The organism is Burkholderia sp. Ac-20365, from assembly GCF_017104715.1.
In the GTDB taxonomy this organism is placed as follows: domain Bacteria; phylum Pseudomonadota; class Gammaproteobacteria; order Burkholderiales; family Burkholderiaceae; genus Paraburkholderia.
The window spans coordinates 1-57,167 of the sequence record NZ_JAAGPI010000044.1 but is presented as its reverse complement, the minus strand read 5'-3'; the positions used below and the strand labels follow the sequence as shown (position 1 = coordinate 57,167).

The 57,167-nt window shown below is 62.6% G+C and carries 50 protein-coding genes (1 of these 50 running past the window's edge); 22 read left to right on the top strand and 28 right to left on the bottom strand.

Annotated elements, in window-relative coordinates; all coding sequences use genetic code 11:
* A protein-coding gene (locus G3O01_RS45805; protein WP_346779258.1) for a hypothetical protein crosses the window boundary here: on the bottom strand, window positions 1–217 show its 5' portion. 68 nt of this gene lie to the left of the window's left edge; 217 of the gene's 285 nt are visible here — the first part of the coding sequence; the start codon lies at window positions 215–217; its stop codon lies off the left edge, out of view.
* Between G3O01_RS45805 and G3O01_RS39255 the strand changes: the two genes are divergently transcribed.
* Window positions 101–3,355: a DEAD/DEAH box helicase gene (locus G3O01_RS39255; protein ID WP_346779257.1), complete on the top strand. Its 3,255-nt coding sequence runs from the start codon at window positions 101–103 to the stop codon at window positions 3,353–3,355. The two genes, G3O01_RS45805 and G3O01_RS39255, sit on opposite strands and share 117 nt — an antisense overlap.
* An 8-nt stretch (window positions 3,356–3,363) precedes the next feature.
* On the opposite strand, the gene G3O01_RS39250 is transcribed toward G3O01_RS39255, so the two are convergent.
* A complete protein-coding gene (locus tag G3O01_RS39250) occupies window positions 3,364–3,558 on the bottom strand; it encodes a DUF2905 domain-containing protein (protein ID WP_028367420.1) in 195 nt (64 codons plus the stop codon).
* Window positions 3,559–3,582: 24 nt separating this feature from the next.
* Window positions 3,583–4,776: a class I SAM-dependent methyltransferase gene (locus tag G3O01_RS39245; RefSeq protein WP_205812840.1), complete on the bottom strand. Its 1,194-nt coding sequence runs from the start codon at window positions 4,774–4,776 to the stop codon at window positions 3,583–3,585.
* Window positions 4,777–4,789: 13 nt separating this feature from the next.
* On the opposite strand from G3O01_RS39245, the gene G3O01_RS39240 reads away from it, so the two are divergent.
* From G3O01_RS39240 to glmS, 5 genes are all read left to right on the top strand, one after another.
* On the top strand, window positions 4,790–5,611 hold the full coding sequence (locus G3O01_RS39240; RefSeq protein WP_205812838.1) for an SDR family oxidoreductase: 822 nt from the start codon (window positions 4,790–4,792) through the stop codon (window positions 5,609–5,611).
* A gap of 75 nt (window positions 5,612–5,686) precedes the next feature.
* Window positions 5,687–6,082, top strand: coding sequence for a dihydroneopterin aldolase (locus tag G3O01_RS39235; RefSeq protein ID WP_205812836.1), 396 nt, complete (start codon window positions 5,687–5,689; stop codon window positions 6,080–6,082).
* A 3-nt stretch (window positions 6,083–6,085) separates the two neighbouring features.
* On the top strand, window positions 6,086–7,099 hold the full coding sequence (ttcA, locus tag G3O01_RS39230) for a tRNA 2-thiocytidine(32) synthetase TtcA (RefSeq protein ID WP_205812835.1): 1,014 nt from the start codon (window positions 6,086–6,088) through the stop codon (window positions 7,097–7,099).
* Between the two features lie 131 nt (window positions 7,100–7,230).
* The gene (glmU, locus tag G3O01_RS39225; protein ID WP_205812834.1) at window positions 7,231–8,592 is read left to right on the top strand and encodes a bifunctional UDP-N-acetylglucosamine diphosphorylase/glucosamine-1-phosphate N-acetyltransferase GlmU; all 1,362 of its coding nucleotides are present in this window, start codon (window positions 7,231–7,233) and stop codon (window positions 8,590–8,592) included.
* A gap of 60 nt (window positions 8,593–8,652) precedes the next feature.
* Window positions 8,653–10,470, top strand: a complete 1,818-nt coding sequence (gene glmS, locus G3O01_RS39220) for a glutamine--fructose-6-phosphate transaminase (isomerizing) (protein WP_205812833.1) — start codon at window positions 8,653–8,655, stop codon at window positions 10,468–10,470.
* A gap of 129 nt (window positions 10,471–10,599) precedes the next feature.
* On the opposite strand, the gene G3O01_RS39215 is transcribed toward glmS, so the two are convergent.
* On the bottom strand, window positions 10,600–11,412 hold the full coding sequence (locus G3O01_RS39215; protein WP_205812832.1) for a class I SAM-dependent methyltransferase: 813 nt from the start codon (window positions 11,410–11,412) through the stop codon (window positions 10,600–10,602).
* A 676-nt stretch (window positions 11,413–12,088) separates the two neighbouring features.
* Here G3O01_RS39215 and G3O01_RS39210 point away from each other — a divergent pair.
* On the top strand, window positions 12,089–12,358 hold the full coding sequence (locus G3O01_RS39210) for a hypothetical protein (protein WP_205812831.1): 270 nt from the start codon (window positions 12,089–12,091) through the stop codon (window positions 12,356–12,358).
* Window positions 12,359–13,012: 654 nt separating this feature from the next.
* Here G3O01_RS39210 and G3O01_RS39205 read toward each other — a convergent pair.
* On the bottom strand, window positions 13,013–14,167 hold the full coding sequence (locus G3O01_RS39205; protein ID WP_205812830.1) for a Gfo/Idh/MocA family oxidoreductase: 1,155 nt from the start codon (window positions 14,165–14,167) through the stop codon (window positions 13,013–13,015).
* 29 nt (window positions 14,168–14,196) lie between these two features.
* The gene (locus tag G3O01_RS39200; protein WP_205812827.1) at window positions 14,197–15,393 is read right to left on the bottom strand and encodes a phytanoyl-CoA dioxygenase family protein; all 1,197 of its coding nucleotides are present in this window, start codon (window positions 15,391–15,393) and stop codon (window positions 14,197–14,199) included.
* 99 nt (window positions 15,394–15,492) lie between these two features.
* Here G3O01_RS39200 and G3O01_RS39195 point away from each other — a divergent pair, with 99 nt between their 5' ends.
* From G3O01_RS39195 to G3O01_RS39185, 3 genes are all read left to right on the top strand, one after another.
* Window positions 15,493–16,542, top strand: a complete 1,050-nt coding sequence (locus G3O01_RS39195; protein ID WP_205812820.1) for a LacI family DNA-binding transcriptional regulator — start codon at window positions 15,493–15,495, stop codon at window positions 16,540–16,542.
* Between the two features lie 243 nt (window positions 16,543–16,785).
* On the top strand, window positions 16,786–18,663 hold the full coding sequence (locus G3O01_RS39190) for a filamentous hemagglutinin N-terminal domain-containing protein (protein WP_277403086.1): 1,878 nt from the start codon (window positions 16,786–16,788) through the stop codon (window positions 18,661–18,663).
* Window positions 18,664–18,670: 7 nt separating this feature from the next.
* A complete protein-coding gene (locus G3O01_RS39185) occupies window positions 18,671–20,434 on the top strand; it encodes a methyltransferase domain-containing protein (RefSeq protein ID WP_205812816.1) in 1,764 nt (587 codons plus the stop codon).
* Window positions 20,435–20,440: 6 nt separating this feature from the next.
* Here the strand turns inward: G3O01_RS39185 and G3O01_RS39180 are convergent, their stop codons facing one another.
* Together G3O01_RS39180 and G3O01_RS39175 are read right to left on the bottom strand one after the other, a co-directional pair.
* Complete coding sequence (locus G3O01_RS39180; protein ID WP_205812815.1) at window positions 20,441–21,391, bottom strand: GGDEF domain-containing protein; 951 nt, start codon at window positions 21,389–21,391, stop codon at window positions 20,441–20,443.
* 260 nt (window positions 21,392–21,651) lie between these two features.
* Window positions 21,652–23,238, bottom strand: coding sequence for a diguanylate cyclase (locus tag G3O01_RS39175; protein WP_205812814.1), 1,587 nt, complete (start codon window positions 23,236–23,238; stop codon window positions 21,652–21,654).
* Window positions 23,239–23,502: 264 nt separating this feature from the next.
* Between G3O01_RS39175 and G3O01_RS39170 the strand changes: the two genes are divergently transcribed.
* From G3O01_RS39170 to G3O01_RS39160, 3 genes are all read left to right on the top strand, one after another.
* Entirely contained in the window at window positions 23,503–24,678 is a 1,176-nt protein-coding gene (locus tag G3O01_RS39170) for a YbfB/YjiJ family MFS transporter (protein WP_205812859.1), read from the top strand.
* A 264-nt stretch (window positions 24,679–24,942) separates the two neighbouring features.
* Window positions 24,943–25,140 carry a hypothetical protein gene (locus G3O01_RS39165; RefSeq protein ID WP_205812809.1) on the top strand — a complete coding sequence of 66 codons (198 nt, stop codon included), beginning with the start codon at window positions 24,943–24,945 and terminating at the stop codon, window positions 25,138–25,140.
* Window positions 25,137–25,403: a hypothetical protein gene (locus G3O01_RS39160; protein WP_205812808.1), complete on the top strand. Its 267-nt coding sequence runs from the start codon at window positions 25,137–25,139 to the stop codon at window positions 25,401–25,403. Before G3O01_RS39165 ends, G3O01_RS39160 begins: the two co-directional genes overlap by 4 nt.
* Before the next feature lie 44 nt (window positions 25,404–25,447).
* Here the strand turns inward: G3O01_RS39160 and G3O01_RS39155 are convergent, their stop codons facing one another.
* Entirely contained in the window at window positions 25,448–26,386 is a 939-nt protein-coding gene (locus G3O01_RS39155) for a DMT family transporter (RefSeq protein ID WP_205812806.1), read from the bottom strand.
* Window positions 26,387–26,711: 325 nt separating this feature from the next.
* Between G3O01_RS39155 and G3O01_RS39150 the strand changes: the two genes are divergently transcribed.
* Entirely contained in the window at window positions 26,712–26,921 is a 210-nt protein-coding gene (locus tag G3O01_RS39150; protein ID WP_109480236.1) for a hypothetical protein, read from the top strand.
* A 146-nt stretch (window positions 26,922–27,067) separates the two neighbouring features.
* Here G3O01_RS39150 and G3O01_RS39145 read toward each other — a convergent pair whose 3' ends face one another.
* Window positions 27,068–27,355: a hypothetical protein gene (locus G3O01_RS39145; RefSeq protein WP_205812805.1), complete on the bottom strand. Its 288-nt coding sequence runs from the start codon at window positions 27,353–27,355 to the stop codon at window positions 27,068–27,070.
* Between the two features lie 97 nt (window positions 27,356–27,452).
* A complete protein-coding gene (locus G3O01_RS39140; RefSeq protein ID WP_205812804.1) occupies window positions 27,453–28,208 on the bottom strand; it encodes a Mut7-C RNAse domain-containing protein in 756 nt (251 codons plus the stop codon).
* Between the two features lie 101 nt (window positions 28,209–28,309).
* Between G3O01_RS39140 and G3O01_RS39135 the strand changes: the two genes are divergently transcribed.
* Together G3O01_RS39135 and G3O01_RS39130 are read left to right on the top strand one after the other, a co-directional pair.
* Window positions 28,310–29,179: an NAD(P)-dependent oxidoreductase gene (locus G3O01_RS39135; RefSeq protein ID WP_205812803.1), complete on the top strand. Its 870-nt coding sequence runs from the start codon at window positions 28,310–28,312 to the stop codon at window positions 29,177–29,179.
* A 138-nt stretch (window positions 29,180–29,317) separates the two neighbouring features.
* Window positions 29,318–29,965 (top strand): LysE family translocator, encoded by a 648-nt coding sequence (locus tag G3O01_RS39130; RefSeq protein ID WP_205812802.1) that lies wholly within the window; start codon window positions 29,318–29,320, stop codon window positions 29,963–29,965.
* Between the two features lie 280 nt (window positions 29,966–30,245).
* On the opposite strand, the gene G3O01_RS39125 is transcribed toward G3O01_RS39130, so the two are convergent.
* From G3O01_RS39125 to G3O01_RS39100, 6 genes are all read right to left on the bottom strand, one after another.
* A complete protein-coding gene (locus tag G3O01_RS39125) occupies window positions 30,246–31,031 on the bottom strand; it encodes an OmpW family outer membrane protein (RefSeq protein ID WP_241024653.1) in 786 nt (261 codons plus the stop codon).
* 252 nt (window positions 31,032–31,283) lie between these two features.
* The gene (locus G3O01_RS39120) at window positions 31,284–32,531 is read right to left on the bottom strand and encodes a DUF2957 domain-containing protein (RefSeq protein ID WP_205812796.1); all 1,248 of its coding nucleotides are present in this window, start codon (window positions 32,529–32,531) and stop codon (window positions 31,284–31,286) included.
* 156 nt (window positions 32,532–32,687) lie between these two features.
* Window positions 32,688–34,082, bottom strand: a complete 1,395-nt coding sequence (locus tag G3O01_RS39115; RefSeq protein WP_205812789.1) for a DUF2957 domain-containing protein — start codon at window positions 34,080–34,082, stop codon at window positions 32,688–32,690.
* 542 nt (window positions 34,083–34,624) lie between these two features.
* The gene (gene argC, locus G3O01_RS39110) at window positions 34,625–35,572 is read right to left on the bottom strand and encodes an N-acetyl-gamma-glutamyl-phosphate reductase (protein WP_205812788.1); all 948 of its coding nucleotides are present in this window, start codon (window positions 35,570–35,572) and stop codon (window positions 34,625–34,627) included.
* A gap of 159 nt (window positions 35,573–35,731) precedes the next feature.
* A complete protein-coding gene (locus tag G3O01_RS39105) occupies window positions 35,732–36,307 on the bottom strand; it encodes a flavodoxin family protein (protein WP_205812786.1) in 576 nt (191 codons plus the stop codon).
* Between the two features lie 137 nt (window positions 36,308–36,444).
* Window positions 36,445–37,065 (bottom strand): YbhB/YbcL family Raf kinase inhibitor-like protein, encoded by a 621-nt coding sequence (locus tag G3O01_RS39100; protein ID WP_205812785.1) that lies wholly within the window; start codon window positions 37,063–37,065, stop codon window positions 36,445–36,447.
* A gap of 265 nt (window positions 37,066–37,330) precedes the next feature.
* Here G3O01_RS39100 and G3O01_RS39095 point away from each other — a divergent pair, with 265 nt between their 5' ends.
* Complete coding sequence (locus tag G3O01_RS39095; protein WP_205812783.1) at window positions 37,331–38,038, top strand: response regulator; 708 nt, start codon at window positions 37,331–37,333, stop codon at window positions 38,036–38,038.
* 128 nt (window positions 38,039–38,166) lie between these two features.
* Here G3O01_RS39095 and G3O01_RS39090 read toward each other — a convergent pair whose 3' ends face one another.
* The gene (locus tag G3O01_RS39090) at window positions 38,167–38,853 is read right to left on the bottom strand and encodes an orotate phosphoribosyltransferase (protein WP_035991642.1); all 687 of its coding nucleotides are present in this window, start codon (window positions 38,851–38,853) and stop codon (window positions 38,167–38,169) included.
* Window positions 38,854–39,187: 334 nt separating this feature from the next.
* Here G3O01_RS39090 and G3O01_RS39085 point away from each other — a divergent pair, with 334 nt between their 5' ends.
* Both G3O01_RS39085 and G3O01_RS39080 read left to right on the top strand, forming a co-directional pair.
* Window positions 39,188–40,420: an MFS transporter gene (locus G3O01_RS39085; RefSeq protein WP_205812781.1), complete on the top strand. Its 1,233-nt coding sequence runs from the start codon at window positions 39,188–39,190 to the stop codon at window positions 40,418–40,420.
* A 298-nt stretch (window positions 40,421–40,718) separates the two neighbouring features.
* Entirely contained in the window at window positions 40,719–43,004 is a 2,286-nt protein-coding gene (locus tag G3O01_RS39080) for an NADP-dependent malic enzyme (RefSeq protein ID WP_205812779.1), read from the top strand.
* 77 nt (window positions 43,005–43,081) lie between these two features.
* On the opposite strand, the gene G3O01_RS39075 is transcribed toward G3O01_RS39080, so the two are convergent.
* Window positions 43,082–46,687 carry an indolepyruvate ferredoxin oxidoreductase family protein gene (locus tag G3O01_RS39075; RefSeq protein WP_205812778.1) on the bottom strand — a complete coding sequence of 1,202 codons (3,606 nt, stop codon included), beginning with the start codon at window positions 46,685–46,687 and terminating at the stop codon, window positions 43,082–43,084.
* 345 nt (window positions 46,688–47,032) lie between these two features.
* Between G3O01_RS39075 and G3O01_RS39070 the strand changes: the two genes are divergently transcribed.
* The gene (locus G3O01_RS39070; RefSeq protein WP_205812776.1) at window positions 47,033–47,221 is read left to right on the top strand and encodes a hypothetical protein; all 189 of its coding nucleotides are present in this window, start codon (window positions 47,033–47,035) and stop codon (window positions 47,219–47,221) included.
* A 127-nt stretch (window positions 47,222–47,348) separates the two neighbouring features.
* Here the strand turns inward: G3O01_RS39070 and hppD are convergent, their stop codons facing one another.
* A complete protein-coding gene (gene hppD, locus G3O01_RS39065; protein ID WP_205812774.1) occupies window positions 47,349–48,446 on the bottom strand; it encodes a 4-hydroxyphenylpyruvate dioxygenase in 1,098 nt (365 codons plus the stop codon).
* Window positions 48,447–48,599: 153 nt separating this feature from the next.
* Between hppD and G3O01_RS39060 the strand changes: the two genes are divergently transcribed.
* Window positions 48,600–49,115 (top strand): Lrp/AsnC family transcriptional regulator, encoded by a 516-nt coding sequence (locus G3O01_RS39060; RefSeq protein ID WP_109480217.1) that lies wholly within the window; start codon window positions 48,600–48,602, stop codon window positions 49,113–49,115.
* A 78-nt stretch (window positions 49,116–49,193) separates the two neighbouring features.
* Here G3O01_RS39060 and G3O01_RS39055 read toward each other — a convergent pair whose 3' ends face one another.
* From G3O01_RS39055 to paaA, 8 genes are all read right to left on the bottom strand, one after another.
* On the bottom strand, window positions 49,194–49,859 hold the full coding sequence (locus G3O01_RS39055; protein ID WP_205812772.1) for a GNAT family protein: 666 nt from the start codon (window positions 49,857–49,859) through the stop codon (window positions 49,194–49,196).
* 227 nt (window positions 49,860–50,086) lie between these two features.
* Window positions 50,087–50,722, bottom strand: coding sequence for a TetR/AcrR family transcriptional regulator (locus tag G3O01_RS39050; protein ID WP_205812770.1), 636 nt, complete (start codon window positions 50,720–50,722; stop codon window positions 50,087–50,089).
* 16 nt (window positions 50,723–50,738) lie between these two features.
* Window positions 50,739–51,554 (bottom strand): DUF1835 domain-containing protein, encoded by an 816-nt coding sequence (locus tag G3O01_RS39045; RefSeq protein ID WP_205812768.1) that lies wholly within the window; start codon window positions 51,552–51,554, stop codon window positions 50,739–50,741.
* Between the two features lie 198 nt (window positions 51,555–51,752).
* Window positions 51,753–52,841 carry a 1,2-phenylacetyl-CoA epoxidase subunit PaaE gene (gene paaE, locus G3O01_RS39040; RefSeq protein ID WP_205812766.1) on the bottom strand — a complete coding sequence of 363 codons (1,089 nt, stop codon included), beginning with the start codon at window positions 52,839–52,841 and terminating at the stop codon, window positions 51,753–51,755.
* Between the two features lies 1 nt (window position 52,842).
* Window positions 52,843–53,400, bottom strand: a complete 558-nt coding sequence (gene paaD, locus G3O01_RS39035; protein WP_205812759.1) for a 1,2-phenylacetyl-CoA epoxidase subunit PaaD — start codon at window positions 53,398–53,400, stop codon at window positions 52,843–52,845.
* 28 nt (window positions 53,401–53,428) lie between these two features.
* Complete coding sequence (gene paaC, locus G3O01_RS39030) at window positions 53,429–54,232, bottom strand: 1,2-phenylacetyl-CoA epoxidase subunit PaaC (protein WP_205812752.1); 804 nt, start codon at window positions 54,230–54,232, stop codon at window positions 53,429–53,431.
* Between the two features lie 9 nt (window positions 54,233–54,241).
* A complete protein-coding gene (paaB, locus tag G3O01_RS39025; protein ID WP_109480210.1) occupies window positions 54,242–54,526 on the bottom strand; it encodes a 1,2-phenylacetyl-CoA epoxidase subunit PaaB in 285 nt (94 codons plus the stop codon).
* Window positions 54,527–54,565: 39 nt separating this feature from the next.
* Window positions 54,566–55,564, bottom strand: a complete 999-nt coding sequence (paaA, locus tag G3O01_RS39020) for a 1,2-phenylacetyl-CoA epoxidase subunit PaaA (RefSeq protein ID WP_205812748.1) — start codon at window positions 55,562–55,564, stop codon at window positions 54,566–54,568.
* A gap of 171 nt (window positions 55,565–55,735) precedes the next feature.
* On the opposite strand from paaA, the gene G3O01_RS39015 reads away from it, so the two are divergent.
* Window positions 55,736–57,001: an SGNH/GDSL hydrolase family protein gene (locus G3O01_RS39015; protein ID WP_205812746.1), complete on the top strand. Its 1,266-nt coding sequence runs from the start codon at window positions 55,736–55,738 to the stop codon at window positions 56,999–57,001.
* Window positions 57,002–57,167 lie beyond the last annotated feature (166 nt).

The window sequence follows — 57,167 nt, the reverse complement described above, 5'->3', positions numbered from 1 at the left end:
TCGACTGATGTCTGTCTTTTACACACGCAAGCAAATCGATAAATGGCTGGATGCCTTCACGATAGCCAAGGCCGGAAGCTATACGAAGCTTGTCTCCGATGTGAGCTGGCCTTCGGATAACTTCCTCACTGGTGTCGTGCAAGGTACTCGCATCGCGCCGTACCACGTGCGGGTGTACTTCAACAATTCCGGCAAGAGCGTGCGGATCGATGGCCAATGCACTTGTCCGGTCGGAAACAGATGCAAGCACGTCGCTGCATTGCTGATCGCGGCAATGCCGCTTCAACCGGAGGCGGTGGCTCGCGGAGTGCGTCCGGAAGTGATCCGCTGGCTCAATGAGTTTCGGACAAAACACGCGTCAGCCGTGCCCGACAAGGGCACGAAGCCCGCATCCACGAAAGCGTCGCAGGTGCTGGCATATGTGATCAGCGAATCGTTCATGGGAAAGCCTGAAGTAAGCATATTTAAGGCGCGCACGGGTGTCGACGGCTCGATCCGCGCACTTGACGATCCTTGGTACAACATTGAGAAGGCGCTCGTGCAACCGCCGAAGTTCGTAACTGGGGATGATCTGCCGATCTTGCGCGGGTTGTGGCTGGGCCGCTCGCGAACTTACCTGAGCAACTTCAGTCTGGAGGGCTCGACGGGAGGCGAGATCGTGGAAAAGCTCATCGCGACGGGTCGCGCCTATGTCTCGCGGACAACGGCAACCAGACGCCAGAATCTGCCTTGCTCCGTGAACGCCGGCCGCTCGCGTCCTGGTCGCATCGAGTGGCGCACGCAGGCGGACACGAGCATGCGCCCCGTGCTCCAGACCGAACCGCCCGCGACAATTCTCATCACGACAACTCAACCCTGCTGGTATCTGGATGCACAGACCGGCGAAGCAGGAATTGTCGACATACCGTGGCGGGTCGACCAGCTCAACGAGTATCTGTCGATGCCGTCCATCACGGCCGACGAAGCCGTGTTCGTCGGCAAGATGCTGGAAGAGATCGCGCCGGGCTTGCCATCGCCGCCCGTGCATGACCAGACCGACTTGCGCGTCATCGAGACGGCGCCCGTTCCCGTGCTGAAGCTCGACTCGCTGCCGACATGGGGGCGAGCCCCCAACGACATGTTCGACTTTGCGACCGTCGCATTCGACTATGAGGGCGAGCGCGTCGATGCGCACAGCGACATTACGCTCGTTCGCGATTCGAAGGGTGATGTGGTGCAGATCGCACGTCGGACGGACCTTGAGGAGCACTGCCTGAAGGAACTGGGCAAGGCAGGTCTCAAGAAGGTCTCGACGAAGCGTGTGTCTGGCGCGAGTCGCTTTCCTGAGCACATGCTGGCGCCGTCAAATCCCGGCGAGTGGGGAGACTTCATCACCCGTGCTGTGCCCTCGCTGCGCGAGCGTGGCTGGCAGGTGTCGATGAGCGAGGCGTGTCGTTTGAATTTCATCGAGATCGATGCCATCGACGGCGAAATCCGCGCTACCGGTGATGGTTGGTTCGACGTCGAAATGGGCGTTACCGTCAATGGCCGGACCGTCCGGCTCGAACCGCTGCTGGTGGCCCTGTTCCGGCGTGATCCGCGTTGGATCACAGACAGTCGCGATCGCATTGCCGATAACGAAACTGTCGAACTCGTAACCGATCTCAACGAACGGCTGCATATACGCGCGGAGCGCCTGAAGCCGGTTATGCGTGTGTTGGTCGACCTGTTCGATTTCGTGACGGAGCGCAAGCTGCGCCTTTCGAAACTGGATGCAGCCAGGTTCGACGCACTCGACAAAAGCGGGCGCTGGCAGTTTCATGGCGAGGCTTCTGTGCGTGAGCTGGCCAAACGGCTGATCGCCGGGCCCGGCGTGAACGACTCACCCGTCCCGCGGGGACTACGCGCGGAACTACGCGCCTATCAGCGCCAGGGTCTCAGCTGGATGCAGTTCCTGCGTGAAGAAAACCTCGCGGGCGTGCTCGCCGACGACATGGGTCTCGGCAAGACCGTCCAGACGCTGGCTCACATCCTCGCTGAAAAGGAAGCGGGCCGGCTCGACCGTCCGGCGTTGATCGTTATTCCGACCACGCTGATGCACAACTGGTGCGAGGAAGCGAATCGTTTCGCACCGGACTTGCGCGTGCTCGATCTGCATGGCCCGCAGCGTCATGAGCGGTTCGACGAAATCGGCAACCACGATCTGATCCTCACCACCTATGCGCTGCTGTGGCGCGATCAGGCTGCGCTGGCGCAGCATAGCTATCACCTGCTGATCCTGGACGAGGCGCAGTACGTGAAGAACGCCGCCACCAAGGCCGCCGCCACGATCCGGGAATTGCAGGCGAGGCACCGCCTGTGTCTGACGGGCACGCCGCTCGAGAATCACCTCGGTGAGTTGTGGGCGCAATTCGATTTCATGTTGCCCGGCTTTCTCGGCACGCGACAAGACTTCACGCGCCGCTGGCGCACGCCGATCGAAAAGAACGGGGACACCGCGCGCCGTGAGTTGCTCGCGCGGCGTATCCGACCGTTCATGCTGCGTCGGCGCAAGGACGAAGTGGCAACGGAGTTGCCGCCGAAGACGACCATCGTGCGAACGCTTGAGCTTGAGGGTGCGCAGCGCGATCTATATGAAACCGTTCGGTCGGCGATGCAGGAAAAGGTTCGCGCAGCCGTCGCAGAAAAGGGTCTCGCACGCAGTCACATCGTCGTGCTGGAGGCGCTGCTCAAACTTCGCCAGGTGTGTTGCGATCCGCGACTTGTGAAGAGCGCACGAGGGACCCGCGTCGAGCAATCGGCGAAACTGGAGCTTCTGCTAGAGATGCTGCCCGAACTGATCGAGGAAGGCCGCCGCATCCTGCTGTTCTCCCAGTTCACCGGCATGCTGGATCTGATCGCCGCTGCGCTCGACAATGCGCAAATTCCCTACGTGATGCTCACGGGCGACACGACCGACCGGGTCGCGCCCGTCAAGCGCTTCACAAAGGGTGAGGTTCCACTGTTCCTGATCAGCCTGAAGGCGGGCGGCGTTGGCCTGAATCTGACAGCAGCCGATACGGTGATTCACTACGATCCGTGGTGGAATCCCGCCGCAGAAAACCAGGCTACTGATCGCGCACACCGTATTGGACAGAAGCGACCGGTGTTCGTCTACAAGCTGATCACCGCAGGCAGCGTGGAAGAGAAAATCGTTGCGATGCAAGGACGGAAGGCGGCATTGGCCGACGCGATTCTCTCGGACAATGCGCAAAAGACCGTCAAATTTTCCGAAGCGGACCTTGCGGCGCTATTTGAACCGATTCCGCTTGTGCCAGCGAACGAACCGCCGTCCAGGAAGCGCGCGAAGACGAGAACCGCTGCGCGCGAGACGTAACGCTGTAGCTACAGCAACCGCGCAATCAACGACAACAACATCGACAGCACCAGCGTCGACATGAACGGGAACGGATATTCCTTCCCGAACAGTCTCAGCGTGACATCGCCCGGCATCCTGCCGATGCCGAGCTTGCGCAGCCACGGCCAGCACGCCGACAGCACGGCCACCGCGATGAAAGTAGTCAGCAGCCAGCGGATCATCGTGTTTGCCTCGGCCCAGAGCGCTTAAAGCGTATGCGAGCGATCGCCGCGCGCGAACGCATCGAGCGTACCGTCGATACCGCGTGAAAACGCGATCACCTTGAACAGCTCGCCCATCTCGGCTTCCGACAGCAGCTTCTGCACCGCGTTGGCGGCGGGCAGAAAGTTGGGAATATCGGACGGATCGATCTCACTCAACACTTCCGTGATGCCCGCGTTCATCAGAAAGCGCGCCTGCGACGTGTAGCCGAGCAGGTCCGCGCCCGTATCGACGCCAGCCTCGGCGATGCCCGTAAATTCGACGTGCGCGGTGATGTCCTGCAAGCCGGGATAGAGAAACGGATCGCCGTGTGCATGATGCCGGTAGTGGCACATCAGCGTGCCTTCGGCGCGTTGCGCATGATAGTACTCGTGACGCGGAAAACCGTAGTCGAGCAGAATCGCCGCGCCGCGCGTGAGCATCGTGCAAACGGTGCGCGTGAAGGCGAGGGCGGCTTCGTGCGTCTCCGTCACGTAGTCGTGATCGCCTTCTACTTCCAGATCGCGGAGGAACGCGGCATCGTGTGTCGATTGAACGGGGCGGTCTTCGAACTGCAGCGCGCCGTCTTTCAGCACGATGCCGCGCTCGTGCCATTCGCCGTCAGTGCGGGCGAAGAGCCGCACGGGCATCGCGTCGAGCACTTCATTGCCGACCACCACGCCTTCGAACTGCTCGGGCAACGCGTCGAGCCAGCGTACTCGTGCGGCCAGCTCGGGCGCTTGCGCTTCGATCATTTCGCGCTGACGTTCACGCAATTCACCCGACAGATCGACGATCGAATACGTCTCGAACTCCGTGCCCAGTTCAGCCAGCGCGTTGAGCAAGCCAGAAGCCAGCTTGCCCGTCCCGGCGCCGAATTCCATAACGTGACGCGTGCCGCTCATTTCCAGCGCCTGCGCGACCGGCCGCGCGAGCGTCTGGGCAAATAGCGGCGACAGTTCCGGCGCCGTCACGAAGTCGCTGCCATCCTCCGCACGGCGGCCGAATTTGATCGCGCCACCGCTGTAATAGCCCAGTCCCGGCGCGTACAACGCGCGCTCCATGTAGCGATCGAACGGCATCCAGCCGCCGTTCGTCGCGATCTCCGCGCGAATCTGCGAAACCAGCGCTTCCGACTGCGCGAGCGCGGTCGGGCCGGGAGCAGGTAAACTATCGGGTTGGTGAGCTTTCGGATTCATTCCCGCATTGTAAATGACCGCCTCGAACGACACTTCCGCCGCTAGCGCCCGTCCCGCCCGCGTTGTCCTCGTCACGGGCGCCGCGCACCGGATCGGTCGCGGGCTCGCGCTGGGCTTTGCCGCGGCAGGCTGGGACGTGGCGGTGCATTACGGCTCGTCGAAGGCGCTGGCCGACGAGGTGGTCGCGGAAATCTCGGCGCTCGGGCGGCGGGCCGTCGCGCTGAAGGCGGATTTGTCCGTCGAAGCGGAAGTCGCGCGGCTCGTGCCCGATTGCACGGCGGCGCTCGGGCGGCCGTCCTGCATCGTGAATAACGCGTCGCTGTTCGACGAAGATACCGCGCTCGACGTCGGCTACGCGAAATTGCTGCACATGACGTCGATCAACGTCGGCGCGCCGCTGGTGCTCGCGCGGATGCTGCACGAAGTCACGCCCGAGGCGGCGCGGCACGACGAATCGCTGCGCGCGGCCGTGATCAATGTGCTCGACCAGAAGCTGTACAACATGAATCCGGATTACCTGTCGTACACGCTGTCGAAGGCCGCGCTCGGCACGGCGACCGTCGCGCTCGCGCAGGCGCTGGCGCCGAAGGTTCGTGTAGTCGGCCTCGCTCCCGGCCTGACGCTGCAATCCGGCGATCAGACCGCGCAAAGCTTCGCGGCTGCGCATACGGTGACGCCGCTCGGCCGTGCGTCGCGCGTCGAGGATCTCGTCGCGGCGGCGCTGTATCTCGCGGATGCGCGCGGCGTCACGGGCACGACGCTGGTGGTCGACGGCGGCCAGCACCTCGTGCCGCTGCCGCGCGACGTAATGTTTTTGACGGGCGCCGACCGATAACCGGGGCGCCCACCGGCGCGCCGTGCTGCGCGCCCAACTGCGTGCCTGAGCACGCTCTTTTGTACTGGAACGAACATGTCTGCCGCTTTGCTTCACCCCCGGCTTGCTGATTGCCGCCGGCTCTTTCTGCGCAATTACGAGGTGCACATCAATATCGGCGTGCACGATTTCGAAAAGCGCGGCGAGCAGCGCGTGGTGATCAACGTCGAACTGTTCGTGCCGCTCGCGCTGTCCACGCCCGTCGAAGACAAGCTGCGCGAAGTCGTCGATTACGACTTCATGCGCTCGACGATCGCGGCGCGCGTGAGTCAGGGGCATATCCATCTGCAGGAAACGCTCTGCGACGATCTGTCGAAAGCGCTGCTTGCGCATCCGCAAGTGCGCGCCGTGCGTCTGTCGACGGAAAAGCCCGATGTCTATTCAGACTGCGATGCCGTCGGCGTCGAAGTCTTCCATATCAAAGAGGACTGAGCGATGAACGCTCCCGAAACCCTGACGGGCGCCGATTCGCTGCAGGCGGCCGCTCCCGTTGTTGCAGCCGATGCCGAAGCCGGCGACCGCAAGCGCGCGCTGACGCGCCGCGAGCAGAAAGAAGCGTACGAGAACAACAAGCTGTTCAAGCGCCTCGCGCGCCAGGTCGGCGAAGCGATCGGCGACTTCAACATGATCGAGGAAGGCGACAAGGTGATGGTGTGCCTGTCGGGCGGCAAGGATAGCTACGCGATGCTGGAGATCCTGATGCGCCTGCGCGAGCGCGCGCCGATCAACTTCGATATCGTCGCCGTCAATCTCGACCAGAAGCAGCCGGGTTTCCCGGAGCACGTGCTGCCCGAGTACCTGAGCAAGCTCGACATTCCGTTTCATATCGAGAACCAGGACACGTACAGCATCGTCAAGCGCCTCGTTCCCGAGGGCAAAACCACGTGCTCGCTGTGCTCGCGGCTGCGCCGCGGCATCCTGTACCGCGTGGCGGGCGAACTCGGCGCGACCAAGATCGCGCTCGGCCACCATCGCGACGACATCCTGCAAACGCTGCTGCTGAACATGTTCTACGGCGGCAAGCTGAAGGGCATGCCGCCCAAGCTGCAATCGGACGATGGCAAGAACGTCGTGATCCGGCCGCTCGCGTACGTGAAGGAAACCGATCTCGAGAAATACGCGGAACTGCGTCAATTCCCGATCATTCCGTGCAACCTGTGCGGCAGCCAGCCGAATTTGAAACGCGCGGAAATGAAGGCGCTGATTCGCGAATGGGACAAGCGTTTTCCCGGCCGCGTCGACAACATGTTCAATGCGTTGACGAACGTCGTGCCGTCGCATCTGATGGATCACAAGCTGTTTCCGTTCGCGTCGTTGCGCGCAACGGGCGAAGCCGATCCGCAAGGCGACATCGCTTTCGACGAAGAGCCGTGTTCCACCGATTCCGCATCAGAAGGGATCCAGCAGGCATCGCAAACGATTTCCTTCGTGCAATTCGACGATATTTGACGTTATGCGCATCCTCGCAAAGCCTTTTAAAACAGGCATTTGCGGGGATTTAATGCGCAGTGGGGCCACGTTGCAGTCACATTCAGCGTGCTAGAATCGCCCACTCCAAACTCGTCGAATACGCCCTCGTCATGAATATCGTGATCCTGGCGGCAGGCACCGGTAAGCGCATGCGCTCTGCATTGCCAAAGGTGCTTCATCCCCTGGCCGGTCGGCCGCTTCTTGCTCATGTCATCGATACTGCCCGCACGCTGAACCCGACGCGTCTTGTCGTCGTGGTCGGTCATGGCGCGGAACGGGTGCGCACGGCTGTCGCGGCGCCCGATGTGCAGTTCGCATTGCAGGAGCAGCAGCTTGGCACGGGCCACGCGGTGCAGCAGGCGCTGCCGCTGCTCGATCCGTCCGCGCCGACGCTCGTGCTGTACGGCGACGTGCCGCTCACGAAGGCGGGCACGCTCAGGCGTCTGACGGACGCAGCGGGCCACGACGGCTACGGCGTGCTGACCGTCACGCTCGACGATCCGACCGGCTACGGCCGCATCGTGCGCGATACGCAGGGCAAGGTGCAACGCATCGTCGAACAGAAAGACGCGACGCCTGAGCAGCAGAAGATCGCTGAGATCAATACCGGCATCGTCGTCATGCCGACGAAGCGTCTCGAAGGCTGGCTGTCGTCGTTGAAGAACGACAATGCGCAGGGCGAGTTCTATCTGACGGATGTGGTCGAACTGGCCATCGAAGCCGGCATCGAAGTCGTCACCGCGCAGCCCGACGAAGAATGGGAAACGCTCGGCGTCAATAGCAAGCAGCAGCTCGCGGAGCTGGAGCGCATCCATCAGCGCAACGTCGCCGATGAACTGCTCGTCGCGGGCGTGACGCTCGCCGACCCGGCGCGTATCGACGTGCGCGGCACGCTCGAATGCGGCCGCGATGTATCGATCGATGTGAACTGCGTGTTCGAAGGCAAGGTCACGCTGGCCGACAACGTGTCGATCGGGCCGAACTGCGTGATCCGCAATGCGTCGGTCGGCGCGGGCACGCGTATCGACGCGTTCACGCATATCGAAGGCGCGCAGATCGGCGCGCAGGCCGTGCTCGGCCCGTACGCGCGTCTGCGTCCGGGCGCGACGCTCGCGGACGAAACGCATGTCGGCAACTTCGTCGAAATAAAGAATGCGGTGCTCGGCCACGGCTCGAAGGCGAATCACCTGTCGTATGTCGGCGATTCGGATGTCGGCGCGCGCGTGAATATCGGCGCGGGCACGATTACCTGCAACTACGACGGCGCAAACAAGTTCCGTACGGTGATCGAAGACGATGTGTTCGTCGGTTCGGACACGCAGCTGGTGGCGCCCGTGCGCGTCGGCCGCGGCGCGACGATCGCGGCGGGCACGACGGTGTGGAAGGATGTCGAAGAAGGTCTGCTGGTGCTCAACGAAAAGACCCAGGTAGGCAAGACGGGCTACGTTCGCCCGACGAAAAAGAAAAGCTGAAGGGACTCGCGCGTGCGAGGCGCGCGCCTTGACCCTTAACTCTGCAAAGGACCATTGATTATGTGCGGCATTGTCGGCGCTGTTGCGCAACGAAATATCGTTCCCGTCCTGATCGAAGGACTGCGTCGCCTCGAATATCGCGGCTACGACTCATGCGGTGTCGCCGTGCTGGCGAATGGCGAACCGAAGCGCGCGCGCAGCGTGGCGCGCGTCGCCGATCTCGACGACCAGGTGCGCGACACGCGCCTCGAAGGCGCGACGGGTATCGCCCATACGCGCTGGGCCACGCACGGTGCGCCCGTCACGGACAATGCGCACCCCATCTTTTCGCGCAATGAACTGGCGCTGGTGCACAACGGCATCATCGAAAACTACGAATCGCTGCGCGAGATGCTGCGCGGCAAGGGCTACGAGTTCGTCTCGCAGACCGATACCGAAGTGATCGCGCATCTGGTGCATAGCCTGTATCGCGGCGATCTGTTCGCGGCCGTGCGCGAAGCGACGGCGCAACTGCATGGCGCGTACGCAATCGCCGTGCTGCACAAGAACCAGCCGCATACGGTGGTCGGCGCGCGTCAGGGCTCGCCGCTCGTCGTCGGCCTTGGCCAGGGCGAGAACTTCCTCGCGTCCGACGCGCTCGCGCTGGCAGGCAGCACGGACCGCTTCATCTTCCTCGAAGAGGGCGACGTCTGCGAACTGACGCTCGACAAAGTGCGCGTGTTCGATCGCGACGGCAATCCGGCCGACCGTGAAGTGCGTCAGGTTGCAGCCTACGGCGGCGCGGTCGAACTCGGCCCGTATCGCCACTTCATGCAGAAGGAAATCTTCGAGCAGCCGCGCGCGATCACCGACACGATCCCGCAAGCCGATTCGTTCGACGCTTCGCTCTTCGGCGAACACGCCGCGAAGGCGTTCTCGGAGATCGACAACCTGCTGATTCTCGCGTGCGGCACGAGCTACTACTCGGGCCTGACGGCGAAGTACTGGCTGGAATCGGTCGCAAAGATCCCGACGCAGGTCGAGATTGCGAGCGAGTACCGTTATCGCGATTCGGTGCCGAATCCGAAGTCGCTCGTCGTCGTGATTTCGCAATCGGGCGAAACCGCCGATACGCTCGCGGCGCTGAAGCACGCGCAATCGCTTGGCCACAAGCACACGCTGTCGGTGTGCAACGTCGGCACGAGCGCGATGGTGCGCCTGACGGAGCTGTCGTTCCTCACGCACGCGGGCCGTGAAATTGGCGTCGCGTCGACCAAGGCGTTCACGACGCAGCTGGTTGCGCTGTTCGTGCTCGCCGCGACGCTCGGCAAGCTGCGCGGTCATGTCAGCGCGTCGCAGGAAGCGGACTATATCCGCCAGCTGCGCCACCTGCCTGCCGCGCTGAACAGTGTGCTGGCGCTGGAGCCGCAGATCATCGCCTGGTCGGAGGAGTTCTCGCGCAAGGAGAACGCGCTGTTCCTCGGCCGTGGTCTGCACTATCCGATCGCACTCGAAGGCGCGCTCAAGCTGAAGGAAATCTCGTACATCCACGCCGAGGCTTATCCGGCGGGCGAACTGAAGCACGGGCCGCTGGCGCTGGTGACGGAAGCCATGCCGGTGGTGACGGTCGCGCCGAATGACGCGCTGCTCGAAAAGCTCAAGTCGAACATTCAGGAAGTGCGCGCGCGCGGCGGCCAGCTGTACGTGTTCGCCGATGCCGACACGAAGATCGTCAACGACGAAGGTCTGCACGTGATCCGTATGCCGGAGCACTACGGCCTGCTGTCGCCGATCCTGCACGTCGTGCCGCTGCAGATGCTGGCTTATCACACGGCTTGCGCGCGTGGTACGGACGTGGACAAGCCGCGTAATCTCGCGAAATCGGTGACGGTGGAGTGAGGTTGATGGTTCGCGGCGGAGCAGTGTCGCCGTAGTCGTTTCAAAGGCGTTCTGGATACAGCACCGCGCTCGCGGGCGTATCCAGAACCCGTCAGTTTCCCTTCCCCTGAAGTTCTCCGTGCACAGCCCTCAGGGCTTCGTCGCACACGCCAGCACACACGGCATCGGTATGCGGATCTCACCGCCGCTGGCATAGCGCGCCGAGCCTTCGTGCACCGTCCTGCCAATAGCAGCCAGCGCTTCCGGCGTTTGCGCATTCAGGATCGCCGATACCCGCACTCCGCCGCGCAGCAGCATCTCGAACAGCGCATCCGGCGAAGGCGCAAGCAAGGTCTGCTCGACTTCTTCGATACGCGGGTCGCGGAAGCCCGCTGCCAGCAAGACGCGCTCGCATTCCGCCCAGTCGCTGAAGCGGAAGAAGGGCGGCCCAGGCGGCAGCTGGACGTCCATGCGGCCGTGCTGTTCGATTGCCTTCAGCACGATCGAGAAGCCGATCGCCTTGTCCGGCGACGCCCACACGGTGAAGCCCACCTTGCCGCCCGGCCGCAGCACGCGGAACGCCTCTTCGAGCGCCTTCTCGGGCTTCGAGAAGTGCAGCATGCCGAAGCTGATGCCGACGGCATCGAACTCATCGTCGGAAAACGGCAGGTCTTCGGCGCTGCCGATGCGGAAGGTCAGCGCCGGATAGATGCGCCTTGCCTGATCGACCATCGAATCGGCAAAGTCCACGCCCACCACGTCCGCGCCGCGCTGCGCGGCCGCCGCGGCCAGATAGCCCGGTCCCGACGCGACATCGAGCAAACGCACGCCACGGCGTACGGCCAGCGCATCGAGCAGCGCGCCGTGCGACTGGATCGTCAATGCGCCGAAATACGTGTGATACGGCTGGGCGACGCGTTCCCAGCCCCGATGTTCGAACGCACTGAACTGGTCTTCTTTCATGCCGTCTCCCGTTGGGTGCTTCGATTCTCTTCCGTTATAGGCCCCTCTCGTCAGAGGTCAACGACCAAAAGCCGCATTCGCCGCGAGAGCGGGCCTTCGACCTCTCGACATCCAGATGTCCACACGATGCTCTGGACAACATGGGGATATCACGGAGGCGTTTGCTGTGTACAGATTCTGGGTAAACACGCGGTGCCTGCAAAAGCAGCACGAGTTATTCAAACTTCCGGCGAACCGTCCCACGCTTATGCGCAAAGGTATACGTTTTGCAATCCGTTGAGCGAAAAGCGGATTTGGCGCTTGTCCACAGAAAGTGGATGCCCTTGTTAACTGCTACTACGTATACATATTTATAAGTTCAAAACCTGTAAACAAACCGGACACGCTGCCTGCAGGCACCGCGCAGCCGCGGATTTGCCTGTCGATTGAACAGCATCCGGAAGAAGATGGCCATTGTCGGAATCCGCAATCGGCAGGCCAGCCATCTGTGTGGTGCGAGCCAACACTTGCGCGTTCAGATACGTTCGCCCTGAGCGATCACGCTTGCCGGATTCGCCGCCGTGCCGCACGCAGCAAGCCGCGCGGCACGCAATCAGCCGATAGGCATACACATTGCTGTTAGATGACGCGCCCGCTCCACGAAGCGGACCCACTACACATCACACCGGAGGCGATCGTGCTGGCAACAAAACCGTGTACTGCGACTTGCGTTATCGATGGAATCGCGGTCACGCTGACCTTTTTCCCCGACACCGGCGTCCTGCGTATCACCGACAGCACGGGCAGCCGTTTGAGAGAGACGCGCTGGTCCGCGTCGTGGCAAAGCCTCGTTGCGACCTTCCGCGAACTGAGCGAAACGCCCGTCGAAGATCGCGCGGACCCCGACGTGCTATTCGGTATTCACTATCGCGCACACGCGCTGAACGGCCGCCGCTACGCCAGCTGACTTCGACGCGGACCATGTTGCTCGCAGACACACCGATGTGCGCATCGACAAACCCTCGAACTGGGCCGCTATTCGCCCTCGCTTCCTTCGATTGAATCCGCGCGGCCGCTTCTATACTTCTTTCCATGGCGCAACGATTCAACAGGCCATCAGCGCGGTTCCCCTCCGCGTTGCGCAAGACCGCAGGTTGCCAGCAGTTGACGTTGAAGTTGAGGTCGCAGTAACGGAAGCATCGCAGTGGCAGTCAATGCAGTAGCAGTACGCGCAGCATCGGATGTAGGCGTAGCAAATGGAGTACGCGTAGCACTGGAATCAGCAGTTTGAAGTGGCGGTTTGAAGTTGAAGACGCAGTTGAAGTTGCCGCTGGATTTCGCAGTAGCAGTAGCTCTCGCAGTAGCAGCCGTTTTCGCAGTTGCACTAGCAGTAGCAGCAGGCAGTCTACTTACCGGTTCATCGAATGCAGTTGGGGTTAGCAGCAAGGAGTAGGCGCGGGGCCAATCGAAGCAAAAAATGAAGTTCACCAATAACAGCTTCTCGTGATGAGCAGCAGTCGGCAAGCATCCACGCGCCTGTTCGATATGACTCATCCACCGAGCCCTGTTCCCCCGCGGAACAGGGCTTTTTTTTCGTCCAGCGAGCGCTTGCGAGCGCTTCTTACGCGCGTTCGATGTCCTGCCAGCCGCCCGTCGCCATGCTTTTCATCGACGCGGCCACGAACGCCAGTCCTTTCACACCATCGCTGACGCCGGGAAAGAGTGTCGGCCGATCTTCTCCGGGTTTTCCACCGATCCGTGCCGCGACGCGCTGCGCAAACTCCGTATAGAGATTCGCGAACGCTTCCAGATAACCCTCGGGATGCCCGATCGCGATGCGCGTCGAACGCTGTGCGCCTTCGCTCGTCGACGGCCCGAGGCGGCGCGTGATGATCTCTTCGAACGCGTCCTGCCGCCGGTGAATCAGCCGGTTCGGTTCCTCCTGATGCCATTCGAGTCCGCCCTTGTCGCCGTGAATGCGGAAGCTCAGGCCGTGTTCGGAGCCCGCCGCGGCATTGGTCACCCACAGCGAGCCGCGCGCGCCGTTCTCGTAGCGCAGCAGCGCGGACACGTAGTCGTCGACGGTGCGGCCGGGAATCGCAGAGCCGACGTCCGCACATAACCGCGTGACATCCATCCCGGTCACATACGCGCCAAGATGAAACGCATGCGTGCCGATGTCCATCAGCACGAGCGACCCGCCCGCGCGTCCGCCTTCCGTCCGCCAGCCGGCCGGCAGATCAGGGCCGGCCAGATAGCTCTGCACGTATTGCAGATGCACCTGACGAATCTCGCCGAGTTCACCCGCGCGAATCATGTCGCGCGCCTGACGCACCATCGGGAAACCGGTGTAGCAGTAGGTCACGCAGAATTCGGCGTTGGTTGTGCGCACGCGTTGAGCGATCTCTCGCGCCTGCGTCAGATCGTTGGCAAGCGGCTTGTCGCAGATCACGTGAAAGCCGCGGTCGAGCGCCAGCATGCAGATCGGGTGATGCGAGTCGTTGGGCGTCATCACCGCGACGGCGTCGATGCGGTCAGCGCGTGCCGCTTCGGCGTCGAGCATCTGTTGCCACGATGCATACGCGCGGTCCTCGCCGATACCGAGGTCGAGCGCCGCCTGCCGCGCGCGCTCAGCGTTCGACGACAGCGCTGCCGCGACAATGTCGTACTGACCGTCGAGCCGCGCCGCAATCCGATGCGTCTCGCCGATGATCGAACCCGGCCCGCCACCGATCAAACCCAGCCGGATGCGCCGGCCTATCGTGCCTGTCACCATATCGTCTCCGTCGTTATCGAATGTGCGAGCTAGTGCGTCGCGTTGCGGAATTCGAGGTCGCGCAGCGCGTCGGCGAGTTGCTCGCCGGTCCAGTTTTCATCGAGCGCTTTTGAGAGAATCTGCTGCTGGCTCGCGGGCGCGAGTCCGCCGACGGGCGGATTGCGGTCGAGATTGGTCGGGAATGCGTAGCCTTCCGCGCATGACGCGATCACGGCCGATGTTTGCGTCGTGTCGAGTTGCTGGTGCGCGCGCATGGCCCGCAGCACGGGGAACACGGCATTGCACATTCGCGTCCGATCCAGCGATTCCATCGCGCGCCCATACGCCGACGACACTTGCAGCAGATTCGCCATCCGTTGCACGTCGAGCGTGCGGTTCGTGCCGGCCGCATGAAAGAGCGCGGGACTGAAGAACAGCGCATCGCCTTTCTGCAGCGCCAACTGCGCGTAGTTCGCTTCGAAATACGCGCGGAAATCCGCGCGGCGCCACGCGACGTAACCCTGCGGATAGCGCTGCGAGAACGGCAGCAGCTTGGTCGGACCGCTTTCGACGGGCATGTCGGTATGCGCGACCGCGCCTTGCAGCGTCAGCAGCGCCGACATCGTGTGAACGTGGGCGGGAAAACGCTGCGCCTCGTCGACGGTGAGAAAGCCCAGATGAAAGTCACGATGCGCCTGTTGCGCTTCGCCGCCCGGCCGCACGACGTTCACCTGCGACGTCATCTGATACGCGGGACCGAGCCACGCTTCGGCAGCCGCCACCAGAACGGGATTCGCGAAGTAGCGCACGAACACTTCCGGCGCCTCGAGGCACAGCTTTTCCTGCGCGTTCCAGATCCGGTCGTTCGCGCCCGCCTTTGCGAAGTGGTCGGCGCCGCCGCCCGCCTTGCGCTCGTTGCGGATTATCGATTCGAAGATAGCCGTCGCATCGTCGATGGCGGTCGTGTCTTCGTACGCGCGTTGCAGCACGAACACGCCCGCGCCGTCGAGCAGCACGTTGGCCCATTCGGAGAGTAGTTCCGGACGGCGAGCGGCGTCGGCGAGGACAGGCCGCAGCGCATCGCAGTCGTACACGGGGACGGCATGCTTCAAGTCGGCGGCAAAACGCGGCCGTTGACTCATCTCGCGCGCGGTTTCGATCAGCGTGGCGAATTCATCGACCGAACAGTCCGCTTCGCGAAACCATGTCTGCTCGCGCGATGCCGGTTGCTGAGAGATGGCGTGCATGTCGTCTCCTGTGATGTTTCGAGCCAGCTTATCCCTAAATTTCGGCGCTGCGTTACCATCGAAACATCAAAAACACATCAAAAACGGGCGGTGTTCCCGATGGCTCATCCTTTTCTGATCAAGGAGATCGCGCTCCAGGCGGGTCTCGGCACGGCGACGGTCGACCGCGTGCTGAACGGCCGCGCGCACGTGCGCGAGCACACGCGGCGGCGCGTGCAGCAGGCCATCAAGGAACTGGAAAAGCAGCAGCTGACTCTGGCGACGAGCGGCCGCAAGCTCGTCGTCGACGTGGTGGTCGAAGCGCCGCGCCGTTTCGCCGATGAAATCCGCGACGCGCTCGAAGCCACCGTGCCGGGCCTGCATCCCGCGATCTTCCGGCCGCGCTTTCTGATGCAGGAGACGATGACGACGGCGGAAGTCGTCGACGCATTGCGCGCGATTGCGCGGCGCGGCAGCCACGGTGTTTTCCTGAAAGCGCGGGATGTGCCCGAGATCGCGCAGGCCATCGCCGGGTTGATGCAGCGCGAAATTCCCGTCGTGACGATGTTCACCGATATCCCGGCCTCGGAGCGCATTGCGTATGCGGGGCTGGACAATCGCGTCGGTGGCGCGACGGCGGCGTATCTGATCGGGCATTCGCTCGGCAAGCGCGCGGGCAACGTGCTCGTGACGATGAGCAACGAGCGCTTCCGCGGCGAAGAGGAACGCGAGGCCAGTTTTCGCGCGACGCTGCGCGAACGCTACGCGCATCTGAACCTGATCGATGCAAGCGGCGGGCAGGGGCTCGATGCGGAAACGGAAGAGCGCGTGCGCCAGGCTGCCGGCGATGGACAGAAGATCGCCGCGGTCTATTCGATGGGCGGTGGCAATGCCGCGATCCTGCGCGCGCTCAAGGCACTGAATCAGCATCCGAAGTGTTTCATCGGGCACGATCTGGACCGCGAGAACGTGCAATTGCTGCATGGGCGCGCGATCACTGCCGTTCTGCATCACGATCTGCGGCAGGACATGCGCAGCGCGTGCCAGCATGTGATGAGCTTTCACAAGCTGTTGCCGGCGTCGGCGGTGAGTGCGTCGTCGTCGGTCGTCGTTGTCACGCCGGAGAATATTCCACGTGAGATCGATGAACGCTTCGGCGGGTGTCGATAGAAGTTTCATCGGCTGTCGACGGAAATTTCGCGTCTGAATTCGCGCTTCCGTGAAGCCAGGCGGAACCTGCGCCGAATTTCGGAAAAGTATGACAAGCATTCAGAGCGTTACTACAACTGGCGCGTTCACCAGGTTCTAGGATTGCGGGTTGGTTTGCCTGATCACATCGATTAGGTATCCAGATGAAAAGATCGATCGAAACATGATCGGTCTTATCGCTCACCTCTCCGTCAATCCACATACATGAACAAAAAACGATTCCGTCTCAAGTTCAGCAAACGACTGTGCATGTCGGTCGCTGTCGCAGAAAACAGGTCCAGTCAGCGCAAGAGTTCTTCCGCCAAGACAGGGCAGGATGCGCGATTCGTGTCGAGACTGACGGCAACGGCCCTCGCTTTTCTCGCGCTGGAACCGTTCCTCGCACACGCGCAGGCACTGCCGACCAACGGCCAGGTGGTCGCCGGCCAGGCCGCGATCTCGCAAAACGCGAACACGATGAACATCAACCAGGGCAGCCAGCGCGCGGTCATCAACTGGGACACGTTCAACGTCGGTCAGGGCAACACGGTGCAGTTCAACCAGCCCAACGCACAGGCGCAGGCACTGAACCGCGTGGTGACGGGCGTGCCGTCGAACATCCAGGGCACGCTGCTGGCCAACGGTCAGGTGCTGATCCAGAACGCCAACGGCGTGCTGTTCGGCAAGGGCGCAGTGGTCAACGTCGGTTCGCTGCTGGCAGGCATGGCGACGACGATCATGTCTTCGCGCTTTCTCGGCACGCCTTCTGCGCACCAGAAACGCGAGATGCTGCTGCGCTGGCTGCCTGAGCGGCTTGCCGAGATCGAAGAAATCGACGCACTGCCGATGGGCGTGCTGCACGACATGTACATGCATTGCAGCTACGCGGACCTGCCGGGCAAGCATGACATCAAGAAGCCGATCAACACGTTGATCCGCCGCAAGCTGGCGAGCCTCGGCATCCACGATGTGCAGCGCTCCGCTGCGCAACCTGCGAAGGGCGAAAAGCCTGTGCTTCTGGTCGTGCTCGAATGGTTCTCGAAGAACCACTCGATCTACCGCACGCACTCGCAGACGATGGTCGCGATGCGCGACAAGTTCCACCTGATCGGAATGGGCTACAACGGCCGCGTCGATGATGTAGGCAAGGAAGTCTTCCACGAGTTCATTCCGCTTGAAGGCGCGAACCTGTGGGAAACGGCGCGTCATGTGCGTCAGACGAGCGAAGCACGCAATGCGCAAATGATGTACATGCCGAGCGTCGGTATGTTCCCGATCACGATGGTGCTGGCATGCCTGCGCGTCGCGCCGCTGCAGATGATGGCGCTCGGCCATCCGGCGACGACACATGGCCACGCAATGGATTACGTGGTCGTCGAAGAAGATTACGTCGGCGATGAAGCGTGCTTCAGCGAGAAGCTGCTGAAGCTGCCTTCGGACGGCATGCCGTACCGCGCGCCTGCTGCGCTGCTCGAATTGCAACTGCCCGAGAAGCAACCGTCGAACGGTGTCGTGAAGATCGCTGTGGCTGGCACGACGATCAAGCAGAACCCCGGTTTCCTGAATACATGTGCGCAGATCGCCAATGAGTCGAAGGTGCCTGTCGAGTTCCACTTCCTGATGGGCCAGGCCAACGGCTTGATCTTCCCGCAAGTGCGTAACCTGGTTCGTCGTCTGATGGGTGACAAGGCCGTCGTTCACAAGCATCAGAACTACGGCAGCTACATGAAGGTGATCGCGGGCTGTGACCTGTTCCTGAACCCGTTCCCGTTCGGCAACACCAACGGTATCGTCGATACGGTGTGGGCCGGCCTCGTGGGCGTGTGCAAGACAGGGCGCGAAGTGCACGAGCATATCGACGAAGGCATGTTCAAGCGACTCGGCTTCCCCGAGTGGATGGTGGCGAAGACCAACGACGAGTACAAGGCGGCCGCGCTGCGTCTGATCGAAAATCCGGAAGAGCGCAACGCGCTGGCCGCAGAGCTGGCTGGTCCGCAGGCCATCGAGAAGCTGATTTTCAAGGGTCGTCCAGAAATTCTGGGCGAGCGAATCCAGGCGCTTTGGCAAGAACAGGCTGGCGCGGCAGCGTCGGCGGCGGCGTGAGACGGTCATGAACGAAACGAGCAAATCGGCACTGCGCCGCTCGCGCGATCCCGCCTTCGTCCAGTGTTACTTTGTCGGTGAGGGGCTGGACATCGGCGCAGGTAATGATCCGCTGAGCGCGCATGCGCATCTCTTTCCGCGCGTGCGCAACGTCAAGTCGTGGAGCGAAGGCGACGTAGTGCACATGAAGGGCATGCAGGAAGAGTCATTCGACTTCGTGCACGCCAGTCACCTTCTCGCCGACGTCGCCAATCCGGGCAAGGCGCTGGCGAAGTGGCTGGAGTTGCTGAAGCCGGGCGGCCACGCGGTCGTCACGGTGCCGGACGAAGATCTGTACGGGAAGGGCGCGTGGCCGAGCCGCTTCAACGGGCGGCACAAGGCGAGCTTCACGATCAGCAAGCCGCGCAAGCAGTTGCCGCAATCGGTCAACGTGCTCGAACTGGTGCAAACCTTGGCGCATGTCGCGTCCGTCGAGCGCGTGAGCCTCGTGCGCGATCACTACGACGAAGCGCGCAACGACGTGGATCAGACAGCACATGGTCTCGCCGAGTGTGCAATCGAAATCGTGTTGCGCAAGCGTGCAGTGCCGACAGCCGCAAAGATGCTCGAAGCACTGAAGAGCGCGAGCAGCCCGGAGGTCAGCATCGAGGCAGGCCAGCGTGCTATTCGTACCTATCCGTATCTGTTCCATGTCTACCATCGCACGATGATGGAATGGCTGCGCTGGGAGCGAGAAGAAGAGATCGATAGCGTATGGGCGCAGTGCGTGAGCCGCCTGCCTGATGAACATCTGCCGCGTCTGTATCGCTCGTTGCATGCGATCTCGCGAGGCAAGCTGCAGGAAGGCTTTCAATGGCGCGAAGCAACGATGTCGATCTTCGGCTGGCAACGTCGCACGACGGCTCAGCCGCCGACGACGTTCCCGGAGTGGAAGGGCGAATCGCTGGCTGGCAAATCGATTGTGATCTGGAGCGAGTTCGGCCTCGGCGACGAGATTTTCTTTCTGCGCTTTGCGCGGACGCTGCGCGAACAGTGTGGCGCCGTGCGCGTGACGGTGATGTGCCAGTCGCCGCTGGTGCGGTTGTTTGAGGAGTCGCAGGAAGCCGATGCAGTGATCGATGTGAAGAATGCCGCGCAATTGCCTGCGCACGATTACTGGGTGTTCCCGCACACGATTCCCGCTTACATGCCGCTGGAACTCGAAGCATTGCCGCCGGCCGTGCCGTTTTTGCGCGCGCCGTCGGTCGAGCCGCCTGCCGCGTTGCTGGCCGCGCCGCGTGATGCGCTGAAGGTGGGCGTCGTCTTCAAAGGCGCGCCGACGCACGAAAACGACCACGCACGTTCGCTGCCGTCACTGTCGGTGCTGGATGAGCTGTTCAAGCTGAAAGGCGTCGAGTTCTTCAGCTTGCAAAAGGGTGCGGGTGCCGACGAAGCCGCGCAGTACGCGCAACGCCTGTCCAACTTCCATGATCTTGGCGCGGGCATCCGCAGCATGGAGGAAACGGCAAGCGTTATCGCGAAACTGGATCTCGTGCTGACCGTCGATACGTCGGTGTCGCATGTCGCGGGCGCGATGGGCAAGCCGACATGGGTGATGCTGCCCGATTTCGGCGACTGGCGCTGGCACTACCGGCGCGAAGACAGCCCGTGGTATCCGTCGGCGCGGCTCTTCCGCCGACGCTTCGGCGGCAATTGGGCTGAAGTAGTCGCACGGATCCGTGGCCATCTGCTCGTGTTGAGCAGCGAGAAGCAGTTCGCCGAAGCAGCCTGAAGCCGCTTATTGCAAGGGCGCCGACCACGCGACAGTGCGGTTGCGCCCTTCTCGTTTTGCCGAGTAGAGCGCGCTGTCGGCGCGCGCGAGCGTGGTGTTGAGGTCGTCGCTCATTTCGACCTTGCACACGCCCGCCGAAAACGAATAGCGGATCGCGCAATCACCGGCGACCTGCACGCGCCGGCTCATCACCTGACGCCGCATCCGCTCTACCGCCGACACACCGTGCTCGACGGATGTCGACGGAAACACCACCAGAAATTCCTCTCCACCGATACGTCCCGCGATATCCGTCTGCCGTGTCGCGTGCCGGCAGACTTCGCCGAAATCGCGCAGCACGGCGTCTCCGGCGGCGTGTCCGTGCGAGTCGTTGATCCGCTTGAAATGATCGAGGTCGACGAGCGCGACCGTGAGCGGCGTCTCCGTGCCCGCCGCGGCCGTGATCGCGAGTTCGAGCGACGACATCGAATGACGCCGGTTCGCGAGGCCCGTCAGTACGTCGGTGCGCGCTTCCTGGACGGCGCGTTCGTGCGCGCCGATCCATGCCTGCTCGCTCGAGCGCAACGCCGAAATGTCCGTGCCGATCAGCACGATCCAGTCGTTTTCCAGCAGCGATTCCGTCATCCAGAACCAGCGTCCGTCGATCAGTTCGGTCGCGAAACTGCGCTGCCCCGCGCGTTCGCGGCGCAGCGCAATGGCGTCGGCGATCGCGGCCGCGGCGTTCTCGCCTTCGACGCGCGTGCCACATTGTCCGAGGATGCCGCGCATCACGAGATCGGCGAACGTGATTTCGCCGCGTTCGCGGTTGAGCCGGAACGCGTGCTTGAATGCGCTGTTGGCGAACACGAGCCGGTCGCTCGTGTCGTAGATCGCGACCAGTTTGTGTTTGCCGTCGAGCGCGCCGAGCAGCGCCTCACATGCGATGTCGTCGGTGCGCAGATCCTGAATCGATTTCATGGCCTGTCGGTGAAGATGAGTCTCCGAGGCGGCCGCACTGTCATGGCGCGCGGCCTGTGTCCCGGTTCGCCGTGTCGCTCAAGAAAAGCGCCACGGACACAGCCGTGGCGCGAAGCGTCCCAATGATTCCGACTGCGTGAAGAATCACGGAGAACGTGGAGACATGAGCCAGTCTACGTCGGCGCGACGTATCGCCATCGCATGAATAGTGAGCAAATTTGGCCGCAGTTCATCGTCTCGCGCTGTTTTTCGCGTGATGCTCACGCGTGGCGTTTCGCCGGATCGGTGTGATCGTGCATGCTGTCCGGCTGCGCCTGGGTCCAGTCCACCCATTTCACCTGATTGCGGCCGGCCGCTTTCGCCGCGTAAAGCTGCGCGTCGGCGGCGGCGACGAGTTCCGCGGCGTTGCGGCCGTCGGCAGGTCGACCCGTCGCGCAGCCGACGCTCACCGTCACGCCCGGCATTTGCCCGATGCGTAGCGCCTCGACCACGCGGCGGACTTTTTCAGCGATGTTCTTCGCCGTGGCGGTGGCCGTATCGGGCAGCACGACGGCGAACTCTTCGCCGCCATAACGCGCGACCACGTCGATCGAGCGCCGCGCCACCGATGCAATGGAGTCGGCCACGGCGACCAGCACGTCGTCGCCGGCTGCGTGGCCGTAGGTGTCGTTGAAGCGCTTGAAATGATCGATGTCGATGAACAGCACCGACAACACCGCGCCATTGCGCCGCGCGCGTCGCCATTCTTCGTCGAGATGCCGGTCGAGCGTGCGGCGGTTGTTGAGCCGGGTGAGGGGATCGGTGGCGGCGAGTTCGGCGAGCCGCGCCTGCGCGCGCACCTTGTCGCGCAGCGTGAACGCGAGCGTCCAGCAGACCAGCACGACGACGGCGCCCAGCATGAAGGTCAGCCCGCCCGCCACGGCGCTGCGCTTGCGCCACGGCGCGAGCACATCGTCGACGGCGGGCGCGACGATCACGATCAGCGGCGTGTCGGGCACGTGCGCGTACGAGAAGATGCGCCGCACGTGATCGATGGGTGAATCGTCGATAAACGAACCGGCCGACCCCGAATGCACCACCGCGTATTGCGGATAGCGGTCCACATCGATGCCGATCATGCTTTCGAGGTAAGGCTTGCGCGCGAGCACCGTGCCGTCTTCCAGCAGGATGAACGCCGTGCCGTCGCGGCCCGTGTTGACCTTGTCGAGCAGCCGTTGCAGATACGCGATGCGTACCGCGAGCAGCGCGACACCGGCGAACGATCCGTCGCGCGCATCGATGCGGCGCGACAGCGCGAACGAAAGCTCGTGTTCGCGCAGTCTCGACTGAAACGGATGCGACACGAACAGGCCCGCGTTTCGGCTGCGCTGATGGATGACGAAATAATCGCGGTCGTCGAACCGCACGTCCTTGTTGACCGGGCCTTCCTGTGTCGCCTTCAGCACGCCGTGTTCGTCGATCACATAAGCGCCGCCGAGATACGCGGCAAGCGTCGCGCGATCGAACAGCACGGTGCGGCGTAGCGCGTCGGGCAGGTGCCAGACTGTCGGCTCTTGCGAGCGATGGACGATTTCCTGCAGCGACAGATCGTAGATTTCGACGTTGCGCGAGAGATCGCTCGAAATCAGCGAGACCAGATTCGCTGACGTTTCGCGCGCGTGGTTGAGCGCGTCGGTGCGTCCTGCGTAGAGCGTGGCGAGCGTAAGGCCTGCCATCGCGCTGGCTATCAGCGTGCCCGCGATGCCCGTCAAAAAAGGGCGCCTGCCAACCGCTTGCGACACGGCCGCTCCCCGCTGCCGCGCGATATGGCGAAAACGTTGACGCAGGACGAGAAGCGGATTCAACACGAGCGCGGTCTCCGTCGTGATTGTGCCGATACGCTAGCAGGGTTGCGAAGCGCGCGGCAAGCGTCGCGCGGGGTCGCGCTGCGGGCGATGCGTTGCGAATCCCAAGGTCGGGTTACGCGCCCGCGATGTACAGTGATAGCCCAATCGCCCGATACAAACAACGACATGACGACTGGTTTCGCCCGACGCGACATTTCCCCGCACGACAATGCAGCCGATTCGCCGGGACGCTGGCCGACGCTCTGGCTGGCCGTGAGCCTGTCGATGGGCAGCGCGATTGCGCTGGGGCTCGCGCGTTTTGCGTACGCGCTGCTATTGCCGCCGATGAAAACCGATCTCGGCTGGACCTTCGCGCAGGCGGGCGCGATGAACACGGCGAACGCGCTCGGCTATCTGCTCGGCGCGCTCGTGTTTCCGCGCGTGTCGCGGCGCTGGTCGGCAGGCGCGCTGTTTGTCGGCGGATGCGCGGCGACGGCGTTGCTGATGGCCATCACAGGGCTGCTGTCCGATACCAACGCGCTGTTTGTGCAGCGCGTCGCGACGGGCATCGCGAGTGCGTTCATTTTCGTGAGCGGCGGTGTGCTGGCTGCGCGCCTCGCGACATCGAGCCCGCGCGATGCGGGTCTCGTGCTCGGACTCTATTACGGCGGCACGGGTTGGGGCATCGTCGCGTCGGCGCTGCTGGTGCCGGTGTCGCTTGCTTCGTTTGCGCCGGCGCATCGCGCGCATGGCTGGCAGATTGCGTGGTTCGCGCTTGCTTTGGCGTGTGTCGTGCTGTCGTTCGTCGCCGGTCGCGCCGCGTGCCGTATCGACGGACAACACGTGTTGCACAAGGGTTCGGCGGATGCTGCCGCAATCGCGCAGCGCGCCGCGCCGATGCGGCGTTACGCGTTTGCGCTCGCCGGTTACGGGCTGTTCGGTGTCGGCTATATCGGCTACATGACGTTCATCATCGCGCTGCTGCGCAATGGCGGCATGAGCGAAAGCGTCGTAACGGGCTTTTATCTGCTGCTGGGCGTGGCGACGATCGTGTCGGCGCGTATCTGGTCGAAGCTGCTCGACCGCATGCGCGGCGGCCAGGCGCTTGCGCTGCTCAATGCGTTGCTCGCGCTGGCGACGCTGATGCCCGCGATCGTCGCGCATCCTGTCGTAGCGTTCGCGTCGGGCGTACTGTTCGGCGCGACTTTTCTGTCGGCTGTTGCCTCTACGACGGCATTTGTGCGCCACAACCTGCCCGCCGCGCATTGGGGCCGCGGGATCAGCGCGTTCACTATCGTGTTCGCATTCGGCCAGATCGTCGGGCCGACGGTGATTGGATGGGTGTCGGACGGCGTTGGCCTCGAACGCGGTCTCATCTATTCGGCATGCCTGCTTGCGGTAGGCGCGTTACTTGCTGCAGTACAGAGAAGTCTGACGCCACGCGCCCATTCGGTGAACTGACCGTTGGTGCGGAAGCATTGCACAACTTGCGACCGCATATTCAGTGCCATTCCATGCGCAACGCGGCGTGCACAGTTGCTGCGTTGCGGTCGCCAGCGCACAGATCGGGCGCTCCGCCGGGAGCACGATGAAAACCGATGAAATACTCAGTCATCCAATTCGAATTTGACTGTTGCTATTTCGTCAAAACAACTAGAGAGACGCGAGATCAACGCCTAAAGTTAAAGTGCTTTCTCAAGTCTCTTGTGCGGTGCGGGGGTGCATATGAAACGCAGAAACGCGCGACAACTGGTCCGGATGCTGTCGGACATGCGGCACGCGGCAAATTGCAGGACGCTGCGCGCGGCTGCAACGCAACGGGCAATCGAGCTCGCGGCGGAAGAGGCAGCGGAAGCGGAGCAGGACAAGCCGGACACGGCGCGCGAGAACACCCGCGACAAGACGACGTGGAGAACGTCATGAGAAACGCCACAGAGCAGTCGCTGCGTTTCCTGGTCGAAAAGTGGCTCGGGCCGGTTTCGGCGCCCGTGCATGTCACGCAATTCGGCCGTACCAGATGGGACAACACACGCTATGTGCGGGTCGAAACGTCCGCGCCGGACGGTTTGCGCTCGTTATTCTTCTTTCGGCACGGCGACGGTTGCTGGTGCGTGTTTCCGCCGACTTCAAACCGGCGTCGCCCGGTCGAAAGCTGGCGACGCGAGGCGGCGCAGGCGGCCGCGTAAACGTCGAACGTTACTGCCGTAAGCGCGAGGGAACGACTCGCGCTTCAGGCCGGTTCCGCAGAATCGGACGAGACTTCGCGGCGCGCCGTCCACATCGGCATCACCTGACACACGATCAATCCCGCAAGCATCAGCGCGCAGCCGAGCAGCGCGCGCGGCGCAAGTGTTTCGCCCAATACGAGCCAGCCGGCGAGCGCGGCGAACACGCCTTCCATACTGAAGATGACCGCCGCGTGCGCAGGCGCGGCGTCTTTCTGCGCGACCACCTGGATCGTGTACGCGACGCCCACTGACAGCGCGCCACCGTAAAGAATGGTCGGCGCGGCGTGCACGATATCGGCGATGCGCAGTGGATCGACGGCAAGTCCAATTGCAAGACTTACCATGCCGCAAACCACGAACTGCACGAGTGCCAGCGCCAGCGGATCGTGACGGCGCGCAAAGCGGCTCACCAGCACGACCTGCGCCGAAATGACGACCGATCCCGCCAGTTGCAGCCAGTCGCCGTACAGAATCGAAAAATGCTCGTCGACGCTCAGGAAGTACATGCCGAGCGCCGCGAGCAGCGCGCCGAGCCATACGCCGACACCCGTCTGATGGCGCAACACGACGCCTATCAACGGCACGATCACGACATAGAGCGAACTGATGAAGCCCGCGTTCGCCACCTTCGTATATTGCAGGCCGATCTGCTGGCATGAGATCGAAACCGCGACGAGCAGGCCGAGCATCGCGCCGTCGCGCCACAGCTTGGGCGAGCGCGAAGGCGAAAGGGCCTGTGTATCCGCCTGCCCGCGACGCCGCACGACCGACCACACGATCAGAACGACGAACGCGCCCAGCAGAAAGCGCAAGCCGGTGAATAGAAACGGTCCGATGGCATCGAGGCTCAGGCGTTGCGCGACGAACGCGCTGCCCCAGATCATCGCGGCGACGAGCATCAGCAGATTCGCGCGCAGGTGTTGGCGGGTGGCGGTTTTCAAGCGGAAATTCCTGACTGGACGAGGCGTTTCACAGTGACGCGGACGTAGTTCGCGCTCTTCTGTTCAGACTAAACGCCCCGCATTGAATGGCAGCCGACATGATACCTGCGAGTACCGTCGGCGAAGCGTCGACATGTCGAAAGCATTCAGTAAGGATGCTGTCTCCCGGAAAATACATATCGAGCTTTACCGGATGACAAACCGCCTACGCTGCGTGATACTCGCCGCGGGGAGCCGCAAGGCGCTGTGTGGCCGGGCCGGCTTCACCATCATGCTGTTCAATTCAACATTTGACTTACAGTCGTCAGGTTTGGGGATAACACATATGAAGAAGATCATCGCCTCGCTCGTCACCGCCTCGCTCGCGCTGGTGTCCGTTCAAGCTTTCGCACAGGCATCCGACGCAGCGCCGGCAGCCGCCGCGACCGCGAAGCCGAAGCACGCTCACAAGCAACTGAAGACGCACGGCAAGCGCGCTGGCGTGTCGTCGGCTGCTTCGGCTGCTGGCACGAACGACAAGGGCACGCAGAACTAAGCAGCCCGTTCGTCGCGCCGGCCGCCTTCTGGCGATGCTGGCGCAGCAACGAGAAAGGCCGAAGCAATGCTTCGGCCTTTTGCATTTCTGACGTGTTCGACAGGCGCTCGCGCGTTGAACAGCGCGACGCGTCGCGAAAGCGCCCCTCAAACGCCCGCTGCGAGTCCGTTGACGAGCAACTCGGCGATCAGCCCGTTCATGCCTTCGGGATGCGTCGCGGCGCGTTCTTTCAATTGATCGACGAGCGAATCCGGCAGCTTGCACGCGAACGGCACGAGCCCTTTGGCCTGGTCGAGCTTGCGCTGCTCGCGACGATCCAGTTGCGGCTGTAGCGACGACGCTTTGCCGAAGCGGTCGGCGGAGGACGCCTGTTTCAAGTCGTTGCCGAGTTTCAGCGCCTTGTTTTTCTCAAGGTCGAATTTCTTCATTGCCATACGGAAAGGCCTCTAACGGGTAAGCAATCCAGCATTGTACGCATCGCGCGCTGCGTCAATGACTCACGCGTGTCCAATCGCTGCGCGCGATGCGCGCCTATTTTGCAGGTGTTTCCATGCCTGTCACGCTGTCCATCAGCGTGCGCATGCGCCGCCAGTGCGAACCTTCCCAGAAGACGCGCCGGCACACGTCGCAAGTGACGAACTGTGTATGCCGTTCGAGCACGCCTTCGGGCGCGCGTCCGATCGCTTCGTCTTTCGGAATGCGTCGCAGCGGCACGTTGCACGTCAGGCACAGGCGAAATGGCCGCGCGCTGCGCGCGAGGTCGAGCCGGTCGAAAATCTCACGCAGCTGCGCTTCAGGTTTCAGCGCGCGCACATAGCAGCCGTGCGTGATCGTGCGGCGCTTCAGCAATTCGCGGTCGCGCGTCAGCACGATGCGGCCTTCGTCGGACGCAATCGACTCGATATGCGAATCCGCAAAGTGATTGTCGTAAAGTGTGTCGAAGCCCGCGAGCCTCAGCAGTTGCGCGAGCCCGCCAAGATGCGCATCGGCGACGAAACGCACCACGCGCAGCGGCTTTTCGCGCACGCGCAGGAGCGGCTGGATGTCGAGCGCCTCGAATTTCGGGTAGACAGCGACACGGTCGCCATCGTGGAGCGCATGATCGAAACCAACCGATTCGCCGTTCACGACGATCAGCTCGACTTCCGTGTGCGGCACGCCGAGCGCTTCGATCATATGTTTCGCGGTGGCGTTGCGCGCGCACTCGCAACTGAACGACTGCCGGCGCAACGGCCGCGCCAGAAAGTCGTTCAATTCTTCATAGAAGCGGAAGGTGGCCGTGACCATGACGTCAGTATCGCACCGCACCTGGCGCCGCGCCGATGGGCAATTACCTGCACGACGCGCGCGGCTATGCTCTACTTCGGGTTCTTGAACAGGAGTAATTGATGGACATCGGTTTTATCGGTCTCGGCGAGATGGGCGCCGCGATGGTCGCAAACATGTTGAAAGCCGGGCACAGCGTGCGCGTGTGGAACCGTTCGCCGGACAAGGCGCAGCCGCTCGTCGAACTCGGCGCGCAGGTTGTCGGTTCGCCCGCTGAGGCTTTCGCGGGCGACGCCGTCTTCTCGATGCTCGCCGACGATGCCGCGCTGCGCGAGGTCATCAGCGCGTCGCTGCTCGAGCACGCGCCGCGCGGCCTGATTCACGTGAACATGGCGACGATCTCCGTCGCGCTGGCCGAAGAACTCGCGACGGCGCACGCCGGGCGCGGCCTGAATTACGTCGCGGCGCCCGTGATGGGCCGTCCCGACGTGGCAGCCGCCGCGAAGCTGACGATCGTCGCCGCCGGACCCGCTGAAGCGATCGACCGTGTTCAGCCCGTGTTCGATGCGATCGGCCAGAAGACGTGGCGCATCGGCTCGCTGCCGCAGCAGGCGAACGTCGTGAAGCTGGCGGCGAATTTCATGCTGGCGTCGGCGGTGGAATCGCTGGGCGAAGCGTCGGCCTTGCTCGGCGGTCACGGCGTCGCGATGCAGGATTTCCTCGATGTGATCACGAACAGCGTGTTCCCCGGCCCGGTTTATCAGGGTTACGGCAGGATGATCGCGGAGCAGCGCTACGAGCCGGCGCTGTTCAAGGCGCGTCTCGGTCTGAAGGACGTGCGCCTCGCGCTGGCCGCGGCTGAGTCGGTGTCGACGCCGATGCCGGTGGCGAGCGTCGTGCGCGACAGCCTGATCGAAGCGGTCGCCCACGGTGACGGCGAAAAGGACTTCGCGGTGCTGGGCCAGGTCGCGTCGCGCCGCGCGGGACGCTGACGGCGCGGCGTTTGTCCGTGCTTGCGGTCATTTGCGCCGCAAGCGTCGACGAGCGACGTGAAAACGGGCGGGGCGGGCATAATGTCCGTCCCGCCCGTTTTTCATTTTCCATTCGATCTTCATCTAGCAATACGCATCATGAGTTTGCATACCTGGTGGCTTTACGTGGCCACGATCTTCGTCGTCTGCGCGATTCCCGGCCCGAACATGCTGCTGATGATGACGCACGGCGCCCGCTACGGCATGCGTCAAACCACAGCCACGATGGCCGGCTGTCTGATGTCGCTGATCTTGATGCTGGCTGTTTCCGTCGCTGGACTCGGCGTGCTCCTGAAAGCATGGCCGACGACGTTCAACGCGCTGCGCCTGCTCGGCGCGGCGTATCTGATCTGGCTCGGCGTGAAGGCGTGGCGCGCGCCCGCAAGCGAAACGGCTACGGCGCAAATGGATGCTTCCGTGAGTGACCCCGCCAGCAAGCGCGCGCCGTCGCGCGGCGCATCGATGCGCAACGGCTTTCTGGTCGGCGGTAGCAATCCGAAGGCGATTCTGTTTTCGGCAGCGCTGTTGCCGCAATTCATCGACGCCTCCCGCCCGACGCTGCCGCAATTCGCGATTCTCGTCGCCACGACGGCGGTGATGGAAGTCAGCTGGTACGTTGTCTACGCGGGCTGCGGCACGCAGATCGGCGCGAAGCTGAAGAGCAGCAGCGTCGCGAAGGCGTTCAACCGGCTGACGGGCGGCGTATTCGTCGGCTTCGGCGCGATGATGGCGCTGGTGCGGCACTGACGCCGGTTTCGGGCTCGCCGCTGATCACGCTGCAGCGAGTACTGTCGCTGGGCGCATCCAGCGAATGATGCGGAGCACAAAAATATACCCCGACATAAATGGTGCGACGTTTTGTCACCCTTTGGTCATATAGAACGCGCGCTCTAGTTGGGCATGTTGCAACGCACCAAGTCATTTGCTATAGTTCGTCTTGTCTCCTCCATGTCTCCTCTGATATGGATTCAGCCCGCCAGCTTGGCGGGCTTTTTTTTGCCCTGCGTTTGGTGATCCGCCCCTCAGATCAGAATCGGTACGACACGGCCAGATACGTGATGATCGGATCCGCCTTCAGCTCGGCTTTCGATACAGCCAGCTCCGTCCCATCCGCAGCCTTGATGATCGTCGACGACGTCGTCTTCAGCGGAATGTAGGTGACGGACGCTGTAATGCCCCACCGATCGGTGATGTTGTAGATCGCGCCCGCATTGAAAACGGGTTGCCACGACGACGACGCCTTCGCCTCCACGGTCGTCTTCCCCGGCTTGCCTGCGCCCGCGGCCAGAATCGCGCCGAGGTTATCCTGCGTCGACTTGACGAAGTTGTCGTTCAGCTGAATATCGCTGAACCAGTTGTACGACACGCCGATGCCGATAAACGGCCGGAACTTCGCCTCGGGCTTGCCGAAGTAGTACTGGAAAATCAGCGCCGGGCTCCATTGCCGCACGCTCTTGACGATCGGGTTGACGGCCGGGTCGCCGATATCCTGTTTGCCGAGCGCGCCCGCCGGGCCGGGCGGCTGGATCGTGCCGTGTCCGTAGAGCTTGAACTTCGGCGGCACACCCGCTACCGACGTCACCGCGAAATGGTCGGTGACGAAGTGCGAGAAGACGAGACCGAGCGTGTCGGCGCTATTGGTCGACAACCCGGTGCCCGGCGACGTGAACGAGTTCGGCAAACGCAGCGGCGTGTTGATCGGCACGGGTGCGACAGTCGTCGTGAGCGGCGTGCTCGAATCCTGCGGCATCACGTGGAACCAGCCGAGGCTGACGAGGTTGTCGCCCGCCTTTTGCGCATACGCGTTGGGCATCGTTAGCAGGATCAATGCTGCGGCCAATGCGCCGGCCAGCACACCGGCGCGCGCAGCGGCCGATGCATTGGGCAAAGCCGCGTCCAAGAGCTTTTTCATTGTGTTCCTCCTGAGCGGGCGGCCTGCCTCGCGCGCGACGGCGCTCGCTGCGCCGTCGGCTGCGCTTCCCGTTGCCGGCTTCCCTGCGTGCGGGCAGGGAAGCGGTCGGGCGGCGGTCGCCTCGTTGCGTTCTGTGCTGCGGACCTCGCGCCCTTACTGGACGAAGGCGCCGATGGTGAAGTACGGCGACGACGCGTTCGACAAGTCGAGGAAGCCGAACACGCCTCCCGTGAAAATGAACTTGCCGGTGGGCGCGCTGCCTGCCGCGGCGCTCGTGTACGTCGACGTCACGACGCCGGGCACGGCCTGCGTGAAGTCGAGATTCAACGCCTTGGTGAGCGACGCCTGCGACGCGTTGAACGGATCGAGCAGCGTCGCCTGCGTGCCGGCGAGGGCATTGGTGCGGTAGTTGAACTCGCTGTCGACGCCGATGTACTCGCCGTTCTGCGAGTTGACGGCGACGCTCGTCTGCGGCGCGAGGATCGAGATTCCCGATTCGTCGTCGGCGACCGGAAGGATCACGCCGCCCAGCGGGTTCGAACCGACCGTCGAGGTCGCGTAGCCCGTGCGGATCAGGATCGGCACGTTCTGGTTGCGCAACTTGCCGACGATCATGTAGCCCTTGCCCGCGGGTGACGACGCCTGGGTCGGCTTGCCTTGTCCCTGGAAGTTGTCGGTTTCGAACGCGCCACTGCCATCGGACGATTGCACCCAGTTCGTGCCCGGCTGCTGGCACTTGCCGGCGTTGACGCCCGCGTTGTCGCACTCGGTCCAGGTGCCGTCGGCGTTGATGGTGATCTTCGTATCGACGACAGTCGGTGCGAAGTTCTGCGACGGAATCTGGTGATAACCAAGCTGGTTGTACGTGCCGACGATGTTCGCCAGATTGGTTTCGATCGACGAAAAGCCGATGAACGGGTAGTACGGGAATTTCGTGTCGGGCACCGCGCCCTGGCCGAGAATGCCGCCAAACGAAATTTCGGCGCCTGGAATCGTGCCGCCCGCGACGCCCTCACCGACGAAGATCCGCGCTGGCCGGTTCGGATCGAGGCTCGCGCCGTTCAGGCGAAACGCGCACTGGTTGAGCTTGGTGGTGGGAAGCAGCGTTTCCATGGTCAGCGTGCCCGAGGCCGTCTGGCCTTTGCGGGTCGGCTCGACGGTGCCCGTGGTGGCGGGAATCGGCGATTCGACATAGGTGACCTGCCAGGTCAGCTTGGTCGTATCGAGTTGCAGCTTGACGAGTTCGCCGTCACCGCCGCCGCCCGTGAACGTCGTGCCGTAATCGAGCGACGCGGGGCACAGACGCGCTTCCACGGGGGGCGCACTCTCGCTGCCAGCGCCGCCGCACGCGCCGAGCAGGGGCGCTGCAAAGGCTAGCGCCGCAAGGATCTTCCAGTTCATCGTGCCTCCAGTCTTGTTATGGGCGGCCAGCTCCCAGTCCAGCCGCCTCTCGGTCTTGTGATCTAGCGATGCTGCTTGTCTGTGCATCTGCTGCGTTCGCCTGCGAGTGCTTCCTCCTGCTGCACGGCCTTTCTGAGCGGTTGGTGCCAATGACGCTTACTTGCTGATTTGCGCGCCGACGCTGAAGTACGGCGAACCGACGGTATCGGCGTTGGCGGAGCTCGGCGTGACGCCGCCGTTCTCGGTGCCATTGATGAAGACCGCGTAAAGGCCGCCGCCCGCGATTGCTCTGCCTGTATTGCCCTGCGCATCGGTGACGACGACGACGCCAGGGCTGTCTGCGCCGTAGCTGAGCGTGAAGCCGCTTTCCGCCGCCTGCGTGGTCGGATTGATGAAGCTGCCGGTGCCGCCCGTGATCAGCGACGCGGTGTACTTGAAGTTCGAGTCCGCGCCGACATAGCCACCATTGAAGCCGCCAGATGCAAGCGGTGCCGCGCTTTCGAGCAGCGCGATGCCGGATTCGTCGTCGATCGCGAGGCTCAGAATGTTCGTGCTGACGTTGCCCGTGCGGACCACGACGGGGACGGTCGCGCCGTTGAGCTGACCGAGGATCATGTGGGCCTTCGCCGATTTGCCCGTCGTCAATCCGCCGAGCAGGGCAACCGTGTACTGATCCTCGATCTGCGGAGCCGTCGCGCTGTCGAAGTAACCGTTGGCGTTGAGCGCGTACGCGGCGCCCGTCGTCAGGCAGCCGCCGGGCGTGCTGGCCGAACCGGGCGGCGTGACCGAGGCGCCCGAACCGCTGCACGAGCCGTCGGCCGCGAACGTTTCAATCGTGTTGATGGCGCGGGCGCCGAAGCTCCTGGTCGGCTGCAGGTGGTAGAGCATCGCGTTGTACGTGCCGGCGAGCTTCGTCAGATCGGTCGACGTGCTGGCGAAACCGAGGAACGGGTAGAAATCGAAGGTGCGCGAGGTGACTGCGCCGGCCCCCAGCAGTCCTGCGTACGAGATCGTCGCGCCCGGAATGCCGCCGCCCGCCACGCCCTTGCCGACGAACACGATGGGCGGATTGGTCTGCGAGAACGGCGTCGTGTAGGTCGTGCCCGTCGAAGGCGCGATGCCCGACGCGGGTGTCAGCATGAACGCGCAGCGCGTCTGCTCGGCGTTGGGCAGCATGCCCGCGGGCGGATGCATGACGGCGCCCGTGACGGTCGTATTGGCGCGCGTGTTGTCGACCTGGCCCGCCGACACGGGAATCGGCGAGTCGAAGAATTTCAGCGTGTACGTCATCTTCACGGCGTCGATGTTCAGCGACACCACTTCGCCGCTGCCCGCGCCACCCAGATATGTGCTCGAGACGATGTCGGCGTCGGCGGGGCAGAGCGAGCCTGTAACGGGCGTCGATGCGGGCGGCCCTTGCACGCCGCAGCTCGATCCCGAGCACTGGTTCGTGTTGATCGGACCGGGATCGCCTGCTTTTCCTCCTCCGCAGGCAACAAAAAACGGCACGCTGGCAATGGCACATGCCAGCCACTTTGAATTGGCGTACATGCTGCTGTCTCCCTGTATCGACGAAAGTCGGCGCTTTTGCGTCTTGCTCCCGTCGGATGCAATTTATTTGCGTTTGTCTAATTTGCGAGCTAATGTCGCTGCGCGTTTTTAGGCTGTCAATTGAACGAACCGTCTAAAAAACCCGATTCAAACAGCGTATTTTTCGCGGACGGTCGCATTAGCGCTGTGTTGCACGCCTTTTTAAACAAAACAACATTTTGCGAAATTCGACCGATTTCGCTGTGCCGCCGCTCAGCCTTGTTGGACGGGCGACGCAGCAAAATGCGTCTATCATCTTCGAACGCTCGTTCGTAAAAAAATCGGGTATATCCCTATGCGGTAATAGGTGCGTATAAGGGAAAAGAGGCAGCAGTAAATACCTGCTTTAAGGACTGCTGGAGGTAGTGTGAAAATCGAAAGGATTTACGCCGCGTTTGAATAAGGCGTTTTAAATCACGGATGGATAAGCATAAAAAGAAAAAGCCGGCGTTTGAATGCCGGCTTTGTGCGATGCGGGACGGCGGGCGCCGTCGCGGGGGATATCAGCGCTTGAGGCCCGCGGCTTCGTCTGCGCCGATCGCGAGATTCATACACTGGATGGCCGCGCCCGATGCGCCCTTGCCCAGATTGTCCAGGCGCGCGACGGTGACGAAGCGCTCTTCGTTGCCGAACACGAACAGGTCGACGCGATTCGTATCGTTGTTCGCCTGAACATCGAAAAAGCCGCTGTCGAGGTTCTCGTCGGCGTTGAACGGCGCGACGCGCACGAACTGCTCGCCGCTGTAGTACTCGGAGAACAGCGCTACGACGTCTTGCGGCGTGGTCGGCTTGGATAGCTGGCCGGGCGTGAAATACGTCGTCACGGCCAGACCCTTGAAGAAGTTGCCGACGATCGGCGTGAACACCGGCGCGTTCTTCAGGCCCGTGTGCGCCGCCATTTCCGGCAAGTGCTTGTGCGTGAGGCCGAGCGCGTACGGACGCGGGCTGTCGAGTTTCGCGTTGCCGCCCGCTTCGTAGTCGGCAATCATCTTCTTGCCGCCGCCGCTGTAGCCGGTGATCGAATAGCTGTGCGCGGCGAAATCCGCCGACACGACGCCCGCATCCACCAGCGGACGCATGGCCAGCACGAATGCCGATGCATGGCAGCCGGGCACGGCGATGCGCTTCGCGGTGCGCAGGCGCTCGCGCTGCGAGCGGGCCAGTTCGGGCAGGCCATAGGCCCAGTCGGCGCTGGTGCGGAAAGCCGTGCTTGCGTCGAGCAGCACCGTGCGGTCGTTTTCGACCAGCGAGGCCGATTCGCGCGACGCGACGTCCGGCAGACACAGGAACGTAACGTCCGAAGCGTTGATGAGACGACGGCGCTCGTCGATATCCTTGCGCTTCGCTTCTTCGATGCGGAGGATTTCAACGTCTGCGCGCTGCGACAGGTACTCAAAAATCTTCAGGCCGGTCGTGCCTTCCTGTCCGTCGACAAAAACTTTCGTGCTCATCTCGATCTCGCTGGCTGATAAAACGGCGGAAAAACCCGGCGCTGCCCGCGCCGGAACGTTATTTTAAGACCGTGGGGCGGCGCGTGCGCGAAATTGGCTGAAAAACACGTTGCACCGCAACAGTGACAGCGGCATGACAGTGTGCGTTCCCGCCTGCATCTATCCGGGCTGTCCGGCCTTCCAGCGCGCTGTGACGGCCGCGATGCGGGCGCCGAATGCCTTGGCGGTGTCGAGGTCGCCGGGCAGCGGGGCTTCTTCGGCGGTGGCATCGGCGGGTGACTGCGACAGCAGGCCCGCAAACCCGCCGAGGTAATTCACGTCGTTGCGCGTCGCGGCCTTGGTGTTGGCCGGCATCATGCCCAGTCCCGCCCAGATCATGCCGTGCTGCATCGCGAGGGTGATGAAATACTGGATCGTCGAGAACTTGTCGCCGTTCATCGATCCCGAGTTGGTGAAGCCGGCCGCGACCTTGTCCTTCCACTTTTGCGCGAACCACGGTTTCGAGCTGGCGTCGGCGAATTTCTTGAAGTCGGCGGACGGGCCGCCCATGTACGTCGGCGCGCCGAAGACGAGGGCATCGGCTGTGTCGAGTTCCGCCCAGCCGGCATCGTCCAGTTCGCCGACCGCGACCATCTTCGCATCGGCGCCGCCGTCGAGCGTACCCGCGAGCACGGCTTCGGCCAGTTTCTTCGTATGGCCGTAACCGCTGTGATACACGATGATGATTTTTGACATAGACCGCTCCATCGTTGCAAACAATGATGTCAATCCGAGTGGGCGAACCCGGGCTGAGTTCATTCGGTCATCACGCCTGGGTCTGCTCTGACGCGATGAGTGAAGCGCGCCATCCGTCCTGACGCCGATGACGAAGACTAGCGGCCATACGTGACGGTCATGCGGGCGTAGCCGAGGGTCGCCGTGCTGATCTCGTGGTCGAACATCAGCGACGGCCGGCCTTGCGCGAGCCGGAGATTGGGCGTGTTCAGCGCGTACACGGTGATCACGTAGCGATGCGGCTTGCCGGGCGGCGGACAAGGACCGCCATAGCCATCGACGTCGAAGTCATTGCGGGACTCGACCGCGCCGAGTTTTTTGAGAAAGCCGGATGCGCTTGCGTTTTCCGGCAGGCGGTCGGTGCTGGCCGGAATGCCTGCCACGGCCCAATGCCACCATCCGCGTCCGGGCGAATCGGGATCGAACATGGTGATGGCGAAGCTGCGGGTGCCGTCGGGCGGATTGTGCCAGCTCAGTTGCGGCGAACGGTTCTGGCCTTTGCACTCGTCGCGGTCGAACACCTGTGCGTTGTCGACGGCGCCGCCCGTGCGAAGGTTGGTGCTCGTGACGGTGAATGCAGTGTCGGCAGCAAAAGCTGTGGACGTATGCAGTACAACCGCGACAGCAACGAGCGAAGCAACACGCGAACGCGCGAAAAACAGAAACGGCAGGAACGTACGGGACGAAGCAGGCGGAACGACCGGACAACGCATGCGCATGTGCCGAAACTCCTGTCAGGCTCGTAAAGAATCGTCCTTACGAGGGATTATTGTCCTTTTTTGTACTCAAACGACAAATCGAGTCTAACATTACATCTTGTGCGGGCATTTGTGCGTGACGAGGGGCCGACGCGGCGCGAAATCGGCTATAGTCGCTGCAATCGTCTGTAGATGTAAGCAAGCAGACAAGTCCTAGAAATTTAGAACTAAGAACTGTTGCATGACTGAAGTTTCGGAGCGTGGATTGTCAGTTGAAGGAAGGGCCATGCAAGATCCCATCAGGGTCGTGGTCGCCGATGACCATCCAGTAATTCTCTTTGGTGCCGAGCAGGCGTTGCTCAAGTTTCAGGGCATTCGTGTGGTCGCGCGCGCAAAGCAGTCCACCGAGCTGGTGAAGATCTTGCAGACGACGCCGTGCGACGTACTCGTCACGGATCTCGCGATGCCTGGTGGACAATATGGCGACGGCTTGCCGTTGATTGGCTATCTGCGTCGGAATTTCCCCGACCTGCCTATCGTTGTCCTGACGATGCTCGAAAACGCCGCGCTGTTGAAGCGTCTGAACGAGTTAGGCGTGATCTCGGTCGTCAATAAATCAGATGATCTAAGTCATATCGGTCTTGCAGTGCAGCACGTCAGCCGCCATCTCGAATATATGAGCCCGTCGGTGAAGGCGTCGCTCGATACATTGCGCATGAACGCGGGCGGCAAGAGTGACGAGGTGATTCTGTCGAAACGCGAACTCGAAGTTGTTCGGCTCTTCGTGTCGGGCATGACTATCAAGGAAATTTCTGAGCAGCTGAACCGCAGCATTAAGACGATCAGCACGCAGAAGAACACCGCGATGCGCAAGCTCGGACTTGAACGGGATTCCGAACTATTTCAGTATGCGCAGAGTAACGGTTTGATGAATCTGTCTTCGTATGCGCCGGGTGAGGCGGATACGGGGAGCGCGCCACCGAGCGGGTCTTAAGCATTAAGGCAAGAAGCCGCCTGGCGGCTTCTCAACCGCTCCAAAGCGATGGCAATAAAAAACGCCGCCTGTCCTTAGGACAGGCGGCGTTTTCGTATGTGCGGCCAGCGTTGAAGCAGGCGGCGTGCTTATTGCGGTGCAGCCGTTGCGCCGCCGTGCGCTGCCGACCATTCAGCCGGTGCGTGCAGGAATTTTTCCACTTCGTCGAGCGTCTTCGTTTCGAAGTAGCCCTGTTGCTTCGCGACGCGCAGCACATCCCACCAAGTGGCAAGCGCATGCAGATCCACGTCGATGTCTTTCAGGACCGACACGCTTTCCTTGAAGATGTTGTAGTGGAACAGCACGAAGCAGTGGTTCACCTGCGCGCCCGCCGTGCGCAGCGCGTTGATGAAGTTGATCTTGCTGCGGCTATCGGTGGTCAGGTCTTCGACCAGAAGGACGCGCTGGCCTTCCGTCAGCAGACCTTCGATCTGCGCATTGCGGCCGAAACCCTTCGGCTTCTTGCGCACGTATTGCATCGGCACCATCAGACGGTCCGACAGCCACGCGGCGAACGGAATACCTGCCGTTTCGCCACCGGCGACCGCGTCGATCTGCTCGTAGCCGACGTCGCGCAGAATGGTCGCTTCCGCCATTTCCATCAGGCCGCGGCGCACGCGCGGATACGAGATCAGCTTGCGGCAGTCGATATACACGGGGCTCGCCCAGCCGGAAGTGAAGATGTACGGTTTTTCCGCGTTGAAGTGCACTGCCTGGACTTCCAGCAGCATTTTTGCGGTCGTGTCGGAGATCGTCTGGCGATCGAAGCCTGTCATGGGCGAATCCTTCGGTGTGGTGAGCTAGGAGGGCGGGCGCGCGGCCCGATGGCGCAGCAGTCGTAACGTTTCGCGCCCTGATGGGCGAAACATGCCGGACGAGTCGAGAAACAGTCCGGATTTGCTGCGCGCGTAGCCCGATATTTTACCCGATTCGGACTGTTCCCAGGGCGCCGGGCGGCGAATCAGGGTAGGCGCAACTGCCGGGTGTGCGTTTGGCTTATGCATTCTGGCCAGGTTGTGACGCCAATCTGGCGCCTTTACACTCACGCCAGATTTCCTTCCGAAGGCGGCTGGACCGCCTCCGGTTCCCGTTTGCATCAGGTTGCCGCTCATGAATATCGCTCCTTCTCCAACCCAGACCGCGCAGGACGCGCGCCCCGGCTATGCCGCCCGGGCGCTGATCGCGTCGGTGCTCGGCTACGCGATGGACGGTTTCGACCTGCTGATTCTCGGCTTCATGCTGCCTGCCATCGCCGCTGATCTGCACCTTTCATCGACGCAAGCCGGGTCGCTGGTGACGTGGACACTGGTCGGCGCGGTCGCGGGCGGGCTGATTTTCGGCGTGTTGAGCGACTATTTCGGCCGTGTGCGCATGCTCACGTGGACCATTCTGATCTTCGCCGTCTTCACCGGGCTGTGCGCGCTGGCGCAAGGCTACGGCGATCTGCTCGTATACCGGACCATCGCGGGCATTGGTCTTGGCGGCGAGTTCGGCATTGGCATGGCGCTGGTCGCCGAGGCGTGGCCGGCGGCATTGCGGGCACGGGCGTCGTCATATGTCGGGCTCGGCTGGCAACTGGGCGTGCTGGCGGCAGCGCTGCTCACGCCTTTGCTGCTGCCCATGATCGGCTGGCGCGGAATGTTCGCGATCGGGCTGCTGCCGGCCATCGCGTCGTTTTTCGTGCGACGGCGCGTCGAGGAACCCGCGCTCTTCACTGAACGCGTCGCGCGCGGCATGCGCAAGCCGCCGCTGAAACTGCTCGTCGCCGATTCACGCACAACGCGCGCGAGCATCGGCGTCGCGATCCTTTGCTCGGTGCAGAACTTCGGCTACTACGGCCTGATGATCTGGTTGCCCACGTATCTGTCGAAAACGTTCGGCTACTCGCTGACGCGCTCCGGTCTGTGGACGGCCGTTACCGTGCTCGGCATGGCTGCAGGAATCTGGCTGTTCGGCGTCGCCGCTGACCGCTTCGGCCGCAAGCCTGCATTCCTGTTCTATCAGGCGGGCGCGGTCGTGATGGTGTACGTCTACTCGCAATTGAGCACGCCGTACGCGCTGCTGATCGGCGGCGCGGTGATGGGCATGTTCGTGAACGGGATGATTGGCGGCTACGGCGCGCTGATCTCTGAGCTGTATCCGACCGATGCCCGCGCTACTGCGCAAAACGTGTTGTTCAACATCGGTCGTGCGGTTGGCGGGTTTGGGCCCGTCGCGGTCGGCGCGCTGGCCGCCCAGTTTTCGTTCGCGGCGGCGCTCGGCTTGCTCGCTTCGATCTACATCCTCGACATCCTCGCCACGCTCTTTCTGATTCCGGAACGCCGCGGCGCAGCGCTCGAATAAGCCCGCGTCGCCGCGCGCCAGCGCGCGCAGTGGAAGTGCTTTCATGTCGCGCTGCAGCAAGCACTGGCGCGGCTCCGGCTTATCCATCCGGTACAAAACCTGTCCCGAAATGACGCATTCGGGGTGTACACTGGTCGACCCGAAAAAGCTCAGCGCCATTCGCTTTCCGCTGAGGTTTGACGCCGCGCCCAACCGGCGCACGCGAGAATCGCCGCCGTCGAGCATCCTGTCGACATTGGCCAGCGCAGCACGTGACATTGAGCCGGGGCCCAATTATCAACGTCTCGCAGGTTAGAAAATGGACGAACAACTGAAGCAAAGCGCTCTCGCATACCACCAGAATCCCCGGCCCGGCAAGATTTCGGTCACGCCGACCAAGCCGCTTTCGAACCAGCTCGACCTGTCGCTGGCGTATTCGCCGGGTGTCGCAGCCGCATGTATGGCGATCTTCGACGAACCGCTCGACGCGCAGAAGTACACGTCGCGCGGCAATCTCGTCGGCGTGATCACGAATGGCACGGCCGTGCTGGGCCTCGGCAACATCGGGCCGCTCGCCGCGAAGCCGGTGATGGAAGGCAAGGGCTGTCTCTTCAAGAAGTTCGCCGGCATCGACGTGTTCGATATCGAGCTGAGCGAGTCCGATCCCGACAAGCTCGTCGAAGCGATCGCGATGCTCGAGCCGACGCTCGGCGGCATCAACCTCGAAGACATCAAGGCGCCCGAATGCTTCTACATCGAGAAGAAGCTGCGCGAGCGCATGAAGATTCCCGTTTTCCACGACGATCAGCACGGTACGGCGATCATCGCGTCGGCGGCAATTCTCAACGGCCTGAAAGTGGTCGGCAAGAAGCTCGAAGAAGTGAAGCTGGTGTGCTCGGGTGCGGGCGCGGCGGCTATCGCCTGTCTGGATCTGCTGGTGAATCTGGGCCTGTCGAAGAAGAACGTGCTCGTCATCGATTCGAAGGGCGTGATCTACGAAGGGCGCGGCAATCTGGATCCGTCGAAGGAGCGTTACGCGGCGAATACGGAAGCGCGCACGCTGGCTGACGCGATCAAGGGCGCGGACGTGTTCCTCGGCTGCTCGAGCGCAGGCGTGCTGAAGCCGGAAATGGTCAAGGACATGGGTACGCAGCCGCTGATTCTCGCGCTCGCGAACCCGGAACCGGAAATCCGTCCGGAAGAAGCGAAGAAGGTTCGCCCGGACTGTATCGTCGCGACTGGCCGTTCGGACTATCCGAACCAGGTTAACAACGTGCTGTGCTTCCCGTTCATCTTCCGCGGCGCGCTGGACGTCGGCGCGACGACGATCACGGAAGAAATGAAGCTCGCGTGCGTGCGCGCAATCGCCGAACTCGCGGAAGAAACCGATCAGGGCGATGAAGTCGCGAAGGCTTATGAAGGCCATTCGCTCGAATTCGGTCCCGACTATCTGATTCCGAAGCCGTTCGATCCGCGTCTGATCATCAAGATCGCGCCGGCCGTTGCGCAGGCCGCGATGGATTCTGGCGTCGCCACCCGTCCGATTCAGGACATGGACGCGTATCGCGAGCAACTCGGCGCAACCGTCTATCGCACGGGCATGGTGATGCGCCCGGTGTTCGCGGCGGCGAAGGCGCAACCGGCGCGCATCGTGTTCGCGGAAGGTGAAGACGAGCGCGTGCTGCGCGCCGCGCAATTCGTGCTGCTCGAAAAGATCGCGAAGCCGATTCTGGTTGGCCGCCCGAGCGTGATCGAGATGCGTCTGAAGAAGATGGGCTCGAAGCTCAAGTGCGGTGAGGACGTCGAGATCGTCAATCCGGAAGACGATCCGCGCTATCAGAAGAGCTGGCAGGCGTATCACGAAATCGGCGCGCGCGAAGGCGTCACGCCTGAAGTCGCGAAGGCCGCGATGCGCAAGTTCAACACGCTGATCGGCGCGATTCTCGTGCACCTCGGCGACGCGGACGGCATGATCTGCGGTCTGATCGACACGTATCACGAGCATCTGAAGTTCGTCGAACAGGTGCTGGGCAAGGCGGAAAGCGTCGATAACTTCGCCGCGATGAACCTGCTGATGCTGCCGGGCCGCAACCTGTTCATTAGCGACACCTACGTGAACGAAGTGCCGACGGCCGAGCAACTCGCCGACATGACGATTCTCGCCGCGCGCGAAATCGAGAAGTTCGGCATCGTGCCGAAGGTCGCGCTGCTGTCGAACTCGAACTTCGGCAGCGTTCCGTCGTCGTCTTCGGCGCGTATGGCTGCCGCACGCAAGCTGATCGCCGAACGCGCGCCGCATCTCGAAGTGGACGGCGAAATGCACGGCGACGCGGCGCTGTCGGAAGCGGTGCGCAAGGCCGCGTTCCCCGGCACGACGCTGACGGGCGAAGCGAACCTGTTGATCATGCCGAACGTCGAAGCGGCGAACATCACGTACAACCTGCTGAAGATGATCGGCGGCGAAGGCGTGACGGTCGGTCCGTTCCTGCTCGGCGCGGCCAGGCCGGTGCACATCCTGACGCCGGCTGCGACCGTGCGCCGGATCATCAACATGACGGCGGTGGCTTCGGCGAACGCCAACGTGAACCGGCACGCCGTGAAGTAATCTGGCGGTCGTTGACGCGATAAAAAAGGGCACCGCAAGGTGCCCTTTTTGTTGCCGAGGTGCCTGAGAAAGCAGCGTTACGCCACGTGCCGCTCGACGCCACCCGACGGCGCGCGCCACTTCGCCAGCAACGCGGCCCACTTCGCCCGCACGGCTTTCAGGTTGTTCTCCTTGATATGACCGTAACCGCGAACGCCATCCGGAAGATTGGCAAGTTCGACGGCAAGCGCGCGCTTCTCAGCCGTCAATCCGCCGATCAGCTCACGCACCAGCCCTTCATACTCGACGATCAACGCGCGTTCGGTGCGACGTTCTTCCGTGTTGCCGAACACATCGAGCGGGGTGCCGCGCAGGAACTTCATCTTCGCGAGCACGTGCATGGCCTTGAGCATCCACGGGCCGTATTGTTTCTTCACCAGATGCCCGTGCGCGTCCTTCGCCGACGTAGCGGGCGGCGCGAGGTGGAACTTGAGCTTCCAGTCGCCCTCGAAATTCGCCTTCAGCTTCTCGACGAACGCCGGATCCGAATAAAGCCGCGCCACTTCGTACTCGTCCTTGTACGCCATCAGCTTGTGGAGATTCTTCGCGACGGCTTCCGTCAGGAGCATCTGGGCATCGACGGAATCGAGCTTCGATTCGGCGGCGCGCACTTCTTCAACAAGCTTGCGATAGCGCGTCGCGTACGCGTCGTTCTGATACGCGGCGAGATACTGGGCGCGTTTGTCGATCAGCGTATCGAGCGCCTTCGGCGTATGCAGCGAAACGATCTTGCCGCCCGCGGCATTCGCCGTGTTGCCGTCGTCAATACGATCCTGCATTTGCGCGAGCTTGCGCACGGCAGCCAGATCGTGCGCCGCGCGACGGCCCCATTCGAACGCCGCGCGATTCTTCTCGACCTGCACCGCGTTGAGTTCGATCGCGCGAGTCAGCGATTCATGCGTGAGCGGCAGCCAGCCCTTTTGCCACGCGTAGCCGAGCACGAACGGGTTCGTGTAGATCGCGTCGCCGAGCAGCGCGACCGCGAAGTGATTAGCGTCGACAGCCGCGACACACTCGTCGCCCGCGGCGGCGCGCACATCGGCATCGGCGCTTGCGCCGGGGAAGCGCCAGTTCGGGTTCTTGATGAACTCGGCAGTCGGTGTCGGCGCGCTGTTCAGCACGACGTGCGTCTGACCGGCCTGCATCCGCGACACGCATTCGTCGCTTGCCGTCACGAGTGAATCGCAGCCGATCACGAGACTCGCTTCGCCCATCGCGATGCGCGTCGCGTGAATGTCAGCGGGCTGGTTCGCGATCTGCACGTGGCTCATCACGGCGCCGCCTTTTTGCGCGAGACCCGTCACGTCGAGCACGGTCACGCCCTTGCTCTCGAGGTGCGCGGCCATACCGAGCAGCGCGCCGATCGTCACCACACCCGTGCCGCCGACGCCCGTGACCAGCACGCCATACGGCTTGGCGATCGCCGGTACTTCCGGATCGGGAACGGGCGGCATCGCGTCGCTCGCGACACCGGACGCCTTCGGCTTGCGCAACTGTCCGCCTTCAACCGTGACGAAGCTCGGGCAGAAGCCCTTCAGACACGAATAGTCCTTGTTGCAGGTCGACTGGTTGATCTGCCGCTTCGTGCCGTACTCGGTTTCGAGCGGCTCGACGGAGAGGCAATTCGACTGCACCGAGCAGTCGCCGCAACCTTCGCAGACCGCTTCGTTGATGACGACTCGCTTGGCCGGATCGGGATACGCACCGCGTTTGCGGCGGCGGCGTTTCTCGGTCGCACAGGTCTGGTCGTAGATCAGGATCGTCGTGCCTTCGATTTCGCGCAGTTCGCGCTGCACGTCGTCGAGCTTGTCGCGATGATGGATGTCGATGCCCGGCGCAAGACCGACGTTCGCGTTGTACTTCTCCGGCTCATCCGTGACGATCACGATTTTCTTCGCGCCTTCGGCCGCGAGCTGATGCGTGATCTGCGGCACGGTCAGCACGCCGTCGACAGGCTGGCCGCCCGTCATCGCGACGGCATCGTTGTACAGAATCTTGTACGTGATGTTCGCTTTCGATGCGATCGCCGCGCGGATCGCGAGCAGCCCGGAGTGGAAGTAAGTGCCGTCGCCGAGATTGGCGAACACGTGCTTATCGTTCGTGAACGGCGCCTGGCCGACCCACGCGACGCCTTCGCCGCCCATCTGGCTGAAGGTGCTGGTGCTGCGGTCCATCCACACGGTCATGTAGTGGCAGCCGATGCCCGCCATCGCGCGCGAACCTTCCGGCACGTTCGTCGATGTATTGTGCGGACAGCCTGAGCAGAACCACGGTTTGCGCTCAACCTGAACGCGCGGGCGTGCGAGCGCCTTTTCCTTCGCTTCGATCACCGCAATGCGCGCGGCGATGCGGGCGCGCACGTCGGACGGCAGATCGAATTTGTCGAGCCGCGTCGCGATCGCTTTCGCGATCAGCGCGGGCGACAGTTCATAGTGCGCGGGCAGCAGCCAGTTGCCCATCGGCACCGACCATTCGCCGCCTGCACCGTCCTTCTCGTCGAACTTGCCGAACACGCGCGGGCGCTGCGCGTCGGGCCAGTTGTACAACTCTTCCTTGATCGCGTATTCGAGAATCTGGCGCTTTTCTTCGACCACCAGAATTTCTTCGAGCCCGCGCGCGAAGGCTTGCGCGCCTTGCGCTTCGAGCGGCCACACGCAGCCAACCTTATATAGACGGATGCCGATGCGCGAGCAGGTTTCGTCGTCGAGACCGAGGTCGGTGAGCGCCTGGCGCACGTCGAGATACGCCTTGCCGCCCGTCATGATCCCAAAGCGCGCGTGAGGCGAATCGATCTCGATGCGATCGAGCTTGTTCGCGCGCACATAGGCGAGCGCGGCGTACCACTTGTAGTCGAGCAGACGCGCTTCCTGCACGAGCGGCGGGTCGGGCCAGCGGATGTTCAGCCCGCCTTCGGGCATCGCGAAGTCGGTCGGCAGGATGATTTGCGTGCGGTGCGGATCGATATCGACGGAAGCCGACGATTCGACCACGTCGGTCACGCACTTCATCGCGACCCACAGGCCGGAGTAGCGGGACATCGCCCAGCCGTGCAGGCCGAAATCGAGATATTCCTGCACGTTCGACGGAAACAGCACGGGCAGGCCGCACGCCTTGAACAGGTGCTCGGACTGGTGCGCGAGCGTCGACGATTTCGCGGCGTGGTCGTCGCCGGCCAGCACGAGGACGCCGCCATGCCGCGACGAACCGGCCGAATTGCCGTGCTTGAACACGTCGCCCGAGCGGTCGACGCCCGGGCCTTTGCCGTACCACATCGAGAACACGCCGTCGTATCTGGCGCTGGGATACAGATTGACCTGCTGCGACCCCCACACGGCGGTGGCGGCGAGGTCTTCGTTGACGCCTGGCTGGAACACGACCTGGTGCGCGGCGAGATGCTTTTTCGCCTTCCACAGCGACAGGTCGAGACCGCCGAGCGGCGATCCGCGATAGCCCGAGATGAACCCGGCTGTATTGAGCCCGGCGGCCCGGTCGCGTTCCTGTTGCAGCATCGGCAGGCGGACCAGCGCCTGGATGCCGCTCATGTACGCGCGGCCGCGTTCGAGCGTGTATTTGTCGTCGAGCGTGACGGACGTCAGCGCGGCTTCGAGCGAGGCTCGCTGACCGGCGTCTAGCGGGGCATTCATTATGTGTACTCCTCCACCCAGTTTGGGATCACCAAAACCTGCTTGGCCTCGGCATCTTGTGAATGCTTCGGCCGGGGTCGCCATGTTGACGGCTTTTTTTCGATGGTAGCACTGGTAAAAACCCGCCGCCTATCGCTGAAAACACCACAATGCGGGATGGATCACGGTGGAAAGTGTCATCCGTATGACCTTGCGTGAACTTTTTCGTGTGTCGCTGTTACGAGGTGTAAGCGCATGCAACGGGAGGAACTGCTCTTGAAATGTCGGTCTAAACTCCCCACTTGCACGAATCGCAACGTTCCACATGCAGTGGAGCTTCGCTGTGCAGTCGAAAAAGGAGTACGCATGAACACGAAACACATCCAGACCTTCCTGATGGTCTCGGCAGCATTTTTCGCGATGAGCGCGCCGATGCGCCCGAATAGCGCCAATGCGCTCGCGAATGCCGTCACACGCACTACGCAGGTCGCCGCGACGACGGTCGCCGTGGACCAGCGTCGTAAATCCGAAGACGACACGGAGCAGCGTGGCTAACGCGCTCGGGCGGATGATCCGCCTCGTGTATAGGTGAGAATCGGCTGGGCCGGTTCCAAGAACACAAAGGCGAGGAATCGGAAGATTCCTCGCCTTTTCTTATTGCCTCTAGCGTTCGAAAAGCGCTTTAGGCCTTGTCTTGCACGACACCGCGTCGAATCTGATCCAGTTCGATCGATTCGAACAGCGCCTTGAAGTTGCCCTCACCGAAGCCCTGATTGCCCTTGCGCTGGATGATCTCGAAGAAGATCGGTCCGATCTGGTTTTCGGTGAAGATCTGCAGCAGCAGATCGTCATGCTCACCGTCGATCAGGATCTTGCGCTTGCGCAGTTCGTCCAGCGGCTCGCCGTGGTTCGGCACGCGGCGATCGACGAGTTCGTAGTACGTGTCGATCGTGTCGAGCAGCGAGATGTTCGACGCGCGAAGGCCATCGACGGTCCGGTAGATATCGTCTGATCCGAGCGCGATGTGCTGGATGCCTTCGCCGCGGTACGCGTCGAGATATTCCTGGATTTGTCCTGCCGTTTCCGAACCTTCTTCGTTGATCGGAATGCGGATCTTGCCGCACGGCGACGTCATCGCCTTCGATTTCACGCCCGTCACCTTGCCTTCGATATCGAAATAACGCACTTCACGGAAGTTGAAGAGGCGCTCGTAGAACTCGGCCCACTCCTGCATGCGTCCGCGATGGACGTTGTGCGTCAGGTGATCGATATAGGTGAGGCCGTGACCGACGGGATTCGGATTTGCGCCCGGAATCGGTTCGAAATCGACGTCATAGATGCTGATATCGCCGATGCTGTTCGGCGTTGCGCCGTTCTTGCCGCGCCAGCGGTCGACGAAGTAAATCAGCGAATCGCCGATTCCCTTGATGGCCGGGATATTCAGTTCCATCGGGCCCGTCTTGTTGTCGAAGCCCCACGCGCCGAGGTCGAGTGCGCGCTTGTAGGCCTTCGCCGCGTCCTGCACGCGAAACGCGATTGCGCAGATCGACGGGCCGTGCAGTCGGGCGAAGCGCTGCGCGAACGAATCCGGTTCGCCGTTGACGATGAAGTTGATCTCACCCTGACGGTACAGCGTCACGTCCTTGTGACGATGCTTCGCGATCGCCGTGAAACCCATCTGCTCGAACAGCTTGCCGAGCGCGACGGGGTCCGGCGCGGTGTATTCGATGAACTCGAAGCCGTCGGTGCCGACGGGATTTTCCCAGGTTGGAACCTTCATGTCTGTCTCCTCAGATCCGGTGTGCGGTGCGCGTCGCGCGACCCGATGAAGAACAGTGTAGTTGCCGCTTTGGGAAGAAAACTTGCGAATTTAATCGCCCGACACTACGCTTCGGCTATTTTCTGGCGCTGAAACCGGGGTGGATGGCAGAACATGGCTGAAATCGAGATAGATGCGATCGACCGGCGCATTCTGGCGATCCTTCAGGAAAATGGGCGGTTGTCGAATCAGGAGATCGCCGAACGGGTGAATCTGTCGCCGAGTCCGTGTCTGCGGCGCATCCGGCGGCTGGAGGAAATCGGCGTGATTCGCGGTTATGTCGCGCTGCTCGATTCGCAGATGCTTGGGCTCGATCTGCTCGCCTACGTGAACGTGCGGCTCGAAAAGCGCGGCGGCCCGGCGCTCAGCGCACGCGCCGATGGTACGCCGGGCCGCGCGGGCGCGACGCATTCGGAACTGTTCCGCGTGGCCGTGCAAGGCTGGCCGGAAGTGGTTGCCTGCTACGCGATGACGGGCGACATGGACTATCTGCTGCGCGTGCAGGTGCGCGACATGGCGCATTTCTCGCGATTCGTGCAGGACCAGTTGCTGCGGCATCCGTCGGTGATCGACGTGAAGTCGAGCTTTTCGCTGGAGAAGTTCAAGGAGACAACGGCGTTGCCGCTTTGACCGGTGAGCGCGCCGCGCAAAAGAAAAGGGCGGCCCGGTCAAGAGCCGCCCATTGGCGATGTTCTGTTGCTGTGAGGCTTACGCGGCGATCGCGGTCGGAATGAACGACTCGATCAGCTTCGACGTGTTGCGCGCCTGGCGCTTGAGAACATAGTCGAACACGGCTGCCTGTTCCTGCAGCATTTCCGAGATGATGCTGTTCTGGTCCGCGGGCGCGAGCGTCAGATAAGCGTCCGCTTCGCCGTACGCGTATTCGATCTTCATGCCGGCCTTCTTCGCGATGTGCATCATCGTGCTGTTGCGCGACAGGCAGTGGATGTACAGCGTGGTGACGTGCGTATTGCGGCTGCGCATCGCGGCGCGTTCGAACAGCTTCGTGCCGATGCCCTGACCGCGCACGCTTTCCGACACCGACACGCCGAACTCAGCCGTGCGCGCGCCGCTTTCGGCGGGCAGATAAGCCAGATGGCCGACGCCGACCAGTCGCAGATGACGGTCGAACACGCCAAACACGGTGTCGCGGCCGAAATCCAGTGTACGAACGTAGTTTTCGATGACGCGATCCGGCGTGACCTGGCCGAAGCGCAGCAGGCGATCGTCTTCGTCGAGTTCGAGGAAGTGATTGAGCAGGCGCTCACGATCTTTTTCGCTGAGTTCCCGGATCAGAACAGGCGCGCGGCCGGCGACGTTCAGCAGGCGATCGACAGCGATCGGCTCGGCGGCGCGGACAGTTTGCTTATTCATAATGGGTTCTCCTATAGCTAGGCGGCATGACGCGCCGCAATAAGCATTCTAATGGAAAACCCGAATTCTCACTAGGGAAAACCCTGAAGCGAGCCGAGTGCACAGTCTAAAATTATGCGCTAATTTTCGTATCTAATTGATTTTACGGTGAAACTTAATGGGGTGCGTTGAGGGTCGCTTGCGTCGCCTTGTCGCAACGACGGCATGGTAATTGCTGCGCTACAGCATCAATTCGAGCTGCTTGCAGCACCTGTCGGCACGTTCCCCTTGGCGAGCCCGTGTTCCACCATTTCGACCACCTGCTCCGCGAACTCCTTGTAGCCCATCCGCCCGCCCGGCTTCAGCCAGGTGAAGGTCCAGTTGATCATCCCGAAAACCATCATGGTGAGCGCGGTCTGGTTGTCGCGCGTCACGCGATCCGGGTATGCGCGCGCCAGTTGCCGCGCAAATGCCGCGACTACGTCGCGCTGACGGTTCAGGACGATCTCACGTTGCGATTCGACCAGATATTTGACGTCGTTCAGCAGCGCGACATGCCGGCTGTGCGAGGTCTCGTATTCGGAAAGAAACGCGCGGATCAGTTCGGCGAATGTTTCGCGTTCAGTTAAGCCGCGTCGCTGGCTCGCGCCTTCCACCTCGGCGATGATCAGCATCAAGCGCTTCGTGTAGCGGTCGAGCAGGTCGAAGAGAATCGCTTCCTTGCTCTCGTAATAGTGATAGAGGCGCGCTTTCGATGTGCCGCTCGCCGCGGCAAGGTCCGCCATCGATGTGCTCGGATAGCTCGTTTGAGCGAATTTCGCAGCGGCCAGTTCGAGAATCTGGTCACGCTGGCTTTCGTGGTCTGGGGCTCGTGTACGGGCCATGATTGTTGTGGTTGTCTTAAACGGGAGAAAGGGTCGCGCGTGTGACGTTCATTTCGAGCGAGGGCCAGTTGTTCAGGTCGCCGCGTATCTGCAGATGGCCGGCGTCAGCGAGTTCGCGCAGTCGCCACAACGCGAGACTGTCGCTGACCAGCAAGCCGTTGTCGGCCGTCATGACGGAAGCGGCGACGCACCCGGCCGGCTGCCAGCCCTCGACGGCGGATTCGAGAATCAGCGCGTCGAGGTCAGCGAACGTGCCGCTCGTAAAGGTGTTGTCGCGCCAGCGGCGCAGCTCGGCATCGGCGAGTTTCACTTCCTGCCATTCGAGCGCGAGCCTGCCGATGCGCAAGACCGAAATGGGTGCGGCGCGAGGCAAATGTTTTTGCAGCAGATCCGGCGCAAACATCCCAACGGAAGTCGCTCCATCGGATCGGCGCAGCGGGGCGCTTGCGTCGCCGGTCAGGTCGTCGATCGACAGGCGCACTTCGTTGAGCCGCTGCGGCATCTCGCGCAAGTGGAAACACACACGGCGCAGCGTCAGCTGATCGGCGGCGCTCTGGCCGTGCCACACGACGACATGTTCCGCGCCGTCGATCACGGCCTTCAATGCTTTCGCCTGCGCTTCGAATTCGGCGACGAAATTGCGCGAGGTGTCGCCAAGCACGCGTTGCCAGAAATCCGCGCGCACATCCTGCGTGTCATCGACACCTTGCAACGGACCAGCGGCCAGGTCGTCGCGCAGCGCCAGCACGGCGTCGTTGCGGCCGGCGAGGCCGAGCGCCTTGCGCAGAGAATCAGCGGCGACGTCGCCGTTGGTGATGTGGATGATCGTCATCGTCGTTGATGGGCGGTCCGGGCGCCATGCGAAGCGCGGTTCAGTCCAATAGCAAGAGGCCACTCGCCTCAGGAATGACTTTCCTGTGACGAGCGGCCCCTAGTGTAAGCGGATCGCGTGTGCGCCGAAAGCGACGATGCGCACATCCGGTGCATTGGCACGCGTGCATGTTCGGCCATGCCGCGCGCCGCGCCGACATCAACGTTCGTCGTAGCTGACCACGACCTTGTCGCTGATCGGATGGCACTGGCAGGTCAGCACAAAACCGTCGCGGATTTCGTGTTCTTCCAGCGTGTAGTTCTTTTCCATCTTCACTTCGCCTTCGAGCACCTTCGCGCGGCACGTGCAGCAGACGCCGCCCTTGCACGCGTACGGCAGCGCCAGCCCGGCACGCAGACCGACGTCGAGCACGCTCAAGCCCTGATACGGCAGACGAAGCTTGCGCTTCTTGCCGTCGAGCACGATTTCGAGATCGGCTGTGGGCGTGTCGTCGGTGATTTCCGCGACGGGCACGCCTGCCTGCGGCAGCGGCGTGCCGAAGCGCTCGACGTGCACCTTCGCCTGCGGCACCTCGGCGGCTTTCAGCGCGGCTTCGGCAGCGTCCATCATCGGCGCGGGGCCGCAGATGAACGCTTCGTCGATCGAATCCGCCGGCACCAGCGTCTCGAGGAACGACGCGCACTTCGCCTGATCGAGCACGCCATTGAACAGCTCGACATCCTGGATATCGTCCGACAGCACGTGATACAGCACGAAGCGGTTCATGAAGCGGTTCTTCAGGTCTTCGAGTTCTTCCGCGAACATGATCTGGTCGACGCTGCGGTTGCCGTAGATCAGCGTGAACGTGCTGCGTGGCTCGAGTTCGAGCGTCGACTTGACGATCGCCAGCACAGGCGTGATGCCCGAGCCGCCCGAGAACGCGACATATTGCTTGCCGTGATCGGCGTTCAGGTGCGTGAAGAAGCGGCCGTCGGGCGTCATCACATCGATCGTGTGGCCGGGTTGCAGCGTATCGAACGCGAAGTTCGAGAAACGGCCGCCGCGCACGCGCTTGATGCCGATGCGCAACTCGCCGTCGCGGTCGTAATCGGTGACGCCGACGCAGATCGAATATGAACGGCGCGTTTCCTCACCGTCGATGTGCGTCTTCAGCGTGACGAACTGGCCCTGCGTGAAGCGATACTGCTCGCGCAGTTCGACGGGGACTTCGAAGGCGACGGAGACCGCATCGGCGGTTTCGGGCCGCACTTCCCGGATGCGCAGCGGATGAAATTGCGGGGTGGCCATATCAGTACGGTTTGAAGTAGTCGAAGGGTTCGCGGCAGTCGACGCAGCGGTACAGCGCTTTGCAGGCCGTCGAGCCGAATTGCGCGAGGCGCTCGGTGTGTTTCGAGCCGCAACGCGTGCAGGCGGGCGCGGGCAGCGAGCGCGGCACGAAGCGGATCACTTTCTCTTTCGATCCAGCCTGTTGCTCGCCGCTGCCGCAGTTGCCCGTCGGCGGCGCGATGCCGTAAGCGCGCAGCTTTTCGCGCGCGTCGTCGGTGATCCAGTCGGTGGTCCAGGCCGGCGCGAGCACGGTTTCGACGCGATGCGGGCCGAAACCGGCGGCGTCGAGCGCGAGGCCGATGTCTTCCGCGATCTGCGACATCGCCGGGCAGCCCGAGTAGGTCGGCGTGATGACGACTTCGAGCGCGCCGTCGGCGGCGCGGCGCACATCGCGCAGAATGCCCAGTTCGCGGATCGACACGACGGGGATTTCCGGATCGGGCACAGCCTCGAGCACGGCCCACGCCTGAGCAAGCGCGTGGTTCGATGCGGCGGTGGCGGTTTGAGCGGTCGAAGTCATCGTGGAACTCACCTGTTGGATCGACGGATTACCAGGTCGCGCCCGGATGCTGGCGCGCGAGGCTCTGCATTTCGGCGAGCAGGAAGCCCATGTGCTCCGAATGCTCGCCGTGCTTGCCCGTCGTAATGTGCTTGACGGGTTCCGGCAGCGTGAGCGTCGCTTCGTCGAGCGCGGCGCGCACGTCGTCGAGCCACAGCGCTTCCAGTTCCGACGTCTTCGGACCGATGCCTGCAGCGGCAATCGCGTCTTCCGTCGCGTCCGCGCTGAAGAATTCGCGCGTGTACGGGATCAGATAATCCAGCGCAGCCTGAGCGCGGCGGTGAGATTCTTCCGTGCCGTCGCCGAAACGCACGAGCCATTCATGCGAATGGTGAACGTGATACTGCGTTTCCTTGATCGACTTCGCGGCGATCGCGGCCAGTTGCTCATCCGACGAACCCGTCAACGCCGACCAGACATGCAGCATCAACGTCGAGTACAGGAAGTTGCGCACGATCGTGACGGCGTAATCCTTGTCCGCGTGCGCGGTGCCGGCGAGCGGCCCGACGTGCGGCAGTTCCGACAGCGTGTAGTTCGCGAACTCGCGCTCGGCGCGGAAGAACGCGTAGTCGTCTTCCGTGCGGTTTTTGCCGGTCAGCTTCTTTTCGAGATCGGCAGCGTGCGTGTACAGCAGACGCGCCTGGCCGATCAGATCGAGGCTCATGTTCGACAGCGCGATGTCTTCTTCGAGAATCGGGCCGTGGCCGCACCATTCGGCATTGCGCTGTCCGAGGATCAGCGCGGTGTCGGCGAGGCGCAGCACGTAGGCGAGGTGTTGGGGCGTGATATCCATGACGCGCGCTTACATGTGGTTGACTTCGTCGGGCAACTGATAGAACGTCGGATGGCGGTAAATCTTGTCGCCAGCCGGTTCGAACAGTTCGGCCTTGTCTTCAGGCGCCGATGCCGTGATCGCCGACGACGGCACCACCCAGATGCTCACGCCTTCCTGGCGGCGCGTGTAGACATCGCGCGCCATGCGCAGCGCCATCGACGCGTCCGACGCGTGCAGGCTGCCGCAATGCTTGTGGTCGAGTCCCTGCTTGCTGCGCACGAAGACTTCCCAGATCGGCCATTCCTTGTTCATCGCTATCTCCTTCCAGTCCTTCCAGATTCGGGGCGCCACTCAGGCGGCGTGTTGCTGCGCGCGCTGGCGCTGTTTTTCGGCATGGGCGAGGGCGGCTTCGCGGACCCAGGCGCCGTCGTTGTGCGCTTTCACGCGGGTCGCGAGGCGTTCCTTGTTGCACGGGCCGTCGCCGTTGACCACGCGCCAGAATTCATCCCAGTCGAGGTCGCTGTAGTCGTAGTGGCCGCGTTCTGCGTTCCACTTGAGGTTTTCGTCGGGGAGCGTGACGCCGAGTACCTTGGCCTGTTCGACGGTTGCGTCGACGAATTTCTGGCGCAGATCGTCGTTCGTGATCCGCTTGATGCCCCATTTCGCCGACTGATTGCTGTGCACGGAGTCCTTGTCGCTCGGGCCGAACATCATCAGCACCGGGAACCACCAGCGGTTCACTGCCTGCTGGACCAGCTCACGTTGCGCATCGGTGCCTTTCATCATCGCGAGCAGTGCGTCGAAACCCTGACGCTGATGGAACGACTCTTCCTTGCAGATGCGGATCATGGCACGCGCGTACGGACCGTACGTGCAGCGGCACAGCGGGATCTGGTTCATGATCGCCGCGCCGTCGACCAGCCAGCCGATCACGCCGACGTCCGCCCAGGTCGGCGTCGGGTAATTGAAGATGCTCGAATACTTCGCCTTGCCGGCGTGCAGTGCGTCGATCATCTGGTCGCGCGTGACACCGAGCGTTTCCGCCGCGCTATATAGATAAAGACCGTGGCCGCCTTCGTCCTGCACCTTGGCCAGCAGAATCGCCTTGCGCTTGAGGCTCGGCGCGCGCGTGATCCAGTTTCCTTCCGGCAGCATGCCGACGATTTCCGAGTGCGCGTGCTGCGAGATCTGGCGCACGAGCGTCTTGCGGTACGCGTCGGGCATCCAGTCTTGCGCCTCGATCTTGCCGTCGGCGTCCATTACTGCGTCGAAACGGGCCTGATCGGGCGAACTGGCGGCCGCGTCGAGCGGAGCCACGTTGCCGGGGATGTCGAGGGATTGCGTGTACATGTCGAACGCTCTCGTCATGAGTAAGTGTGTGTTCGGCAGTATAAACCAACCGTCCGGTCGGTTAATAAATTTTTCGAGATGGATTGGTAGGGGTTTGCACTATGCAATCGTGCACAATGGGCGGCTTGTGTCCTCGACCTTTTCTCACCGTTTTTTCACCGATCAGTCGCAATGACCCTTCGTACTCTTGCCGCCGCATGTGGCGCGGTTCTGTCTTCTGTCTGTTTCGTGTCGGTTCCTGTCTCGGCTGCGGAAAGCGCGTCGCCCTGGGTGACGGCCTGGGCCACGGCGCTTCAGTCGATTCCGCAAATCTCCAATCCGCCGCCGCTGTACCGTGCGCCGGACGTGGCCGGGCGTACCGTTCGGCAGATTGTTTATCCGACGCTGTCGGGTGATGTCGTGCGCATCCATATAAGTAACGCGTATGGGAAGTCGCCGCTTGTCATCGAAGATATGCGTATCGCGCGATCGGGTGCGGGAGCGGCCGTGCAGGCGGGCGGTGAGGCGCGGGTGACGTTTGGCGGGAAAGCGTCAGTTAGCGTGCCGCCGGATGGAGAGATCGATAGCGATTCCGTCCGCGTGCAAGTCGTGGCTGGTGAGCCGTATTCACTCAGCAGTTATATGGGGCGCGAGCAGAAACTGGTCGCCTGGCATCGCGTGTCGAACCAGGTCAACTATGTTTCGTTGCCCGGCAACCATGTCGGCGATTCCTCCGCCGATGCTTATCGTCAGCGGTTCACGCAATTCGCATGGGTCACCGGCTTGCAGGTCCAGGCGCCTTCGTCGTCGACGATTGCGGCGATCGGCGACTCGATCACCGATGGCATGCGCTCGAGTATCAATCAGAACCGTCGCTGGCCTGACGCGTTTGCGCGGCGGGTGGCGGGAAGCGGCGATAAATCGGTGGCGGTTGTGAATCTGGGGATCAGCGGTAACCGGCTGCTGAGCGATTCGGCTTGCTACGGGGACGCGCTCGTGGCGCGGTTCGGGCGCGACGTGCTGGCTCAACCCGGCGTGAAAACGGCGATCCTGCTGATCGGCATCAACGACATCAACTTCGCCGCGATGCCGCCTCATGGCGGTTTGGACTGCGATGCGCCGCATACGCAGATAACGACGGATAGTCTGATCGCGGGTTACAAGCGGGTCATTGCGGCAGCGCATGCTCGCGGCGTGCGGATTTTCGGCGCGACGCTGACGCCGGCGGCGCTGCCGCCGCAACGCGAGGCGACGCGTACGGCGGTCAATCAATGGATCCGGACGAGTCACGCGTTCGACGGCGTCGTCGATTTCGACGCCGCGCTGCGTGACCCTGCTGATCCGACGCGTTTGCGGCGCTCGTTCGATAGCGGTGACCAGATCCATCCTAGCGATGCGGGCTACTCGGCAATGGCGGATGCGATTCCGTTGCCGGCGGTGGCCAACGCAGCGCGGTAGTGACCCTTTGAAAAATCTTTGCGTCACACCCTTGTCACGGGGCGTGTGATGGCCTAAGATTCGCGTCCTCGTTCGGTAGCGCGGTGTTGAGCGCAGCGGAGCGGGGCCGCGGCAGAAACGGCGCGGTCGTGAAGTCGGCAGGGTTTTTCAGGCGATGCCAAAAAAA

Bases quoted from the DNA above. Each gene is read 5' to 3' on its own strand.
- glmU (WP_205812834.1), top strand. From the start codon at position 7,231: ATGAATATCGTGATCCTGGCGGCAGGCACCGGTAAGCGCATGCGCTCT.
- paaA (WP_205812748.1), bottom strand. From the start codon at position 55,564: ATGTACACGCAATCCCTCGACATCCCCGGCAACGTGGCTCCGCTCGAC.
- G3O01_RS39050 (WP_205812770.1), bottom strand. From the start codon at position 50,722: ATGGCCCGTACACGAGCCCCAGACCACGAAAGCCAGCGTGACCAGATT.
- G3O01_RS39235 (WP_205812836.1), top strand. From the start codon at position 5,687: ATGTCTGCCGCTTTGCTTCACCCCCGGCTTGCTGATTGCCGCCGGCTC.
- G3O01_RS39170 (WP_205812859.1), top strand. From the start codon at position 23,503: ATGGGCAGCGCGATTGCGCTGGGGCTCGCGCGTTTTGCGTACGCGCTG.
- G3O01_RS39180 (WP_205812815.1), bottom strand. From the start codon at position 21,391: ATGAAATCGATTCAGGATCTGCGCACCGACGACATCGCATGTGAGGCG.
- G3O01_RS39100 (WP_205812785.1), bottom strand. From the start codon at position 37,065: ATGCGCATGCGTTGTCCGGTCGTTCCGCCTGCTTCGTCCCGTACGTTC.
- G3O01_RS39140 (WP_205812804.1), bottom strand. From the start codon at position 28,208: ATGGTCACGGCCACCTTCCGCTTCTATGAAGAATTGAACGACTTTCTG.
- G3O01_RS39080 (WP_205812779.1), top strand. From the start codon at position 40,719: ATGGACGAACAACTGAAGCAAAGCGCTCTCGCATACCACCAGAATCCC.
- G3O01_RS39090 (WP_035991642.1), bottom strand. From the start codon at position 38,853: ATGACAGGCTTCGATCGCCAGACGATCTCCGACACGACCGCAAAAATG.
- G3O01_RS39190 (WP_277403086.1), top strand. From the start codon at position 16,786: ATGAACAAAAAACGATTCCGTCTCAAGTTCAGCAAACGACTGTGCATG.
- paaE (WP_205812766.1), bottom strand. From the start codon at position 52,841: ATGGCCACCCCGCAATTTCATCCGCTGCGCATCCGGGAAGTGCGGCCC.
- G3O01_RS39060 (WP_109480217.1), top strand. From the start codon at position 48,600: ATGGCTGAAATCGAGATAGATGCGATCGACCGGCGCATTCTGGCGATC.
- glmS (WP_205812833.1), top strand. From the start codon at position 8,653: ATGTGCGGCATTGTCGGCGCTGTTGCGCAACGAAATATCGTTCCCGTC.
- argC (WP_205812788.1), bottom strand. From the start codon at position 35,572: ATGAGCACGAAAGTTTTTGTCGACGGACAGGAAGGCACGACCGGCCTG.
- G3O01_RS39055 (WP_205812772.1), bottom strand. From the start codon at position 49,859: ATGAATAAGCAAACTGTCCGCGCCGCCGAGCCGATCGCTGTCGATCGC.
- G3O01_RS39085 (WP_205812781.1), top strand. From the start codon at position 39,188: ATGAATATCGCTCCTTCTCCAACCCAGACCGCGCAGGACGCGCGCCCC.
- G3O01_RS39105 (WP_205812786.1), bottom strand. From the start codon at position 36,307: ATGTCAAAAATCATCATCGTGTATCACAGCGGTTACGGCCATACGAAG.
- G3O01_RS39185 (WP_205812816.1), top strand. From the start codon at position 18,671: ATGAACGAAACGAGCAAATCGGCACTGCGCCGCTCGCGCGATCCCGCC.
- G3O01_RS39195 (WP_205812820.1), top strand. From the start codon at position 15,493: ATGGCTCATCCTTTTCTGATCAAGGAGATCGCGCTCCAGGCGGGTCTC.
- G3O01_RS39215 (WP_205812832.1), bottom strand. From the start codon at position 11,412: ATGAAAGAAGACCAGTTCAGTGCGTTCGAACATCGGGGCTGGGAACGC.
- G3O01_RS39045 (WP_205812768.1), bottom strand. From the start codon at position 51,554: ATGACGATCATCCACATCACCAACGGCGACGTCGCCGCTGATTCTCTG.
- paaC (WP_205812752.1), bottom strand. From the start codon at position 54,232: ATGGATATCACGCCCCAACACCTCGCCTACGTGCTGCGCCTCGCCGAC.
- hppD (WP_205812774.1), bottom strand. From the start codon at position 48,446: ATGAAGGTTCCAACCTGGGAAAATCCCGTCGGCACCGACGGCTTCGAG.
- G3O01_RS39095 (WP_205812783.1), top strand. From the start codon at position 37,331: ATGCAAGATCCCATCAGGGTCGTGGTCGCCGATGACCATCCAGTAATT.
- G3O01_RS39245 (WP_205812840.1), bottom strand. From the start codon at position 4,776: ATGAATCCGAAAGCTCACCAACCCGATAGTTTACCTGCTCCCGGCCCG.
- G3O01_RS39240 (WP_205812838.1), top strand. From the start codon at position 4,790: ATGACCGCCTCGAACGACACTTCCGCCGCTAGCGCCCGTCCCGCCCGC.
- G3O01_RS39125 (WP_241024653.1), bottom strand. From the start codon at position 31,031: ATGCCCAACGCGTATGCGCAAAAGGCGGGCGACAACCTCGTCAGCCTC.
- G3O01_RS39250 (WP_028367420.1), bottom strand. From the start codon at position 3,558: ATGATCCGCTGGCTGCTGACTACTTTCATCGCGGTGGCCGTGCTGTCG.
- G3O01_RS39015 (WP_205812746.1), top strand. From the start codon at position 55,736: ATGACCCTTCGTACTCTTGCCGCCGCATGTGGCGCGGTTCTGTCTTCT.
- G3O01_RS39205 (WP_205812830.1), bottom strand. From the start codon at position 14,167: ATGGTGACAGGCACGATAGGCCGGCGCATCCGGCTGGGTTTGATCGGT.
- G3O01_RS39135 (WP_205812803.1), top strand. From the start codon at position 28,310: ATGGACATCGGTTTTATCGGTCTCGGCGAGATGGGCGCCGCGATGGTC.
- G3O01_RS39130 (WP_205812802.1), top strand. From the start codon at position 29,318: ATGAGTTTGCATACCTGGTGGCTTTACGTGGCCACGATCTTCGTCGTC.
- G3O01_RS39075 (WP_205812778.1), bottom strand. From the start codon at position 46,687: ATGAATGCCCCGCTAGACGCCGGTCAGCGAGCCTCGCTCGAAGCCGCG.
- ttcA (WP_205812835.1), top strand. From the start codon at position 6,086: ATGAACGCTCCCGAAACCCTGACGGGCGCCGATTCGCTGCAGGCGGCC.
- G3O01_RS39200 (WP_205812827.1), bottom strand. From the start codon at position 15,393: ATGCACGCCATCTCTCAGCAACCGGCATCGCGCGAGCAGACATGGTTT.
- G3O01_RS39120 (WP_205812796.1), bottom strand. From the start codon at position 32,531: ATGAACTGGAAGATCCTTGCGGCGCTAGCCTTTGCAGCGCCCCTGCTC.
- G3O01_RS39160 (WP_205812808.1), top strand. From the start codon at position 25,137: ATGAGAAACGCCACAGAGCAGTCGCTGCGTTTCCTGGTCGAAAAGTGG.
- G3O01_RS39145 (WP_205812805.1), bottom strand. From the start codon at position 27,355: ATGGCAATGAAGAAATTCGACCTTGAGAAAAACAAGGCGCTGAAACTC.
- G3O01_RS39150 (WP_109480236.1), top strand. From the start codon at position 26,712: ATGAAGAAGATCATCGCCTCGCTCGTCACCGCCTCGCTCGCGCTGGTG.
- G3O01_RS39165 (WP_205812809.1), top strand. From the start codon at position 24,943: ATGAAACGCAGAAACGCGCGACAACTGGTCCGGATGCTGTCGGACATG.
- paaB (WP_109480210.1), bottom strand. From the start codon at position 54,526: ATGAACAAGGAATGGCCGATCTGGGAAGTCTTCGTGCGCAGCAAGCAG.
- G3O01_RS39070 (WP_205812776.1), top strand. From the start codon at position 47,033: ATGAACACGAAACACATCCAGACCTTCCTGATGGTCTCGGCAGCATTT.
- G3O01_RS39115 (WP_205812789.1), bottom strand. From the start codon at position 34,082: ATGTACGCCAATTCAAAGTGGCTGGCATGTGCCATTGCCAGCGTGCCG.
- paaD (WP_205812759.1), bottom strand. From the start codon at position 53,400: ATGACTTCGACCGCTCAAACCGCCACCGCCGCATCGAACCACGCGCTT.